This window comes from Ruegeria sp. AH12 (assembly GCF_056541465.1).
This window is the reverse complement of sequence record NZ_JBQFYL010000010.1, coordinates 1-54,673: the sequence shown is the minus strand read 5'-3', so window position 1 is coordinate 54,673 and position 54,673 is coordinate 1. Positions and strand designations below refer to the sequence as shown.

The window sequence follows — 54,673 nt, the reverse complement described above, 5'->3', positions numbered from 1 at the left end:
GCGGGGAAGCATTTTATATGGGAAAAGGATCAGGATGAAATCCTGACCCGCGCGCCGACTTATGAAATCTATGACCATCCGGCCTTTATCAACAGCCCCTTGCGGCACGTTTCCAATGGGCTGGGCGGTGTACGTCAGCGGTTGAATGATGAAAACCCGCATAACAGCTTTCCCATCATGGAGGATTTGCGTGAGAAAGGTGCGACAGACTACGTGGCGATGCCCCTGCCTTTCTCGGACGGGCGCACGAATGTTCTGACCCTCACCTGCGACCACCCCAATGGCTTTACCACCGAAAACCTGGGGCTGGTATTCGAATGCTCATCGGTCATCGCGCGCTATTACGAAGTGTTCATGCAACGCGAAAATGCGCAGGTGCTGTTGGAGACATATGTCGGCAAACGGTCAGGCGCGCGGGTTCTGGGCGGTGAAATCCGGCGTGGTGACGGCGATGAGATCGACGCCGCGATCATGTTTTGTGACTTGCGCAACTCTACCAGTCTGGAGGAACAGCTGGGTCGTGAAGCCTATATCAATCTCTTGAATGAGTTTTTCGAAACTGTCTCGGAAATCGTGCACGAGAACGGTGGCGAGGTGCTGAAGTTCATCGGCGATGCTGTGCTTGCGGTTTTCCCGGCCTTGGATGACCCAGACCTCGCGCGCGAAAGTGCACAGCGCACGGCGATTAACATCGTGGAACGGTTGGGCGAGTTGCGGCAATCGGGCACCGATATTCACTGCGATTGTTCAATCGGGCTGGCCTATGGGCGCGTGACTTATGGCAATGTCGGATCGCGCGAGAGGCTGGATTTTACGGTCATCGGCCACGCGGCAAATGTGGCAGCACGACTAGGTGAGTTTGGCAAAACGGTTGGCCATCGCATTGTTGTGTCCGAAGACATCGCCCCTGCCTGTGCCCATGCGCAGCCCTTGGGTGAAGTTGCCCTGCATAATGTATCAAAGCCTGTTAACTCTTACGCCCTGCGCACATCCGCGGATGAGATACTGAATTCTTAGTAAGCCCGACAGCAGTTTCTTCGTCGCAAGAGCGGTTCGCCTACTCACACAGCATTGGCCAACCCTCGGAGTGGCACACGTGAAAGTTCTAGTGGTCGAGTACCAACCTCTGCCTACACTGCCCCCAGCAAGACAAGCGCAGTCTGTGCTGGCGAGATAGTGCTCTGCAACTGTGCGATCTGACTGCGCGCTAGATAGGTGTCGGTCAATCTCGTTGCCGCGTCTTCGTCGGTGAATTGCGCCAGATCATCAGACCCGGTCAACCGAAGCAGCCTGTCCTTGAATTCGACCAACTGCTTGTCGATATCCAGCTGCCCAAACGACGAGGGCAACCCCAGCGCCGTTTCCATCATGCTGCGCAGCGGAGGCCGACCCATCAGATCGAACCATTTGGTGTCAACGCTGACGTTCTCCTGCGCCAGTTCGGTCAGCGCATGTTGAGCATACAGGGCGATCCGCATCGTCTCATCCGATTCACCAACCGAAATCTCGAACCGGGCCGTCATGTTGTCCTGAGCAACCTGTTCCATCAAAAACGCAAAGCCGGTTCGCCGAATCTGACCGGGCCCGAACCCAAACGCGTCCGAAAACTCCCGGTACCTTTTGTCGGCCAAACGATTGGACAAGGCATCATCCGCACTGGTCCCGTCTTCCAGAATCTTTCGGACGAAAAACCGATTGTCCAGATCGCCTTCCAGACCAAAGGCCCCCAGCGCGACCTGCAACAGACGCCGATCCGAAACCAGCTGCTCGGCCGTTTCAATCTTGCCGATGTTTTCCAGGAAGTAGCGATTCTCGCGCTCGTTGATATTCGAGCTCGAAAAAGCCTGAAACTGCGAGTCGTACGTTCGCTGGAGGAAGCGCCATCCGACCAATCCACCCGTGGGTATGACGGGTTGGAATGTCATTGCTGATAAGCCATCAAACGCTCTTCTCGCGGCAAGAGTGAACGAAGGGATTTGAGGCATTTGTAGTACTGCTCGCCTACCAATGCATCCGTGGCCTCGCCCAGCACACGACGGCTGTCGGAATCTGTGAAAACCTGGCTCAATTCCTCGACCCGGCGCAGCAATTGCTGGCGCGCTTCAACAGGGTCCATATCCCCTGACAGAACAAGTTGTGCGGCATAACACACGCGCCGGACAGGGGTGTTAACCTCATCGGGGTGTATCGCGTCTCGCAGCCGCAGAACATTGGCCTGAGGCGTCATGATCGAGAACCGGCTGCGACGGTCTCCATTTTCAATCACAACACCGTTTATCAGAACCCTCTCTTTCGGGGCGAGTTTCAAAACCAGCCCCCCCATTATGCCGCCCCACCCTGACGCAGGCCGCGCAAGACCGCCGTATTGATCTCCAACAATGGTTCCACGGTGGCGTTGTTGCCAAGGACCTGACTGCTATGGTGTTCCGTGAATTCTGCCAGATAGAATATCCGCGCGCGTAGTTCATTGGGCAAGGCGTTGTCGGAATCTGAAACGCCCGTCGCCAGAACCGTCCACAAGCGACGGTTTTCATGTACTGCCTGCACGAAGGCGGCGAAATCAGTTGTCTTGCTGGCTGCGGCCGCTTTCAGGCGGCGTGTGATTTTCGAGATCGCCTCGAATTCAGTGTCTCGTGGTGTACGAACAGGAGCGGCAGTTTGCGCATAAGCATTGTGAGCAAGCATTTGCGGGGTCACTTGAAATCCTTCCAATTGGCCGTCTTCAGGCGGTCAGAACCGGGGCGCGAAGTCCGCGCCCCGGCCAAGCTCCGGGATTAGCGGAACAGCGACAGGATCGACTGCGGTGCCTGGTTGGCAATCGACAGCGACTGAGTTGCCAGCTGCTGCTGCACCTGCAACGCCTGCAGACGAGCCGAGGTTTCCTCCATATCCGCATCAACCATCGCGCCGATGCCGGATTTGAATGAGTCGGTCAGCTTCGACACAAAGTCCTGCTGGGTCTCGATCCGGCCCTGGGCCGAACCAAAAGCAGCAGCTGCGTCAATCGACGTGTCGATCAGCGATTCAATCGTGCCAAGTGCAGCAGCGGCACCTGCATCGGTGGATACGTCAATCGAGCTAAGCGCACCCAGACCACCCGAACCGGCATTTGAGAACTGAGCAGATACCGAGATATCCTGATCCGCGTCAGCCCCGGCAGCCGCCGTACCTGTTGCGAAGGACAGTGTATTCGGAGCGCTCGACGAGTCGTAGTCGACCGCCAGTCCGGTGATGCCAAGCGCATCAATCTCGTTCTTCAGGCCAACCGCCACCAATGCGTCGGTATAGTTCTCGTCATACGTGCCAGAAGGATCGAGGTCGCTGTCCTGGATGGTGTAGGACACCTCTTGATCGCCAACCCGAATCGAGACCCGGTCGCCAACTTCGAAGTTGTCAGTGGAACTGTCGATCAAGATGTCACCGGTGCCGGCTGTGCGGTCCATGGTGAACCCAGCCACATCGTTATCGGTGGTCGCACCATCCGAACCTGCAAGCACACCTTTGGCAGTATACCCACCGATGGACAGATCCTGGCTGGCGACCGAGATAGACGCCGAGTTGACAGCGCCGGTGCCATCACGGTCCAGCGAAGACAGGATCGAAACGGTACCCGCAGAACCATCCACAAGGTTCAAGCCATTGAACTGTGCGGCGCCAACAACCGATGCAATTTGATCCCGCAGCGCTGTCACGTCATCATTGATCTTGGCCCGATCGACGTTTCCTTCCTGCGCGGCGACGATCTTGCCTTTCATCTGGGTCAGAAGGTCGGTCACAGTTTCAGATGCGTTCCGCGCAACCGCCACAGTAGACTCACCCAATGCAAGGCTGTCTTTAATCGCATTGAAGCCTTTGACGTCCGACTCCATCACTTTCGAAATCGCCCAGACCGCCGAGTTATCCTTGGCAGTTGCGACGTCCTTGCCTGTTGAAATAGCGTTCTGCGTCATCGCCAGGTTTTTGTTGACCGACTTCAGGGTCTGCAGCGCAACCATTGCGCCATTGTTTGTCAGAATGCTGGACATTGCTGTCATCCTTTCACTTCGGGCGATTTGCGCCCATGTTCATCCCACAGAGAACTGCAGGCTTGGCTGTCTTTCTGACCCGTGCGATGCGCCCTGTGGCCATTCGCGCCACCTGCTGATTTCAGGTGCAGGGACACTTTTGGCGCTGATCCCCTAACGGAGTGCTAAGATGCCCGACCCCGAAACTTCAGATTTGAATCAACACGGCACTAAGCCCGTTTTTCGAGCTTTGCGTGGCTGCGAACTGCAAAACCGCTGCGTTGCCCGTCGGCCCCATAGATGCTGAACTCCTGCCGTACGCGGCGCAGTTCGGCCATGCGGGCGGCAACGGCGCGGATGCCATCTGCTGCGCTGTTTAACAAAGCCTGGTTACGTTCGACCTTCTGCTGAACCCGAATCAGATCGGCACTGTCGCGCACCTGCAGATCATTGATCGCGCCGATCAGTTTCTCTTTTTCCGGCACCATATGCGTCAGGCGGTCCAGATCGCCATCCACCAACGCCGTGCGTTCAAGATCCAGAATCTCTTCCAAAGATTTAATGAGCGTCATGCTTGGTTCAGCCGTCATTGAATTTCTCCATCATTGAATTGAACAGAATTTCGGACAGACCGACGCCGCCCGACTGGGCCAATTGCTGGGCCTGATGCTGGACAAGGAAAGATGAAAACTGATCCTCACCTGCGCCGCCGCCGAAGGAATCGCGCGATTCACCCAGCCCTGCGGATTTCAGCATCTCAGCCAGAAATGTCGCCTCAAGCTCGACCGCCGCGGCCTGCAGCTTATCTGCGTTGGTTTGAACCGGTTGGGGCAGTGCCGTGACCTTCATCGCTTTCTCCGAAATTTACATCGAACTTTCTCGATCAAAGATGAAAGCGGTTAAAATAAACGTAACTTCCTGCGGGCAGATTTCTGATCAGACATGACGGAGCCCGGAGCAAAATGCCCAACCCGCTTACACTGATGACAGCTGCCACAACCTCGACCGTCAAACCCGAGGCGGGCTCAGAGAAAGCGCGCCATAACAAAGCCGGGAGCCAGTTTCAGGATATTCTTGATGAACAGGACGCGCCACCTGAGCTGGAAATCTCGTCCGAAGATCTGCCAAAGGATCAAGATGCCCCAATGGCGGCCGAAACCGATATCCCCCCGGTCAAAGGTGATCCTCCGGGGTTGGATGTCGCCGCATCTGACCCGACCCCGCGTCTCGGAACTCAAAACCCTGTCGAGGTGGGGCAAACAGCATTCACAGTCACGCCAACACAAGCGCAGCCTGGGGATGAGGTTATAGCACAGCAAGGACGAGGCGGGGCGGATATGCCGCCAGAATCGACACATAGTTCGATGCCCAAATCACCAATCGAGCCTGCAGACCCACTGCAGCAAGTTCACTCAAAGCCACAAGGGGAAACCCTCGTGGCTCAAAAGGATGTGGCCAATCGTCCCGACACCAGTGTGATCGCGATACACACCGCTACAACGCAAGCAAAAGACATGTCCGTACAGGTCGATGCGGTGCCTGCTGACAAAGCCCCGGATACGGCTCCCACCGCCGTGCAACCGCAGAAGCCAGCACAAGCCGTGCCCACTGGGGCAGTCGGTATCAGCGCCGCGCAATTGCGATTGACGGCCACTGCCCAGCAGCGTGACGCAGAACAGGCTGCTAAAGTCGATATCGCCGAACCTGTTGCTGCCTTGGGTGAGGAGCCTGTTTTGCAATCAACCCGCGATTCGGCGGCACCGCTCAGCGCGCCTGCACAGGCGGCGCGAGCTGAGGTTGCGCGGGCAATCGCGGGCCAGATGGCCGCAGCCATACAGGCGCGGGCTGGCTCCGGCGCAATCGAGATTGCTCTGAACCCCGAGGAGTTGGGGCGCGTTTCCATTATTCTGAATGGTCGCGAGGACGGGTTTCACATGACAATCGCCACAGAACGGCCCGAGACACTGGACCTGATGCGCCGCCATATCGCGGTGCTGTCCGAAGAGTTTCAGAAACTGGGTTATGGCGACCTGTCATTTGATCTCGGGAGTTCCTCGGATTCGCAGCAAAATCCGCTTGATCACCAAACCGCGAACAACTTCGACCTGACGCCCGAGGACCAGAGCGCGCAGGCAACCCCGTTTCCCAAGAAACTTGCCCTGGGCCGGGGCATTGATATGAGGCTTTAAACATGATCAATCCAACACAGGCCGCTCAGACATCGGTTCAATCACAAGCAACCTCGGGGTCAAAGACCAGTGCAATCGCCTCGGATTTCGAAACCTTTCTGTTGATGATGACGACGCAAGCCCAGAATCAGGATCCGCTGGACCCGATGGATTCAGCCGAATACGCCTCGCAACTTGCGCAGTTTTCGATGGTGGAACAGCAAGTTCAGACCAACGATCTACTGGCGTCACTCACCTCCAGCATGGGCAGCCTGAACCTGGGCGAACTGGCGAATTGGGTCGGCATGGACGTCCGGTCAACATCCGGGTTCAGCTTCGATAGTCAGCCGGTGACGCTGTTTGCGGCTCCACATGAAGCTGCGGATCAAGCTACGCTGACCGTGCGGGACGCTGATGGAGAAGTGGTTTCCACCTCGGATGTCCCGCTTGATCAGACCGAATTTACCTGGGCCGGAACCGATTCTGATGGCGACCCGCTGCCGCCGGGGAACTACACCGCAACCCTCAGCAGCTATCAGGATGGAGAGCGTTTGTCTGAAACACCTGTCGCCTCATACGGCCGGGTTGTTGAAGCGCAGATTGGCACGGATTCGATCTTGCTGACCCTCGAAGGCGGGCAGATTGTTCCCACACATCAGGTGAGCGGGGTTCGATCAGGCGCTTGATCTGATCAGAAGCGCAGGCCAAACCTAGGCGGATCGCGATTCGCCCCTAGAACTGGTTTTGACCCTGCCAAACTTTTCCGCCCCTCCGACCGATCTTGTGCACCAGCTTTCCGACCAAAAGCTGGTGCAAAACGATGCGCGTTTCGAAACGCTTTACGGCGGGCGGACCAATCAGGTCTGGAAGGTTCTGGGCGGAGACGGCGACCGCGTTCTGAAACTGTATGGTTCGTCGTTGCAAAACCCGCTGTTTCGCAACGACGCCGCGCTAGAGGCACGATGCCTTACCGCATTGGAACCTACGGGATTCGTACCGCGCCTATGCGCTGCGGGTGGCTATCATGCGGATCATTGGGTTCTGTACGATCATGCGCCCGGCGCCCCTTGGGACGATGATCCAGCGCCCGTCGCATGGTTGCTCCGGCGACTGCATCAATCAGCGGTCAGAGTAACAGCGCCAGCGGGCTGTAACGGGAGTGCCGATCTTGCCGGACATGGGCAAGACATCCTGGACCTTTGTGCCCCCGAAACCCGCGACAAACTGCTGAGCCTTAGACCAAATCACGCAGTCGCACCAACAGCAAAACTATGCCTGATCCACGGCGACCCGGTGCCCGGCAATATTCTGGTCGCTGCATCTGGGTTGACGCTGATTGACTGGCAATGCCCGGCATTGGGCGACCCGTGCGAAGACCTGGCAATGTTTCTATCCCCGGCGATGCAACTGCTCTATCGGGGTGGGCCTTTGGAGGGAGATCAGGAAAACCGCTTTTTAAGCGCTTATGGAGACCCCGACGTCCTGTCTCGATACGAACAGCTTCGACCGTGGTTCGCCTGGCGCATGGCCGCCTATTGCCTGTGGCGGATGGAAAATGGTGCCCCGGACTATGAGCGCGGGTTTCAGCTTGAAGTTGAGGCGTTGCGTTAGCTGCACATCACCAATCAGCAACCGCCATTGCCGCATAGGCGGGCGGCAACAGCGCGCGCCGCATGCGCCCCAACGGGAACCGAGCGGGCGTTTGCGTCATCGGGTGTGGTAGACCCGTCGCCTGCCCCAAAGCCAATCGCGCCAACGCACGGCCGCAATAGCTGCCCATCGCAACGCCATTGCCATGAAACGCAAACCCCGCGAACATTCCGGGATATCCCGGAACGGTCCCTGCATAGGGCAACAGCGAACGGGAAAGGCACACCATACCCGACCAGATATGGGTGATCTCAACCTCGGACCATGCCGGGAACATCCCTCTGAAATCCCGCTGCACCAAGTCCCGGATCGCCTTCTCGGACGCCTCGGAAGATCGCAGCCCCCCTCTCATTCCAAACAGAAACCGCCCATCCGGCATCAGACGAAAATAGTGCAGAAGATGCCGCGTATCGTAACACATCTGGTCCGAGGTCCAGCCCTGCCCCGCCTTTTCCGCTTGGGTCAGGGGCCGTGTGACCAGAACCGTCGATTGCGCAGGCATGTATCGGCCTGACATCCAGGCCGGGATATCCTCGCTGGAATACCCGTTTGTGCAGATCAGCACCTGATCGGCCCGCACCCGTCCCTCGGGCATCTCAAGCTCAAAACCCGACGAGGTTTTTTCGACCTTTCGCACAGGGCTGTTCTGATAAAACACCGCCCCCAATTCGGCTGCGGATTGAGCAAGCCCAAATAGGTATTTCCGAGGGTTCAATCCAAACCCGACCGGAGTCGTGTACCCGCCAAAAAACGGGCCATTCAGGCCCAACCCCGGCAAATCCTCTTGCTCGTGCAAGGTGCCGTTTTGGTCTGCGGAACGACGCAGTTTCGCCATCGCGCGCGACGAATGCGCCAGCTGGGTCTCACCAACTGAATGCGTATCAGCCGCGATCTGATTCTCCTCAAGCAAGGCGACCACTAACGCGACGGCATCATGTTCTGCTTGTTCATAAGCGGCGGCACCGTCCTGCCCAAAGCGGCGCGCTAAGGCGCTATGGCTCAGTTTCGATCCGCCCAGACAACAGAAACCGCCATTGCGCCCCGATGCGCCCCAACCTGGGGTTTCCGCTTCAAGCACGGCGACCGAAGCCCCCGCTTTGGCAAGGTGCAACGCGGCAGATGTTCCAGTGAAACCACCGCCGATGATGGCGACGTCTACTCTCTGATCACCGTTCAGTTCCGGCCACTCAGGGCTGGGGCAGGTCTCATCCCACCAACACCCATCCCGTGGACCGGGGCCGTAGGTGTAGGCGGGATAGATGCGTTTCATTCGGCGCGGGCAGCGGCCATTTCATCCTGCCGCTGCCGCATCATCGCACGTTTGGTGACCAGCGACGCGGTGATGACCCCCACCGTGACCACCGCAATCATGATAGTTGAAAGCGCGTTTATTTCCGGACTAACCCCAAGCCGGACCGCTGAGAAAATCTTGATCGGCAAGGTCGTCGCCGATGGGCCAGAGGTGAACGACGCAATCACCAGATCGTCCAACGACAGGGTAAAGGCCAGCAACCAGCCCGAGATCACGGCTGGAGCGATGATCGGCAAGGTCACAAGGCGAAACGCCTGCGCGGGGGAACAGCCCAAATCCAGCGCGGCCTCTTCCAAAGACTGATCAAATGTCACAAGGCGAGATGAGACCACAACGGATACAAAGCACATTGAGAATGTCGTGTGCGCCAGCACGATGGTCAGAATACCCCGGTCCAAACCAATCCCGATGAACAGCAACAGCAGCGAGAGGCCGGTAATCACCTCGGGCATCACCAGCGGTGCATAGATCATGCCCGAAAACAGGGTTCGCCCAAAGAAACGGCCCCCACGCACCAGCACATAGGCCGCAGCGGTGCCAAGTATCGTCGCCAATGTCGACGAAAACACCGCAACCCGGACGGTAACCCAAGCAGCGTCCAGAAACGCCTCGTTTTGGACCAGTTCGCCGTACCATTTGGTCGAGAAACCCGCCCAGACCGTGACCAGTTTGCTTTCGTTGAAGCTGAAGATGATCAGTATGATCATCGGGATGTACAGGAAGGCAAACCCCAACGTTAACGAGACGGCATTGAACCAGCTTAGCCTGCTCATTGCTCGGCCTCCGTCTGTTTTTGCTGGTTGCGCTGGAACAGCACAATCGGGATCACAAGGATCAACAGCAGAACCACGGCCACGGCGCTAGCCACGGGCCAGTCACGGTTCGAGAAGAACTCCTCCCACAGCACCTTTCCGATCATCAGCGTGCCTGATCCACCGAGAAGCGACGGAATCACGAACTCACCAATTACCGGGATCATCACAAGGAAACAGCCTGCGATGATACCGGGGCGCGACAAGGGGATGGTGACCAGCCAGAAGGCTTGTATGCGGGAACATCCAAGATCTTCGGCAGCCTCAATCAGGGATTCGTCCATTCGCTCCAGCGCCGAGTAAATCGGCAGGATCATGAAAGGCAGATAGGTGTAGACGATGCCAATATAGACCGCCGTATTGGTGTTCAGAATGGTCAGCGGAGTGGAGATAATACCCGTCCACAGAAGCAACTGGTTCAGATAGCCCTCGTTCGACAGGATGCCCATCCATGCATAGACGCGGATCAGGAATGAGGTCCAGAACGGCAGGATCACCAGCATCATCAGTGTTGGCCGCCATTCTTCGGGCGCGCGGGCCATGCCATAGGCGATCGGATAGCCCACCAGCAACGTCAGAACCGTCGAAATCAGGGCGATTTTGACGCTGGACAGGTACGCTTTCCAATACAGGTCATCCTCGGTCAGCCAGACGAAATTCTCGAAATCCAGCTGGCTGAAGAAATCTCGGATGCCAGCCCAACCCTGTGACAGGTCCAGCGTCGGCGTATAGGGCGGGATCGCAAGTTCGGTGTCGGACAGCGAAATCTTCAACACAATGAAGAACGGCACCATGAACAGCGCCAGCAGCCAGACATAGGGTACAGCAATCAGCAAGGCACGGCGCATCAGTTCGCCAGCAAAACCGCAGCCGTTGCTGTCCACGACAGCCAGACCGGGTCTTCCCAAGTAAAGGATCGGCGCGAGATACGGCGCGTGTTGGCAGATTGCGCCTTGATGATCGTGCCGTTCGACAGTTCCACGTGATAGGTCGAGAGGTTACCAAGATAGGCAATGTCCAGCACTTTGCCCTGCACCGCGTTGATTGCCTCAGCCGGGCGATCGGTCGAGATTGTTACCTTTTCGGGTCGGATCGCGAGATGGCAGGATTGACCATTCGAAAGTTCAGTGCCCGATGTCGCAGTCAGGGGTGCCTGTCCTTCGGCCCATTCGATCCGATAGGTCTCATCCCCTGTCGATGTTGCACGGCCTTCGATGATGTTCACATCTCCGATGAAGTCGGCGACATAGACCGAGTTTGGGTTTTCATAGATACGATCCGGTGTGGCGACCTGCATTAGTTTGCCTTGATCCATCACCGCCACACGGCTGGCAACGGTCATCGCCTCTTCCTGATCGTGGGTGACAATCACAAAGGTGGTGCCGGTCTTCTCCTGAATATCCATCAGTTCGAACTGCGTGTCCTGTCGCAGTTTCTTGTCCAGCGCGCCAAGGGGCTCGTCCAGCAGCAACAGCTTCGGAGCCTTCGCCAGTGACCGTGCCAATGCGACCCGCTGCCTTTGCCCACCTGAAATCTGGTGCGGCTTGCGGCGGGCGAATTGTTCCAGCCGTGTCAGGCGCAACATTTCTTCGACCCGGTCCTCAAGATCGTGCTTGGGCATGTTGTCCCGTCGCAGACCAAAGGCGATGTTGTCCCAAATGCTGAGATGCGGGAACAGCGCGTATGATTGGAACATCATGTTCACCGCCCGCTTGTTCGGTGGGATCGGATCAATGTCCTGCCCGCCCAGCATGATATGCCCCTCAGTCGGGGTCTCAAATCCAGCCAGCATCCGCATCATCGTGGTCTTGCCACAGCCCGAGGGGCCGAGCAGAGCAAAGAATTCGCGTTCGAAAATGTCCAGCGACAGGTTGTCGATGGCGGTGAAGCCCCCGAACCGTTTGGTGACATTCTGGAACTGGATCAGTGGTTTCGCCTGTGGATCATCCCACGGCGCAAAGACATCAGCGTTCAAACCGGCCCCCGTATTTCTGTACGGCAAAGAAAAACGCGGGGCGTTGTTTCGCCCCGCGCCGCAATATCAGGTGCCTGACTTGATCTTCGTCCAAAGACGGGTCACGACCCGCTGTGTCTTAGAGGGATAAGGCGTCGTGATGTAGAGGTTTTGCATCGTCGCATCATCCGGATAGATCGCCGGATCACCGATCACGTCTTCCTCCAGAAACTCCTGCGAAGCCTTGTTTCCGTTGGCGTAGTACACATAGTTCGACGCCGCGGCCATGTTTTTGGCATCCAGGATGAAGTCCAGGAACTTGTGCGCGCCCTCAGGATTGGGCGCATCCGCAGGAATAGCCATCTGGTCGAACCACATCAGCGACCCTTCGGCAAACGGATGGTACTCAATCTCGACCCCATTATCAGCCTCGGCCGCGCGGTCCCGCGCCTGAAGGATGTCACCCGACCAGCCGACGGCCACACAGATATCGCCATTGGCCAGCGCATTGATGTATTCCGAGCTGTGGAATTTCTGAATGTATGGGCGCACCGCGGTCAGCACTTCTTCTGTCTTGGCGATGACATCCGGATCATGGCTGTCAGGATCCTCACCCAGATATTGTAACGTCATCGGTATCATTTCCGCTGGTGCGTCCAGGAAATGCACACCGCACGAAGCCAGTTTTTCCATATTTTCGGGTTTCAGGACAAGGTCCATGCTGTTCAGAGCTACATCGTCGCCCAAAGCTTCTTTGACCTTGCCAACATTCACACCGATGCCGGTCGTCCCCCACATGTAGTTGATGGAATAGGCGTTGTTCGGATCGTATCCGGCAGTGCGGTTCTGAATCACGTCCCACAGATTGCCGGAATTGGCCAGTTTGGCAGCATCCAGTTCCTGAAACGCACCAGCCTGAATCTGGCGTTGAAGGAATGTGCCCGACGGCACCACGACGTCATAACCTGACCCGCCGGCCAGCATCTTTGTTTCCAGAACCTCGTTGCTGTCGAATACGTCATAGATCAGCGTCAGGCCGGTCTCTTCTTCGAACTTCGCCAGCAGGTCCTCGTCAATATAGTCGGACCAGTTGTAAACACGCACCTCTTCGGCAAAGGCTGCCGAAGTCCCCAATGCGATGACCGCTGTCAGCGTCAGCGTTTTGATTGTCATTTTTTTCTCCCTGCAAATGTCCGGGTATTTTCCCGGTTTTTCAGATTTGATCAAGTTTTGCGTTTTTCGATGGTACCGACTATGGTTCCACGAAGGGTCTGACCCCGCAAGCCGCAGGTAGCGAAACTGGAACCAGCCCATTGGATTTGATCAAAAATAAGGCAAATACAGTACAGATGAGCGACACCAAAAGCCCCGTGCATGAACAGGTCTACCACACACTCAAATCGCAAATCCTGTTTGGCGATTTGGTTCCGGGGCAACCGGTCACAATTCAGGGTTTGGCCGATGCATTGGATGTTGGAATGACACCAGTGCGCGAAGCGATTCGCAGGCTGATATCTGATGGGGCATTGGTGTTTCAGGGGAATCGACGTGTCAGTGTTCCACTGATTTCTGATTCGGATATTGACCAGATGAAATTCGCCAGAAGTTCAATAGAATCAGAACTTTCAAGACGTGCGACTCCCAATCTAAGCCCCGCTGATATTGATGAGCTGGAGCGAATTGACCAGCGTCTCGACAGTATGATCGAAGACGGCGACATCAACGGCTATCTTCGCTTGAACCATGCTTTTCACAAAGCGCTTTACGCCCATGCCCAAGCCCCGATTCTGCGTGACCTGGCCGAGCGGCTATGGCTCAGATTCGGCCCATCGCTGCGGGTTGTCAGCGGGCGATTCGGTACGCAAAGCATGCCTGACCGGCACAAAGACATCATCGCAGCGCTTCGCGAAGGAGATGCCAACAAAGCCGCTCTGGCCACTGCACAGGATGTTGAGCAAGGGATGGAGCTAATGATCGGCGCTCTGGCTTCAGCCTGAATCACGTGATTCGATTGACAGCAAAAAATTTGATCATATTGTGGCGTGCAACTGCTTGAGGAGGTTTCAGGATGTCCACCATTACCAACCACATGCCCACCGCTGAGTTGCAGGCCCTGGATGCGGCCCATCACCTTCACCCATTCTCAGCCAATGGTGCATTGGGGCAGGAGGGTGCGCGTGTCATCACCCGCGCCAAAGGCGTCTACCTGACTGATAGTGAGGGAGAAGAGATCCTCGACGCGATGGCCGGTCTGTGGTGCGTGAACATCGGCTACGGGCGCGACGAACTGGCCGACGTCGCCGCGCGTCAGATGCGCGAGCTTCCCTATTATAACACGTTTTTCAAAACGACCCACGTGCCCGCCATTGCCTTGGCGGCCAAGATTGCCGAGCTGGCACCGGGTGATCTGAACCACGTCTTCTTTGCCGCCGGAGGTTCGGAGGCGAACGACACCAACATCCGTCTGGTGCGCACCTATTGGGCCGAAAAAGGCCAGCCCGACAAGAACATCATCATCAGCCGCCATAACGCCTATCACGGATCCTCCGTGGGGTCTGCCTCGCTGGGTGGTATGGCCGGAATGCACGCACAGGGCGGTATTCCGATCCCGAATATCCACCATATCAACCAGCCGAATTGGTGGGCCGAAGGTGGCGACATGACGCCCGAAGACTTTGGCCTGGCCCGTGCGCGTGAGTTGGAAAAGGCCATTCTGGAGCTGGGTGAAAACCGCGTCGCCGCCTTTATTGCTGAACCCGTGCAAGGCGCTGGCGGGGTCATTGTCGCGCCAGACACCTATTGGCCCGAGGTTCAGCGCATTTGCGACAAATACGATATCCTGTTGATCGCCGATGAAGTGATCTGTGGCTTTGGTCGTACCGGTAACTGGTTCGGGTCGCAAACCGTCGGGATCAAGCCCCATATCATGACCATCGCCAAGGGCCTCAGCTCGGGTTATGCGCCCATCGGCGGGTCCATCGTCAACGATGAGATCGCCGAGGTGATTGGCGGAACCGAGTTCAATCACGGCTACACATATTCCGGTCATCCGGTGGCGGCAGCGGTGGCGCTGGAGAACCTACGCATCCTCGAAGAGGAAAAGATCGTCGAGCACGTCCGCGACGTCGCCGCGCCGTATCTGAAGAAAAAATGGGAGGCTCTGGCCGATCATCCGCTGGTGGGTGAGGCCAAGATCGTCGGCATGATGGCCTCGATCGCACTGACGCCCGACAAGGCCAGCCGCGCCAAATTCGCCTCGGCCCCCGGCACCGTGGGGTATATCTGCCGCGACCGTTGCTTTGCCAACAACCTGATCATGCGCCATGTGGGCGACCGGATGATCATTTCTCCACCACTTGTCCTGACTCCGGCGGATATCGACGAGATGTTCCTACGCATCCACAAATCGCTGGATGAGGCGCAGGCAGAGATTCTCGCGCAAGGGTTGATGAAGTCGGCGTCTTAAGTCGGATGGTACTATGTTCGGAAAAGGCGGCCATTCCGGCCGCCTTTTCTTTGGAACCTAGTCCGATGGCATCGTCGTCATTAAGCCCTTAGCCTTCTTTTTCGCAACTTGGCTGAAACGCCCGACAATTGGCGCAGATGCCGAAAAAATGCTCAGGTGTCTGCAGATAAACCCATCTTAACTTGCAGACATTGAACATTCGGCACCATAGTTCTTCTAACCCAAAGTTGTTTCTACGATGACCGAGACCTCGTTGAAGGAGATTATTGTGAAGTTTGACTTACTCAAAAAGGGACTTCTCGCAAGCCTTGTTGCTTTTGCGTCTGCAGCAGCTGCCGAAGAACCGAAAAGTTGGCTCTTTATGGAAGTTGCGGATACTGCTTCGCTCGAAAATGGCAAGCTGATGCTCAAGGGAATTGATGATCAGATTGTACTCTTCACGGATCGCCCATATCGCGACGCGATGAAAATGCCGGTCGAGTCGATTGTCAAAAACTGGGGTGCCGGCCCGAACAGTTTTGAATCTGATCCGCCCAACGCGGCTTTGACAGGAAAGAACGAAGGCTCACAGGTTGGGTTAATCGTCACTATCAGCAATCCCAAACTGGAGGATGGAAATCTGCAGTTTGACTATGAGACGCTGAATGGAACTGATGTCACGCACCTCGAGAACGTCTCTTTGGTAGTCGATTCGGTATACTATACCCTTCAGTGTTGGGCTTCCTGGGGCCAGGACTGCAGCAACTAGTTAAATCTGCCTTAGGCAGTGCAGTGGTCGGACGCGCAAGCGACGGCGGCAATCAAGAAATCAGGCCGATAGTGGTTTTAAGGACCCGAGCAAGTCATGCCACCATCCCTCAAAAACACACACGTTTTTAAGGTGTAGGCACCTTTATCGAATATAAAAATTTCAAAACGCCGGGAGAATGAAATGAAAATGTCAGCGAAACTCTTTGGAGCAGTGGCTGTGTTGGGTGCCATGGCATCGATCGCGATGGCGCAATCGTCTGACGACACATCAAAGCCTGAGAGTTATCTGTTCATTGAAACCGCTGATCGCGCCACGCTATCCGACGGTACCATGACCTTGCACGGAGTTAGTCCCGATGTACCCGTTTTTGCGGATCGGCCTTACCGTGCTGCGGGACAGATCAGTCGCACTGATTTTCTAAAGGCATGGAGCACTGGGCAGGACAGCTTTGAGGCAGACCCGCCGAATGCCGCGATAACCGGAGAGAGCGAAGGAAAGCAGGTTGTTCTGATCGCCGAAATCAAACAACCCAAAGCCGATGGTGACTGGGTCAGCTATGAAGTGAACATTCTGGAGGGATCCGAATTTTCCGAGCTGAATAATCCGGTCATGGTGATAGATGATAACATCTTGCAGGAAATCTTCTGTACGCCCTGGTGCTGATAGAACCGTTTGTCCTGACGGATGAGAGTTGTGAGTACAAGTTAAGCTAAGACGGCCTAGTTTTCTTTGGGCAAAACAACAGCTTTGTCCGCCTAGTGGACCCAAATGCTCTCAGCAGCCTACCACTCAATCACCGCAGCCGCTCCAACAGCTTCAAAGTCGGATACCCATCCGGCACCAATCCCTGCGCCAATTGATAAGCCCGTACAGCGTCGATCGTGTTCGGTCCGGTACGCCCGTCGACGCCTTGCGTATCAAATCCAGCTTTGGTCAGTCGGGTTTGTAGCTCCTTCTTCTCGGTAAAGCTCAGCACCCGGTCGCCGCGCGGCCAAGGGGCCTGAAACGGTGCGCGGCCTGCCAGGCGGTCGGACAGGTGACCAATGCCGATGACATAGGCATCTGCGCCGTTATAGCTCTCAATCACGCTGAAATTATCGAAGATCATCAGCGCAACGCCCTGCCCGCCAGCGGGCAGAAGGATCGCGGCCTGCCCGTGATCAGCGACAGGTTCACCATCGCGTCCAACCACACCTAGTTTCGCCCACTCCGACGGCATCAAGGTGTAATCCCGTTTGGCGGTGGCATAGTCAAACCCATCGGGCAGGCGCACTTCGACACCCCATGGCTGCCCCTTGGTCCAGCCGTGCCGAGCCAGATAGGCCGCCGCCGAGGCCAGCGCGTCGGTCGGATCATCCGACCAGATATCGCGCCGCCCATCGCCGTCGAAATCGACCGCATGATCTAGGTAAGAGGTCGGCATGAACTGCGTATGCCCCATCGCCCCGGCCCAACTGCCGATCATCCGGCCCGCGCTGACATCGCCCGCCTGAATGATCTGTAAAGCCGCGATCAGCTGGGTCTCAAAGAAGGACGCACGGCGCGCATCGAACGCCAATGTAGCCAACGACCGGATCGTCGGGTTACTGCCCCGATAGGTGCCAAACGATGTCTCGAGCCCCCAGATCGCTGTCACGACCTCCTTCTCGACGCCGTATTGCGACTCAATCCGCTTTAGGACCTTTTGGTGCCGATCCAGCGCCGCGCGCCCATTTGCGATGCGTGTATCCGAGACGGCACTGTCCAGATATTCCCAAATCGGCTTTGAGAATTCAGCCTGATTGCGATCCCGCTTGATAACGTCCAGATCATAGGACAGGTCCGCCAAGGCGTGGCCCAGCGTAGATTGTGAGATACCCTGAGCCCGCGCCCGGTCTTCAAACGCCCCAAGCCAGGCCTGAAACCGGGCGTTTCCTGCCGAGGACGCTCGTACGACCTCAACCGTGGGCCGGGGCACCGGTCGCAGGGATGTTGTAACATCCGCCGATGCCAATTGAATTTCTCCACCCACAGGCCGAATCTCGGGCCTGGGGGCGTCTTCTGCCGCTGACGCCTGCACGATGGATGCCCATAATGCGGCGGTCATGACGCCACCTATGCATTTATGCATTCCGATTTTTTTCCTGAGTACTGCTCAACTCCAAGGATAGCGCAAAATCGGCAATTCTCAAAGGTCTTAGCTGTTTTCGTCCCGCTCAAATGCGGCACGCTTTGCGCGGATCTGGGCAATAACATCGCGCAGCATTGGTATGCGATTTGGGCGAAAGCTTTGATCTGTCACCGACATTTCCCGCATGCGATCCAAGCGAAAGACGCGAAAATCCTGCCTGAGATGGCACCAGCTGAGCAAGACATTCGAGCGGTCCATGTACACAATGCTCAAGGGATCCACCCGTCTGCGGGTCTCATCCCCCTTGGCATCGGTATATGCGAATTCGACTGTGCGTTCATCCCATGTGGCCTGCCGCAGATCGGCAACTTCGATGGTCGGCGCAGGGGGGCGGTTGAACCGCGTTGCAGCAAGAACTGCATGGCTCAGCCGGTGGGATTGTCGTGGCGGCAGGCGTCCTTGAAGTTTGCGTAACGCGGCGCTGGCCGCGTCAGCCAGTGCCGGATCGCCGATCACCTGCACTTCGCGCAGTCCCAGAACCAGCGCCTCAAGCTCATCATCGGTAAAACCCAGCGGCGGCAGCGTTGCGTCTTCGATTAGGGTGAACCCGAATCCAGCCTCACCATCGATAACCGCGCCAAGGCCGCGCAGCGCATCGATATCGCGGTGGATCGTACGAGGAGACACGCCAAGATCCTCCGCCAATTGAACCGAAGTTTTCGGCGACGAGCCAGAGCGTAAGGCTTGCATCAATTGGAACAGGCGGGCGGTGCGGGACATATCGGATATTAGCTTACCCCTAATGTCAAAAACTGTCATCAGCTGTGCCTAAGGTCCGGCCATCCCCAATGATGGAGCCCCCTGATGCTGACCCTTCTCACTTACCCATCTGCTTTCGGCTTGTTCAGCGCCAGCCCATTCTGCGTGAAAACCGCGCTGATGCTGCAAAAATCCGGCCAGACCTGGCAGCGATCCGACATTTTGGACCCTCGCAAGATGCCGCACCAGAAGCTGCCTGTGCTACGTACGCCCGAGCGGTTGGTCCCGGACAGCGATCTGATCCGAGATTGGTTGGAACAGCAAGGGGCCGACTTCGACGCGGGTTTGTCGGATGTTGAAAAGGCGCAATCCCGCGCCTTGATCCGTATGGCCGAGGAGCATCTCTATTTCCACATCGTTCTGGATCGCTGGGGCAATGATGAGGTCTGGCCCATCCTGCGCGAGATGTTCTTTAACAGCATTCCAGCCCTAATCCGCAAACCGGCCTCTAATGCAATCCGCAAATCCGTCCTGAAAGGCATCAACGCTCAGGGCATCGGTCGCTTTTCCCTGAATGAACGTCTGGACCGGGTCGAGCGTGACCTTGAGGCGATCTCGGCCTATCTGTGGCAGTCACCGTTTCTGCTGGGAGAACACCCGACCGCTGCGGATATGAGCGTTGGCCCCATGCTGGCGGCAATGCGTGCGACACCTGTTGAAACACCGCTGACCCGCCGCATCAAACAGGATAACCTGCTCAACACTTACGTAGACCGGATGGAACAGGCAGTACCCCTGTCATGACTCAGATTGAAGATCCCGCCGTAGCGGCCGCCTTTGCGGCATTGCCCCCGGACACGCGTGCCGGAGCACTTGCCTTGCGCGATCTGATCCTTGAGACCGCCAGCGCACTGCCCAGTGCCCAACCGCTGCAAGAGGCTCTGCGCTGGGGTCAGCCCGCCTATCTGGCCCCCAAGGGCTCAACCATTCGGTTGGGTGGACATAAGTCCGCGCCATTTGCCCTGTTCGTGCATTGCCAAAGCCGGTTGATGGGGGACTTCACGACCGCCTTTCCCGGCGAGGACCGGATCGATGGCAATAGGGCCATCCTGTTCGAGCATCCCGACCAGATCGACGCCACCCGTCACGGCTGGCTGATTGCGCGGGCCTTAACCTATCACCTTTGACGGCGTTTGCGCTCGACCTTGCGCTTGATCTTGTCTTTCTTGCGCTTGGTGCTGACCGCCTTGCGCCGCGTGCCCCGTTTGCCAGGGCCGCGCCCGCGCGGTATGGCCTGATCGTCGATGGACAGCAGTTCCAGCTCCAGCCCGCCTGTCACCGGGGTTGCCTCGGTCAAGCGCACGGTAACACGCTGGCCGATGGCGATGATCAACCCGGTATCCGACCCCATCAGGGTTCCGGCCTCGCGGTCGAAATGAAAGAACTCGCGACCCAGGGACCGCACGGGCACCAGCCCGTCGGCCCCGGTTTCGTCCATCTTCACGAACGCCCCGAACCGCGCGATACCACTGATCCGGCCTGTGAACTCATTGCCCACGCGTTCGCTGAGATAGGCCGCCAGATAGCGGTCTGTGGTGTCCCGTTCCGCCATCATGGATCGACGTTCGGTGTCCGAAATATGCGTTGCCGTTTCATCCAACCGGGCGATTTCCTCCTCGGTCAGCCCGTCCTCGCCCCAGCCATGGGTCGAGATCAGCGCGCGGTGCACAATCAGATCGGCATAGCGACGAATGGGCGAAGTGAAATGCGCATAGTTTCGCAGCGCCAGACCAAAATGTCCGAAATTCTCGGGGTTGTAATAGGCCTGCGCCATCGACCGCAGGGTCGTCAGGTTGATAAGCTCCGCATCCTCGGTGCCCGCGGCCGCGTTCAGCAGGGCATTCAGATGACGGGTTTGCAAAACCTGACCCTTGGCCAGGTTCAAGCCAGCGGCTTGCGCCGTTTCACGCAAGCTCTCCAGCTTTTCAGGTGCGGGTTCCTCGTGGACGCGGAATAGCAAGGGCCGACGTTTCGCAATCAGCGTTTCAGCCGCCGCGACATTGGCAAGGATCATAAACTCTTCGATCAGCTTGTGCGCATCCAAACGGTCGCGGAAGGCGACGCTGGTTACCTCACCCGTGTCGGACAGAACGATCTTGCGTTCCGGTAGGTCCAGCTCCAGCGGTTGCCGCGCCGCCCGCGCCTTTTTCAGCGCGGCATAAGCGGCGTAGAGCGGTTTCAGAACCGTCTCCAACAGCGGTCCCGTGCGGTCGTTAGGGGTGCCGTCGATGGCCTCTTGCACCTCGGCGTAGTGCAGAGACGCGGCCGAGCGCATCAAGCCGCGTACAAAGCGATGGCCGATCTTGTTGCCCTCGGCGTCGATCTGCATCCGAACGGCGATGCAGGCGCGCGGGACGCCCTCGTGCAGGGAACACAGATCACCGGACAGGCGATCCGGCAGCATCGGCACGACGCGATCCGGGAAATAGCTGGAGTTGCCGCGTTTTCGCGCCTCACGGTCCAGCGCAGTGCCGGGCTGCACATAGGCGGCGACATCGGCAATCGCGACCCAGATCACGTGGCCGCCGGGGTTCTTGGGGTCGTCATCGGCATGGGCATAGCAGGCGTCATCATGGTCGCGCGCATCCGAGGGGTCGATGGTCAGCAGCGGCATGTCCCGCAAGTCTTCGCGACCCTTCAGGCCAACGGGTTTGGCCTTATCCGCCTCCTCAATAACCTTATCAGGGAAATCATCCGGGATACCGTGCTGGTGAATGGCAATCAGCGAGACGGCCTTGGGTGCGGTCGGATCACCCAACCGTTCAACAACACGCGCGCGTGGCAGGCCCATGCGGGTCTTGGGCCCGGCCTGTTCGGCCTCGACCAATTCTCCGTCCTTCGCCCCATGCACCGCGCCTTCGGGCACCAACCATTCCGTTGATCCGGCCTTGTCGATGGGCACGATCCGCCCGCCCTCGGCCCCTTTGCGATATATACCTACGATCTTGCGCGGGTTGGTTCCGATACGGCGGATCAGGCGGGCTTCGTAATTGTGATCTTCTTCCTGCACCACGGTCAGGCGCGCCAGAATACGGTCGCCTTCCCCTAGCGCCGGATCGCTGGCGCGGGTGATCAGCAGGACGATGGGCTCGACCCCGTCGCCATGCCATTCCAAGGGCCGCGCGAACAGATCGCCATCTTCATTCGGGGCCTTCACCTGCAACACACTAACCGGCGGCAGACGATCCGGGTCACGATAGCTGCGCTTGCGCTTTTCCAGATGCCCCTCGGCCTCAAGCTCCTTGAGGATGCGTTTCAGATCGATCCGATCCGCGCCCTTGATGCCGAAGGCCTTGGCGATATCGCGTTTCGAGGTCAGGGTGGGGTTCGCTGAGATCCAGTCAAGGACCTCCTGCTTGGTGGGAATGCGACTCATGCCTTTGGCCTAGCACGCGCATGCAACCGCGTCATGACCAAAAAGTGTCCCTTCGGCTCAGCCGTGCAAATCAGCGACGGTATCCACATCACGCAGTTCGTTCAACAGGGCGACACGACAGCCGGGAACCGACGCCAACGTATCGGCCAGCGCATGTTCTGTCGACCAGCGCACATCCCGAAACAAGCCCAAGGGCAACGCGCCATAGCGTTGCGCACCGACCAGCCAATAGCCGCCATCCGGGGCCGGGCCAAACACCATCTGCGAACGACCCAATGCCTTGAACGCGTCCGCGATATGATGGCGCGTGATGCCAGGAATATCCGCCCCAATCAGGCAGACAGGCCCTTTGGGCATCCCGCGCAGCATCCGCTCCATTCGATCGCCCAGATCACCCCGCCCCTGCGCCGCGCGTGGCAGATCAGCAGGCCAGATCCGACTGGTCAGCCCTTCAGTGTCGGGGGAAACCGCCAACACAATCCGCCAGCGTGGATCACGCAACCGACGGATCAGAGACCGCGTCTGGTGCCGGAACCACCATGCAGCGCCGACCATGCCGATATCGCGCCCCAGTCGGGTTTTGACGCGACCCGGATGAGGCTCTTTTACCATGATGACCAGAGTGCGCTGCATCGGTCAGGCGAAATAGTCCGTCAGAATACGCGTATAAATCGCCTTCAACTGCTTGATCTGGGCCACCTCGACGCATTCATCGACCTGATGCATCGTGCGACCGACAAGCCCGAACTCGACCACCGGGCAGTGGTTTTTAACGAAACGCGCGTCCGACGTGCCGCCAGTTGTTGACAATTCGGGTTGCACGCCCGTCTCGGCCTCAACCGCCTGCGCCACCAAATCAGACAGTGCGCCCGGTGGGGTCAGAAAGCTTTCGCCCGAGATTTTGATTTTGGTCTCTACCTGAACGCCAGACTCTTCGGCCACGCGCGCCGCTTCGGCCTTGAGCCAGTCGCTTAGGCCCGCACCGGTATGCGTGTCGTTGAAGCGGATATTGACGGTGCCATTGCATTGCGCCGGGATGACATTCGTGGCGGGATTGCCGGTGTCGATGGTGACCACGGCCAGCGTGGACGCATCGAAGTGATCGGTGCCCTGGTCCAGTTCATGACTGGCCAGTCGATCCATAAGCCGCGCCATGGCTGGCAATGGGTTTTTGGCCCGATGCGGATAGGCTGAATGCCCCTGAACCCCCGTCACGGTGAACCATGCCGTCATCGACCCGCGTCGGCCGATTTTCATCATCTCACCCATCCGGTTCGGGCAGGTTGGTTCGCCGACCAGACAAACGCTCATCCGTTCGCCGACCTGATCCATATGATCAAGCAGGGCGGTTGTACCATCCAACGCGTCAGCTTCTTCGTCGCCCGTAATGGTCAGGATAATCGCCCCGTCGGGTGGGTTGCCGCGCACGAAATCAATCGCCGCAGCTGCAAAGGCGGCAACGCCGGATTTCATATCCGTCGCGCCGCGCCCATACATCACCCGGTCATGAACCTCGGCCCCGAAGGGCGGTTTGGTCCAGGCCGCCTGATCCCCCACAGGCACCACATCCGTATGGCCGTTGAACCCAAATGTCCGCGCGTGTCCCTTAGCCCCCCAACGGGCGAACAGGTTACTGATGCCACCGCGATCCACTCGGGTACACTCGAACCCTGCGTCCGTTAGGATATCCTGCAGCAGAACAAGCGCTCCGCCCTCATCAGGTGTGACCGATGGGCAACGGATCAGGTCTGCCGTCAGTTGAACTGCATCGGTCATATGTAGGCCTCGCTGTTGGTCTTGCGCTCAGGTTCGTGCACAGATTCAACGAATTGACCGGATTGCCAAGGCCAATCCACAAAATTTATCGCACTGAGCAGGCAAAGTATCAGCCTGAGAGCGCGACAAAACATGTCGATTTACCCGGCGGCTACCTTGCCCACGCATATACATTCGCGTTACAGGGCCGCGAAACGGGTGACTTGACCATGAAGCGCGCATTCTACGCATTGATCAGCCTGACTTTCGCCGTTCTCGCACAGCAAAGCCTGGCACAGACGCTAAATGTCACGACAGTGACACGCCCGCCGTTTTCCTATGTTGAGGACGGTGCCGAAACCGGATTCTCGATGGACCTGCTAGGGGCTCTTTCTGAGGCTTTGGGATGGGAATACTCTGTCCAGCGCGTAGAGTCATTTGCCGAGATGCTGGGCGCGGTCGAGGACGGATCGGCCGATTTGGCCATCGCCAATATTTCGATCACGGCATCACGCGAAACGCAGATGGATTTTAGCCAGCCGATTTTCGAGGCGGGCCTGCAGATTATGGTGCCATCGGATGCGGTGCGCAGACCGTCGCTGTTGCAGGCGCTGCTGTCCACCGAATTGTTCATCGCCATTGGCTTGGCCTTCGCCATCCTCTTGGGCGGTGGCATGTTGATGTGGGGGTTCGAACGGCGTGCGCAGCCCTATTTCGACCGCAAGCTGAACGAGGCATGGTTCCCATCCTTCTGGTGGGCGCTGAATCTGGTCGTGAATGGCGGTTTTGAAGAACGAATGCCCCGCACGCCATTTGGCCGCATTCTGGGCGTGGTGCTGGTGGTATCCTCGCTATTTATCGTATCTGTCTTCACCGCCCGCATCACCAGTGTCATGACGGTGGACGCAATCACCGGCAATGTGAATTCGGTGAATGATCTCTATGGCAAAAATGTCGGCACCATCACAGGTTCAACTGCGGCCAGTTTCCTGGACCGACGCGAAATCGAATATGCGGGCTATCCGGGGCTCGATCAGATGCTTGAGGCATTTAAAGCCGAAGATCTGGACGCTGTCGTGTTCGACGCGCCTATCCTGTCCTACTTCGCGGCGCATGAGGGACGCAGGATCGCGACGATGACGGGTAGCATTTTCCTGCGAGAAAACTATGGCATTGCCTTCCCGACCGGCTCGCCACTGGTGGAAGAGGTCAATCAGGCGCTGCTGTCCCTGCGTGAGGACGGGACCTATGACGAGTTACACCGCAAATGGTTCGGATCGCAGAACTAAGAGGCTGAGGTTTCGTCTTCAAAAAACGGAGTCATCTGCGCCACGATTACCGCGTTCTCGTCCAACGCCCGCTGCATCAGAGTGCGTTCATCCGCATCGATGTCATGGCCCTGTGCCTCACGCTCAGCCAACGTGCCGTAACCGGTGACATCCAAAGGCGCGGTATCTGCCTGTTTCAGGATCGCCACGGTCTCGCGCACGGCCTCGGCCTCATCCACGCCACTGGCATAACAGATCAACGCCGCGCCCGTTGCCCCTTCGGGCAAACCATCCCCATCCTTCCGTCCGATCTGAACAAGAAGGGTATAGACTTGCTGGCGCGAGGGTTTTTTCTGTTTTTCCATGGCACGGGCCTTAGCCCTGCGGCCTGAATTGGTCAAGCTCAGCGCTCGGCCGTGGCCAGTTTGAGGGCCAGCGCAACAAAGATCACGCCCGAAACGCGGTTCATCCACAGCTGAACCGAAGGCGAACCCCTAAGCCAACTGCCCAACGTACCGGCGGCAAGGGCCACGGCCCCGAACACCACAACCGTCGCCAGGAACATCAGTGCGCCCAGTTGATAGAACTGCCCGATCAGCGATCCGTTCAACGGATCGACAAATTGGGGCAGGAAAGCCAACATGAAAATCGTCACCTTCGGATTGGCGATGTTCATGATCAACCCACGCAGATAGAGCTTGCGCGTCGGGATCTCCGGCGCATCACCGCCGTCAAGCGCAGTCCCTGCTGCAGTAAACGCCTTCCACGCCAAATAGACCAGATAGGCTGCACCGGCGTATTTCAGCGCCGCAAAGGCGGTTTGTGAAGTTTGGAAAATTACGGCCACGCCCAAAGCCGCTGCGGTGGTGTGCACGATAAGCCCAGAGGCCAGTCCCAGCGTCACAACCAACCCTGACATCCGGCCATAGAGTGCCGATTGCGTCATCACAAAGATATTGTCCGGCCCCGGAACAGCGGCCAACGCAATCGCAGCCCCCATGAACAAGATGGCTATATCGATTGGGATCATGGGTCTTCCTCTTCTTGTACAGCAGCGCCCGGTATAGCAGCATAATGTTCTTACAAAAAAAGCCGCGGAGCCTATCCACGGCCTTTTGTCATTCACGCTAAGTTTGGATCAGTCACGCAGCAGCTCATTGATCCCGGTTTTCGAACGGGTTTTCTCGTCCACACGTTTCACGATCACCGCGCAATAGAGGTTCACGTTGTTCTTGGACGGCATCGACCCAGCGACAACAACCGAATAGGGCGGGACTTCGCCATACATGACCTCGCCGGTCTCACGATCCACGATCTTGGTCGACTTGCCGATGAACACGCCCATCCCCAGAACCGAGCCTTCGCGCACGATGCAGCCCTCGACAACTTCGGAACGCGCGCCGATAAAGCAGTTATCCTCGATGATTGTTGGGCCCGCCTGCATCGGCTCCAGCACACCGCCAATGCCAACGCCGCCGGACAGGTGCACGTTCTTGCCGATCTGCGCACAGGACCCAACAGTGGCCCAGGTATCAACCATGGTACCTTCGTCCACATAAGCACCCAGGTTCACGAAAGACGGCATCAGAACGACGCCCGGTGCGATGAAGGCAGATTTACGGACAACGCAGTTCGGAACCGCGCGGAAGCCAGCCGCTTTCCACTGGTTGTCACCCCAACCTGCGAACTTGCTGTCGACCTTGTCCCACCAGCCGCCACCTTGCGGACCGCCGGTCTGCATTTCCATGTCCTTGATGCGAAAGCCCAGCAGGACCGCTTTCTTGGCCCATTGGTTCACATGCCAGTCACCGCTCTCCTGCTTCTCGGCAACCCGCAATGACCCGCTGTCCAGCGCGTTCAGGGTATCCTCGATGGCTTCGCGCTGCTCACCCGTGGTTGCGGGTGTGATCGTATCGCGCGCCTCCCAGGCGGCCTCGATGGCGGCTTCCAATTGCGCGTTGGACATTGGGCGTCTCCCTACAGAATCTGTTCGTGTTGGTTTGGCCTATACGCAAGTGACACTCATGGCGCAATGCGACGAACGCGGTTCCTTTTACGTCTGGGCAACGATCATTCACCCGGCAAGCGGGTCGGGGGCGATATTGCCACCGCAAATCAAGACCGCGACACGCTCACCCGGTTCGGGCTGGTAGGTCCCCGAAGTTAGCGCCGCCAACGCTGCGGCCCCTGCGGGTTCCACCAGAATGCGATGTGCCTGCCATAGCATCTGCTGCGCTTCTGCAATGGCCTCATCACTTACCAGAACCGAACTCATGCCCTGCGCCTGATCAAAGCAAATCTGGCCAATCCGCCGCGCGCCCAACGCATTCGCCGCAATGCCGGACACCGACACATCCACCGGCTCACCCGCCTTCAACGCTGCATTCAAGGCGCAAGAGGTCTCGGGTTCGACCGCCACAACCTTGCGCGCGGCGTCAAACCACGCCAGAGCGCCTGCAATCAGACCACCCCCGCCAACCGCAACTAGAACAGTATCGGCTTCCAGCCCCTGAGCGTCCCACTCGGCAAAACAAGTCCCTTGCCCGGCCACAGTTGCGGGTGCGTCATAGGCATGAATCTGCATCGCGCCGGTTGCCTGCTCATGCGCCTGCGCGGCCGTCAGCGCGTTGGCATACTCACCCGAGACAACGCTCAGGTCCGCACCGGTTTGCTTGATCAATGCGATTTTGGACGGCCCTGCAAGCTCGGGCACAAAAATCTTGGCCGGGTAGCCCAGCGCCTGCGCCGCATAGGCAGCGGCTGCGCCGTGGTTGCCACCAGAAGCCGCCACCACTCCGGCCTCGGGCACGTCAGAACTGATCAGGGTGTTGAATGCCCCCCGCGCCTTGAAGCTACCGGTATGCTGCATCTGCTCCAGCTTCAGTTCGATGGGATAGCCCGATATCTTGCTGGTCATCACGGGTGTGACCTGCACATAGCCCGAGATGCGATGCTGGGCGGCCAATATTTCGCTCTTCCAATTCATTCTTGTCTTTCCGTGACTGGCGCTCTGTCCGCGAACCCTATAGCTGTTTGAAAAACACGCAAGCAGGGATCGATCACCCATGAGAGAAGACCGTCACAGCCCGTTCCGCGACGCACAAACAGATCGCTCGACCGCGCGCGAGGTGCCGGATACGCCGCAGACCCGCTCGCCCGCCTATCGCCTTGCGTTTGCCGACGAAGAGTTCCTATGCCGGGATGAGCTGCGCCCAGTGCGTCTGCAGTTGGAGTTGCTCAAGCCCGAGATGATCATGAGCGAACGCCAGATCACCTCGACCATCGTCATGTTCGGTGGCGCGCGTATTCCTGAACCGTCGCAAAAGCACACCGCACGGACCGAAACTCTGGCGGGTCTGTCGCAATACTACGACGAAGCCCGCGAGTTCGCGCGACTTATGACCGAAAAATCCAACGAGACCGGTGGGCGTGAAAACGTGATCGTCACCGGCGGTGGCCCTGGCGTGATGGAGGCCGGGAACCGCGGCGCGCAAGACGCAAACGGCTGCTCCATCGGGTTGAACATCGTGCTGCCGCACGAACAGGCACCGAACCTGTACGTGACACCCGATCTTAGTTTCAACTTCCATTACTTCGCGATCCGCAAGATGCATTTCCTGATGCGCGCCCGCGCCATCACCATCTTCCCCGGTGGTTTCGGCACGATGGATGAACTGTTCGAATCCCTGACCCTGATCCAGACCGGTCGGATGGAGCGTGTGCCCTTCCTGCTGTTTGGTCGTGAGTTCTGGGAGAAAGTCATCAACTGGGCGGCACTGGCCGATGCGGGCACGATCTCAGACGAAGACCTTGACCTGTTCCGTTTTGTCGATACTGCGCAAGAAGCGGTCGATATCATCGAGAATTGGGAACCCGCCCCGCCCCGCGACGCCATTCCGGGGCGCTGAACCATGGCCCCCAAGATCGGAAAGATGCTGCACCTGCGTGGCAATTCCTTGAACGAAGGTGAACCGGTCGCCCTGCCGCTGACCCAAAGCAGCATGTACCACCTGCCGGGCGCAACGGATGGTCTGGCCACCTACGGCCGCGTCGACAATCCGACATGGGTGCAGCTGGAACATATGCTGTCACATCTTGAGGACGCGCCGTGCCTCAGCTTTCCATCGGGTATGGCGGCGATCTCAGCAGCGTTGTTTGCCACGGTTCAGGCCGGATCACGCCTGCTGATCCCGTCGGACGGGTATTATGTCACGCGCTTGCTGTCGGATCGGTTCCTCTCTCGCCTCGGGGTCGAGGTCGAGGAACGCGCAACAACGTCCTTTGCCGAGGGTAGTTTCGAGGGGTTTGACGTGGTGTTCGTCGAAAGCCCGTCGAACCCCGGTCTGGATATGATCGATCTGGCCGCCGTTGCTGAACAAGTGCGCGCCGCCGAAGGGGTAACAATTGCAGATAACACAACTCTGACACCGCTGGGCCAGCGCCCGCTGGATCTGGGGATTGATGTCGTGGTGTCCTCCGACACCAAGGCAATGGGCGGGCATTCGGATTTGCTGATGGGCCATGTGGCCAGCCGCAACAACCAGATCATAGAGTGGGTCGAGGAATGGCGACGCGTCTCAGGCGCGATCCCCGGCCCGCATGAGGCATGGTTGCTACATCGCGGGCTGGAAACACTGGACGTACGCTATGACCGCATGTGCGCCTCGGCCCAGGTGCTGGCCGAACGGCTGGCTACCCATTCCGCAGTCAGGCTGGTGCGATATCCGGGTCTGCCTGGCGATCCGGCGCACGCTCTTGCGCAGGCTCAGACGAAACGGTTCGGATTTCTGTTGTCCCTGACGCTGGACAATGAGGACATAGCAGAGGCGTTTATTAACGGCTGTCCTTTGTTGCGCCCCGCGACATCCTTTGGCGGCGTCCACAGCTCCGCCGAGCGCCGCGCCCGCTGGGGCGATGATGTTGACCCCGGTTTCATCCGCCTGTCCGTTGGATGTGAACCGGTTGAAGAGCTGTGGCAAGCCATCGAGGCCAGCCTGAACGCGCTCTAGCTACTTCTTCGGCCCGCGCAGTTCGGGGAACACGTAGATCGGCAGAACAATGCTGCCGATCAAGGCGCCCAACCAGACCAGCAGGGTTGCTGCCAATAGATTTGCCACCCCTCCAATAACAAGTCCGGCTGTGATCCACTCGGTCACCAGCAATCCCACAAAAGTCACGATCAGGGCGATCCCACCTTTGAGTGCAGGCGCTTTCTTTTCTCCGATCTTCAGGATCAACGGCTCTGCGATCACTTGAACAACGGTGAAGACGATAACCACGACCACAAAGGACAAAGGCTTGATCGCAAAACCGGTCAGCAGCAACACGGCCAATATCAACCCGATTGCGTTCCCGGCCAGCAAGGCCAGGGCGGATTTAAATCTGCGCGACATGCGGGGCCTCCGTCAAAGAACCTGAGATCATGTAGATACTACCAGACCTGCCGGATTTTATGTAGCAATTCAAATGCCTCTTCCTTTCGGCCCCTTGAAATCGCATGCTGAAACAGACTCTTAAAGATCAGACCGACCCACATCCGCGAGAGGTGAGATGAGCGACGATCCCTATTCCGTCCTTGGCGTGGCTAAAGACGCCAGTGCTGCCGATATCAAGAAAGCTTATCGGCGCATCGCAAAAGAATGCCATCCGGATCTGAAACCCGGTGATGCCGAGGCTGAGGCAAAGTTCAAAGCCGCCGCCGCTGCTTACGATCTGCTGAAAGACCCCGAAACCCGTGCCCGTTATGACAATGGCGAGATCGATGCCTCCGGTCAGGAACGCCCGCAACAGCAATACTATCGTGACTATGCCGAGGCCGCTGGCAATCCTTATCGCGGGCGCCAGGCAGACCCAGATGACATGTCGGACATCTTCGCCGAGTTCATGCGCGGTCGCGGTGGGTTTGGCGGTCAGCGCGCGCAGGAATTCCACGCGCCGGGTCACAACCTGAACTACTCGCTGCAGATCAGCTTTCTGGATGCAGTGTTTGGGGCCAGCCAAAAGCTGACCTTGCCCGATGGCAACCGGATCGAGGTTAAAATCCCGGCGAGTATCACCACGGGCCAGACCATCCGACTGCGAGGCAAGGGCGCTCCGGGCTATGGCGAGGGACCGGCGGGCGACGCTCTGGTTACGATCTCGGTGGCAGACCATCCGGTGTTCGACCGGCAGGGTGATGACATCCACATCACCCTGCCCATCAGCATTGATGAGGCCATTCTGGGCGGCAAAGTCCGCGCGCCCACGATTGACGGTGGTGTCAATGTCACCGTCCCTGCGGGCACCAGCAGCGGCAAAACCCTGCGCCTGCGGGGTAAGGGAGTTAAGAAACGCGGCTCATCCGAACGCGGGGATCAACTGATCGAACTCACCGTCGCACTGCCCGACCAGATCGACGACGACCTCAAGCACTTCATGGAGACATGGCGCGACGCCCATCGCTATGATCCTCGGAAAGGAATGCCGTCATGACCCTGACCGAAGAGGAACTGATCGCCACCATCACCCGCCTGACCTCGGACCGTCTGACCGAATATCTGGCCGCTGAAATTGTGATCCCCGAGCAATCGGCACAAGGCGTGGTTTATCACAGCATCGACGTCGCCCGGCTGGAACTGGCCTGCGAGCTGCACGAGCAATACGATATGGAGGCGGATGCCCTGTCGATGATGATCTCTCTGATCGATCAAATGCACGGGTTGCGCGCCGAACTGCGCGAGGTTCTGAATGCTGTCGAAGCCCAACCCGAACCCGTCCGCCAACAGGTGATCGAAGTGATCGGCACGGCGCGTTTCCAGCGCGGATAGTCTGACTACTATTCGGCTTTGATCCGATACTCCTCGGGCACGAAGAAGGTATAATCGCGCTCAGCCACCTGTTCGTGGCATTCGTGGCAATAAACAACCTGATTGGGGCGCGATCCTGTGGTGTCGCCATAAAGCGAACCATCAGGTAGCACCATGATGTAACGCCAATCAGCCGTCGCAGGGTTGGTGCCCTGCGGCAACTTCTCCATCACGAACATCGCTCCGGGAAAGATCTTGCCTTCATCGGTAACGGTCATGCTGTCCTTTGCCAGAACCGACCCTGCTGGCAACACGTCTCCGTCCTGCATGGTTCCATAGTTATGGGCCATGCGATTGGCGTAGCTGTTCACATATCTTTGACCGTGGGTCGCCGAAACATAAGGCGCGTCATTGAACAGCGCCCAGCTTTGATAACTCCGGATCAAGTCAAGCTGGGCTCCGGCATACCCGCGTGCCAGACGTCGGCTAAGCGATTGATAAATCTCTTCGGCCTCGTCTTTGCTGAGCTCGGCGGGATTCTCGATTGTGATGTGTGCCTCGCGGTCATCGGCCTTCGCGGCTCCGATATGGAAAAGAAGCGAGAATGAAGCGACGAGTATTGTTTTGAAACTAATTTGAAAAATCGTGCTCATGGTATTGGCCCATCTGAAAACAGTTTGCCTGCGTACGGTCCGCGCGCAGGGCGTTATCAAAGACTTAGCTTGTGGTTCACAACGACCCATTCCTCTCACAATCTTGTGCACAAAGGTGAGCCTGACCTGAACCGAACAGGCCAAATATAGCAAATTTTGAGTTCAGAAAACAGGCGTGGGCAGTGCCGCTCAGCCGTTCAGCCCGGCCTCAGCCTCGATCTGCTTGCGCGATTTGCGGGCGCGTTCTGTGGCCGATTTCAACTGGCCACAGGCGGCCATTATGTCTTCTCCGCGTGTTTTGCGGATCGGCGAGGCATAGCCTGCCTGATAGATGATGTTCGCAAAGGCCCGGATACGATTGTTCGAGCTGCGTTTATACGGCGCGCCGGGCCATTCGTTGAACGGGATCAGGTTGATCTTAGCCGGGATATTGTGGCGCTTGATGTGCTCGATCAGGCGATGCGCATCCTCATCGCTGTCATTGACGCCATCCAGCATCACATATTCAAAGGTGATCCGCTCGGAATTCGAAGCGTTGGGATAGCTCGCCAGCGCTTGCAGCAACTCCTCGATATTCCAGCGCTTGTTGATGGGAACCAGTACATCACGGGTCTCATCCGTGGTGGCGTGGAATGAGATCGCCAGCAGGCAGCCGATTTCTTCGGCAGTTCGTGCAATTTCAGGCACCACGCCAGACGTGGACAGGGTGATCCGGCGGCGCGACAGGGAAATGCCTTCAGGGTCCATGGCAATCTTCATCGCATCACGGACGTTTTCGAAGTTATAAAGCGGCTCGCCCATGCCCATCAGAACAATGTTCGACAGCAGGCGCGTTTCGTCCTTGGGCGCGCCGGGCACAGGCCACTCCTCAAGATCATCGCGGGCCATCATCACCTGACCAACGATTTCCGCCGCTGTCAGGTTGCGTACCAGTTTCTGCGTGCCGGTGTGGCAGAAGGAACAGGTCAGCGTGCAGCCCACCTGAGATGAGATACATAGCGTGCCGCGATCCTCTTCTGGGATGTAAACAACCTCAACCTCGTGGCCCCCAGCGATGCGACACAGATACTTTCGGGTGCCATCTTCCGAGACCTGACGGGTCACGACCTCGGGGATCTCGATGACGAAATTCTCAGCCAGCTGTGCGCGATAGGCTTTGGCCAGATTTGTCATCTCGGCAAAGTCCCGCACGCCCCATTGGTAAATCCACTGCCAGATCTGCCCGGTGCGCATTTTGGCCTGTTTTTCAGGCGTACCATGTTCGATCAACACCTCACGCAGGCGATCACGCGACAAACCCACCAGATTCACTTTCCCCTCGGGCAGTTTGCGGGGAATGGTCATAACGTCTTGCGTAATCGGCGCTTTGGGCGACATGCTGGTACCTTTTGGGGGCGTATCTATGCAGATTCTGGCTTGGGATGCGCCTCTATATAGGAACGCGCGCAAAGATCAAAAGAAATCGTACCCAAGAAACTGCAATGCCCGGAAACGCAACTGGCCGCAGGGGTCATCGCTGCGGCCAGTCAGTCGGGTCTGCGCGCTGTCAGACACCTGCAGGCGGAACAATACAGTCTGCTGCATCCAGCTTTTTCACAGGATCTTCCGGACCACATTGTTCACCGGTAACCGGATAGTTTTCTCCGTTGTTTTCACAGGCCGTCAACAGAACCCCACACACCATCATCAACGCGACCAAAGATTTGTTCATCATATCTATCACTCCTTCGTTTTTCTTGAACCGATTAGTTCAGATTCTGAAGGCCGCGACATTGATACGGATCAAATTCATGGCTGACATAGCGTAAAGACTATGACGGGTCGCCATAACGACAAAGCCCCGCCGGATCACGGGGCCTTTCATGCCTGGGCGTAACCTTAGTTGGTGCAGCGCGTCTCGGCGTCTTCGATGGCCGCCGTGAAGCCCAGCAACGAGAATGTGTCTTTGGTCTGCGTTCCGCGTTCGGAGCGCGCGGTCAGCACTGCCTCGGTCCCGCGTTTCATCGCGGTGACGATCTTGGCGTCATCTGCAGCCGTTGCCGGCCAAGCCCATTCGCCTTCGGTGAACAGCTCAAATTCACTGCCATCCACATTCAGGTTCACGGTCGAGCCTGATGCGAAAGGATAGCCACCAGTAAAGGTGACCTGACCTTTGACCTCGGCATTGGGGCGATAGAATACGAACAACAGGATATCGCTGCGCCGAACCGAAACAACGCGGCCGCCGCGCGTGTTCACGGTTTCCTTAGGGGCAGAAACGCTCCAGCATTCGGTGGGATCGTCTTCGACAAAAACGCTCCAATCGGTTTTTGCCGCTACGCGATTTGTACTTGTCGCTTGTTGAGCGATTGCAGTTGTGGCCATCCCTGCCACACACAGGCCCGCGATCACGCGGACGAGCATTGATCCCATTTGTCCAGCCTCCTAGCTCGACCTTTTACCTCATACCCACCGGAATGCCCCGCGAACCCTGCCGGTTCGTCTTTACGAAAGTTGCGCATTCCGATGATTGCCGACATACACACACTAACGCAGGTTTCGCCACAGGCGAAAGGGCGATTGGCAGAATTTTGCGCAAAAAAACCGGAGGTCCCGATGACGCAGCCTATCCCGATGACAGAACTGTGGCGCGGTCCTTTGCTGGAAAGCTTGCATCTGGGCCACGCTGTCATCTGCGACGATACCGGCCAGATTGTACAAAGCTGGGGGGACCCGAACGCGGTGATCTATCCGCGCTCTTCCGCCAAGATGATTCAAGCACTTCCCTTGGTCACCTCCGGAGCGGCGGCAAAATACGGGCTGAGTTCCGAGCATCTGGCGCTGGCCTGCGCGTCCCACAACGGGGCGGCCATTCACACAGATCGTGTGACCGCCTGGCTGGATCATCTGGGACTGTCAGAGCCCGATTTGCGCTGTGGCCCGCAGGAACCGGCGGACGAGGCAGCGCGCGACCGGCTGATATTAGCCGACGACACGCCCTGTCAGATCCACAACAATTGTTCGGGCAAACATTGCGGGTTTCTGACCCTGGCTCAGCATATGGGGGCAGGGCCTGAGTATTTGGAAATTGACCATCCGGTTCAGCAGGCCTGTCTGACTGCGGTCGAAGAAACCACGAGCGAAGCCAGCCCCGGCTATGGGATTGACGGCTGCTCGGCGCCGAATTTCGCCACATCATTGGTGGGGCTGGCCCGCTCCATGGCATGGTTTGCGTCAGCCGCCGACCGCTCGGACCGGTCCAGCGATGCCGCACAACAGCTAACAGCAGCCATGATCCAGCATCCAGACCTGGTAGCGGGTGAGACGCGTGCCTGCACCGAGCTGATGCGCGCCATGGATGGTCGCGCCGCGATCAAAACCGGGGCCGAGGCCGTGTTTGTGGCCATCATCCCCGAAAAACGCATGGGCGTTGCCCTGAAAATCACCGATGGCACCACCCGCGCCAGTGAATGCGCGATTGCGGCCATCCTTGTCAGTCTTGGCGTGCTGGAGGCCGATCACCCGGCCACCCGCAAGTTCATGAACACCACACAATACAGCCGCCGAGGGCTGGAATGCGGCGTGATCCGGCCTGCTCCGGGTTTTCCCGGTTAGGCCAGTTACATTTCGATCTCGTGCACCTCGGCCACTTCGACCGAGCCTGAACCGTTGACAACCATGGGGCAGCCCTTGGCCATCTCGGTCGCGGCATCCATGCTATCGGCTTTGATGACCGTGAAGCCCGAAGCAGGATTGGCACCGCCATTATCGACGACACCGCTGCTGCTGACGGTATAGGATTGTCCGACCGGGTTGCCGGGGATATCTAAAGCCTTACCCATGCCCTGAAACCATGCGCCCCAGGCGGCCATGGTCGCCTCGATCTCGGCGGGGTCGGTGGGGGTATGGCCCCCGTGATAGACAAACAAATATTGGGGCATATCGCTCCTCCCTGATGAAACTCTATTTGCACCGCGCTTCGAGTTTGCGAAGCGACGATGTCCAGCCTTTGTTATGGTTTGCGACGGCCTCGGCATCGGCCAGTTCGCGGTGATCCAGAACCAGCCGTGATCCGGCAGCAGAGGCGGTGACCGTAAAGGTCACATGGCTTTCATCACCGCGCTGATCCTGATCGTCATGCCAGCCCCATGTGAACCCGACTGAGTTCGGCGGATCGACATGAGTGACATGGCCCGAGACCTTGTATTGCTGACCCTCGGCATTCTGCATCACCGAATACCAGGGCCCGGTACGTGAGAAATCCAGATTGTGCTCGGGCACATGCATTCCCTCGGGGCCCCACCACTGCAACAGCTTCGCCCCGTCCGAGACCCACGCGAACAGAGTTTCGGGGTCAACGGGAAACTCCCGTTCGAGTTTCAGGTCGGCCATGAGGTTTCCCTTTCCAAAATATCGCCCAAACGATCCAGGCTGTTTTCCCAGAATTGCCGTTTCGAGATCGTCCAATCCGCGATCGCTCGCAACCCTTCGGGCCGCACCGAATACATGCGCTGCGTGCCCTGCACCCGCTGCTGAATCAGCCCAGCCTCGCGCAGAACTTTCAGATGGCGTGAGATTGCGGCCCCCGACATGCCCTTGCCGTCGATCAGATCACCGGCAGATAGTTCCCCATCGGCCATCAACTGCTCGACAATCGAGAAGCGCGTGGCGTCGGATAAAGCGGAAAAGGCGGTCAGAAGCGTGTTCATGACCACTATTTAACATATATGTTAAATAAAAGAAAGCTCAGTTCTAAGAAACGGAAAACTCTGCGCGAGAATAGCCCTGCAGGTACAGCAGCGCCGTCAGATCCCCGTGATTGATCCGCACCTCGCACTCTGCCGCGACCGAGGGTTTGGCGTGTAGCGCCACACCCGTTCCGGCGCGATGCAACATGCCCAGATCATTCGCCCCGTCACCCACGGCAAGAACATCCGATTCCGCGATGCCCAACTGCGCAGTGATGCGCTCCAGAGATTCAACCTTGGCCTTGCGCCCCAGGATCGGGCGCTGAACCTCTCCTGTCAGTTTGCCATCCGCGGCCAGAAGCGTGTTGGCCCGATTCTCATCAAACCCGATCAGCTCGGCCACGCGCGCGGTAAAAGCGGTGAACCCGCCTGAAACGAGCGCAGCATAACCGCCATTTTCGCGCATGGTCGCCACCAAGGCGCGCCCGCCGGGCATCAAGGTGATCCTTGTGTCCAACACCTGATCGATCACCGCCTCATCCAGACCTTTCAACAGGCCAACCCGTTCGATCAGGGCCCCTTCGAAATCCAGTTCACCATTCATGGCCCGCGCAGTGATGTCTTTGACGCGCTCGCCGACACCCGCCTCATCGGCCAGTTCATCAATGCATTCTTGTTGGATCATCGTGCTGTCCATGTCAGCCAGCAACATCTTTTTGCGCCGCCCATCCACAGGCTGCACGACAAGATCCACGCCCATGGCCTGCAAGTCAGCCCAGACCTCCCATTGATTGCCAGGAGGGGTTGAAAGGTTGAATTCTGCCGCTTCATCAGGGCTGAGCCAGATGATCTCTTCGCCGGCCCACGCGTTTCGCAACGACTCGACCAGCGCAGTATCCAGCGCGGGCGCGGTGGGGTTGGTCAGCAAAGTGGCAACAAACATCTCAGGTCTCCGGCAAACTGTCTTGCGCATATCGCAGGTGCAGCATTTTCGCCAGCGTTGGATGGGCCTTCGCCCTGGAAATATCTGGGAATCGGGTCTTGTCCGCCTCAAATTTCCAAGTCAGGTTCAGGGCGCAGCGCACCAAAGGGAGTAGACAATGGGCAACCCGCTTTATGATCGTTTGTTCGGCATCCATGCGGGGAAAGAGACGCCTTTTTTATACCTGCCCGATGGCCACACCATCACACACGCCGCGTTCCTGAACATGGCCGCGCAAATCGCCAATGCGCTGACGGCGCTTGGGCTGAAACCGGGTGACAGGGTTGCGGTTCAGGTTGAAAAGTCACCTCAGATGTTGGCGCTTTATGCCGCCTGCGCGCAGGCCGGGCTGATCTTCCTGCCGCTGAATACAGCCTACAAAACTGCAGAGCTGACATATTTCATCGAAAACAGTGGCGCATCTTTGGTTGTCTGCGACGCGGTCAATCAAACTGAGCTGACCCCTGTCGCGAGCGCGCAGAATGCCAAGGTAGAAACACTGAACGGGGATGGCAGTGGCAGTCTGATGCGAAACGCACAGACCATGCCAACCCATTTCGAGACAGTGAACCAGGCTGAGGAGGATCTGGCCGCATTCCTTTACACCTCGGGCACCACAGGACGGTCCAAGGGAGCCATGCTGACACAGGCGAACCTACTGTCCAATGCAGAAACGCTGGTGCGGGAATGGCGCTTTACCCGTGACGATGTGCTGTTGCATGCGCTGCCCATCTTCCACACCCACGGGTTGTTTGTGGCAACAAACGTGATCCTCGCCTCAGGCGGTTCGATGATCTTTCTGCCGAAATTTGATCTGGACGACATGCTGCGCCTGATGCCGCAGGCGACGTCGATGATGGGCGTGCCAACCTTCTATACCCGCTTGCTGGGTGATGATCGTTTCACCGGAGATCTGACGCGGCATATGCGGCTGTTCATCTCGGGCTCAGCCCCTCTTCTGGCGGAAACCCATGAGACATTCGAGGCCCTCACAGGCCATCGTATTCTGGAACGCTACGGCATGACAGAAACCAACATGAACACCTCGAACCCTTATGATGGCGAACGCCGCGCGGGGACGGTCGGGTTTCCCCTGCCGGATGTCGAGTTGAAAGTGACTGATCCGGACAGCGGCGAGACCCTGCCGCAGGATGAGATCGGCATGATCGAGGTGCGCGGCCCGAACGTATTCAGCGGCTACTGGCAGATGCCTGAAAAAACCGCAGCCGAACTGCGCGAAGACGGGTTCTTCATCACCGGCGATCTGGGTCGGGTGGATGAGGATGGCTATGTCCACATCGTCGGGCGCGGCAAGGATCTGATCATCTCAGGCGGGTTCAACATCTATCCCAAAGAGATCGAACTGCTACTGGACGACCAGCCCGGCGTGTTGGAGAGCGCCGTGATCGGCGTACCGCACCCGGACTTCGGCGAGTCGGTTCTGGGGATAATCGTGCCCTTGCCCGGTCAGTCACCAGACCTTGAGGCAATCATGACCTCGGTTCAGAACGACCTCGCCCGGTTCAAACACCCGCGCGAGTTGATCCTGATGGACGCTCTGCCGCGCAATACGATGGGCAAGGTGCAGAAAAACGCCCTGCGCACGCAGTTCAGGGACCTGTTCAGCCAAATATAGGCTTCAGTGGTGCCCGCCCGTTTTGGGTCAGTAACCAGCAGTCGCGACCTTCAAACACGGCTGTGGCCAATGATCGGCCATAGCCCGCCCCTGCATCCAGATTGATCCTGTTCCCGCAATGCTCTGCTGCATCAACTGGTGTATGGCCATGCACGATCAGCCAAGGGTGAGGTTCAGTTTCCATCAGAAACTCTTGCCGTATCCAGACCAAATCATCCTCGGTCTGTCGCTCCAGCGAAATGCCCGGGCGGATACCAGCGTGGACAAACAACAGCTCACCTTCCTGATGACAGGTCGGCAAGGCATTGATGAAATCAATATGCGCGGGCGGAACCGCAGCACGGGCACGCTCGTTGACCTGAAAGATGCGATGGTTGTCGACGACCTCAACACCGTAGGAGGCCAACGTTTCCCGCCCACCCAAACGCGGGTGCAACCAACTGAGCGTGACCGGCAGATATTTGTCTGCAATCTCGCAATCCTGCACAAAGCGGGCAAACATGCGGTCGTGGTTGCCCTTGACCATGACCCATTTACGACCGGCGCGTTGCCCCTCGATCAACAGATCCAACACAGCTCTGCTGTCCGGACCGCGATCGACATAATCGCCGAGGAAAACAACCCGCGCATCCCGCCCGCCATCGGCCTCAATCCGGGACAGCGCAATCTGCAGCATGCCCAGCTGCCCATGAATATCGCCAATGGCGTAGATAGGGGTAGTCATGGAAAACCCTCGCGCAAACGACTGCCCTGCTTGTGGCGTGCAATAAGCGGCTTTGAAAGACAATACCCGCGCCTTGACGGGCGCGGGCGGAAGATGTCTCAGAAATTCAACACCGATCAGGCGACATCGAATTCCAACGGTTTGATTTGGGTAAACAAACCCGTCTCGGCCAGCTTGGCGCGGGCTTCAGCCGGGACCGGTTCATCCACGTAAAGCAACGCAATGGCCTCGCCACCCGCCTCGGACCGACCAAGCGTAAAGTTGGCAATGTTCACGTCATTCTCACCCATGGTCTGACCCAGCGCACCGATGATACCCGGCACATCTTCATTGGTGGTGTAAAGCATATGCGCGCCCACCTCGGCATCGATATTGATACCCTTGATCTGAATGAACCGTGGCTTGCCGTCGCTGAATACAGTGCCGCCGATGGAACGCTCGCGTTTTTCGGTCACCACGGTCACTTTGATGTAACCCTCAAACGCACCGGATTTGTCCTGATTGGTGGTCGAAATCTGGATACCCCGCTCGCGGGCCACGACCGGGGCCGAGACCATGTTCACCTCGGGGTTAAACTTCTTCATGATCCCCGCCACAACCGAGCAGTTCAGCGCAGCCAGGTTCATCTCGGCGGCGACACCGTCATAGAGGATGTTGATCGCCTTGATCGGTTCATCGGTCATTTGACCAATGAAGCTGCCCAGATGTCCGGCCAGTTTGATCCATGGGCCCATGACCTTGGCCTCTTCCGCCGTCACACTGGGCATGTTCAGCGCGTTTTCCACAGCGCCGGTCAGCAGGTAATTCGAGATCTGCTCGGCCACTTGCAGGGCCACGTTCTCCTGTGCCTCGGTCGTTGCCGCGCCAAGGTGAGGTGTGCAGACCACGTTGGGCAGATTGAACAGGGCGTTTTCCTTGGCCGGCTCCTCACTGAACACGTCAAAGGCTGCACCGGCGACATGACCGGATTGCAGTGCCTCGGCCAGTGCATCTTCGTCGACCAGACCACCGCGGGCGCAGTTGACGATGCGTACGCCTTTCTTAGTTTTCGCCAGATTTTCACGGCTCAGAATATTGCGGGTCTGATCCGTCAGCGGTACGTGCAGCGTGATGAAATCTGCGCGGGCCAGCAGCTCGTCCAGCTCGACCTTTTCAACACCCATCTGCGCGGCTTTCTCTTCACCCAGATAGGGGTCATAGGCCACAACCTTCATCTTCAGGCCAAGCGCGCGTTCGCAGACGATACCGCCGATATTGCCCGCCCCGATCACGCCGAGGGTCTTGTTGGTCAGCTCGATCCCCATGAACTTGGACTTTTCCCACTTACCCGCATGGGTCGAGGTGCTGGCCTCGGGGATTTGCCGCGCGACGGCAAACATCATGGCAATCGCGTGCTCGGCGGTTGTGATCATGTTGCCGAAGGGCGTGTTCATCACGATCACACCCTTTTTCGAGGCCGCATCCTTGTCGATATTATCGGTGCCGATCCCGGCACGACCAATAACTTTCAGTTTGTCGGCCTTCTCCAGAATGGTCGGTGTGACCTTGGTGGCCGAACGAATGGCAAGGCCGTCATACTGACCAATCACCTCGGCCAGTTTGTCTTTGTCCTTGCCCAGATCGGGCATGAAATCCACGTCGATGCCGCGATCGCGGAAGATTTGCACGGCGGTTTCGCTGAGCTTGTCAGATACGAGTACTTTGGGGGCCATGTTCTCTGGTCCTTGAATTGTATGGAAGGTCCGGGCCTTGGACGGCCCGGTGAAAATGTCAGGCGGCCTTGGTTTGCGCCGCGATCTCGGCCTCAAAGGCCCATGCCAGCCAAGGCAGCATTGCCTCGATATCCGACGTCTCAACCGTACCGCCGCACCAGATGCGCAGGCCCGCAGGCGCGTCGCGATAGGCACCGATGTCCAAGGCGATATTCTCGACCTCAAGCCGTTTGGCCACGGCCTTGGCGAATGCTGCACCGTCCTGAATGCGCCCATCTGTGAATTTCAGGCAGACCGACGTGTTCGATTGCGTCGCCGCATCTTCGGCCAGATTGGCGATCCAATCGTTCTTGTCGCAGAAGGCGTGCACCGCACCGGCATTGGCATCGGCACGGGCGATCAACCCCTGCAACCCGCCGACTGAGCGTGCCCAATCCAGCGCGAACAGGTAGTCCTCAACCGCCAACATGGACGGCGTGTTGATCGTGGCCCCGGTAAAGATACCGTCGATCAATTTGCCGCCCTTGGTCAGGCGGAAAATCTTAGGCAGAGGCCATGCGGGAGTATAGCTTTCCAGCCGCTCAACCGCGCGCGGGCTTAGGATCAGCATCCCATGAGCCGCTTCACCGCCCAGCACCTTCTGCCAGCTGAAAGTGGTCACATCCAGTTTGTCCCAGGGCAAGTCCATCGCAAAGGCCGCCGAGGTCGCATCACAAATCGTCAAGCCCTGACGGTCATCGGCGATCCAGTCGCCATTGGGCACCCGAACGCCCGAGGTTGTGCCGTTCCACGTAAACACCACGTCATTGGCAAAATCGACCGAAGCAAGATCAACGATCTGCCCGTAATCTGCGGTCTTTACCTCGGCGTCGATCTTCAACTGCTTGACCACATCGGTCACCCAGCCCGCACCGAAGCTCTCCCAGGCCAGCATCTCAACCTTGCGCTCTCCCAGCAGCGACCAAAGCGCCATCTCAACCGCGCCGGTGTCCGAGGCGGGGACGATGCCGATCTTGTAGCCCGCCGGAATGCCCAGAATCTCGCGCGTGCCTTCGATGGCCGCTTTCAGCTTGTCCTTGCCAACAGCCGCGCGATGCGAACGACCCAAGGCAGCGTCGGCTAGTTTGGACAGTTCAAATGTGGGGGGTTTGGCACAAGGGCCCGAGGAAAAACGCGGATTCGCCGGCCGCGTCGCCGGTTGTTCAATGCTCATCTGTATTACCCTTCCAGATACACGCCCCTCGTTGGGGAGGGGTGTCCCACGGACAGAGCTATTGCCTCAAAAACCTCTCAGCAAGCAGAAAAGACCTTTTCGATGTCAAAAACGACATTGGAAATCGCGTTTATCGGGAACACAGGTTTCCTATCGGCATCACGGGTCAAAACGAACTGTCTCTCCAGTTGCCAGCGCCTGCTGCGCGGCCAACCCCATCCGAACTGCCCAGAGCCCATCTTGAAGCGAGACATCCGGGGCAGTACGTTGACCGCGCACAAGTTCCAGAAATCCCTGATGTTGATAGAAGGTCGAACCATTATGGTCCCCAGCCGCCAGCAACTTGGGGTCAACCGGGATGTCTTTTGAAGCAGGTCCTTTCGGATCACGCGGGCTGACAATCAGCTGTGGCACCGGCGGCTCACCCAAATGATCAGGCCAGAACCGACCCGGGCCGGGCACCAACGCCTCGATCTTGGCCTTGGGGCCGACGGCAGAGACCTCTTCCTGATAGCGCGATCCTTCGGCGAACATGCACAGTTCCAGCATCGCCCGCGCCCCGTTGGCGAAATCGACCAGCACATAGCCGTGATCCAGGATGTCCGGCGTCTCGCCATCATAGTTTTCATCCAAGTGGTTTATTGCCTGCCCGCCACTGGCGGTGATCCGCACCGGGTCAGAGCCGATGATCAGGCGCATCAGGTCAAAGAAGTGGCAGCACTTTTCGACAAAGGTTCCGCCCGTATTGCGGTTGAAGCGGTTCCAGTTGCCAACCTTGCCCAGAAACGGGAAGCGATGCTCTCGGATCGTCAGCATCTGGACGCCGCCCGTCACACCCGCCTGATCAATCAAGGCGGCGATGGGCGGCATATAGCGATACTCCATCGCCACCCAGATCGGATGCGGGTAGTCCCGCTGCACCTGCTCAAGCCGCGCGGCATCCGCCGGATCGGTGAACAGGGGCTTTTCCACCAGCAACGGCAATGGGCGCACGTCTGCGATCTCGCACATCTGATCCACGTGTAGATGGTTGGGGCTTGCGATGACAACGCAATCCAGATCCTCGACCGCCAGCAACTCCTGCACGGACCGCACTATGACCGCATCCGGCGCGATGGCTTGCGCCGCTTGGGCCATGTCCGGATCGGGTTCATAGATCGCCGCAACGCGCGTCCCCTCCAGCAAAGCGATATTGTGCAGGTGCTCCTGCCCCATCATGCCGCATCCGATCAGCCCGTAGTGGATGGTCCGGGTCATGCGTTTTCCTTTTACTTCAGACGTTGGACATAGGTGGCCCGATCCGGGTCGAACCATGTTTTTGAAAACTCGACGGGTTCGGCCTTTTCCGACCAGCTGAACCGCTCGATATACCCCACCGTTTCCCCGGCAGGTTTGGTGAAAGTCTCGGGCGTCCAGCCGGGCAGTTTCCCGACCAAAACCCTGTCTTCCGCCCGCGTGATCCAGAACCCAAGCTGGTGCTGATAATACCGATAGAGCGAGTCCGACAGCAGGCTGCGATCGATCCGACCGGCTGATTCGTCCAGCCAGATCTCCTCTACCGCGATGATTGTGTCATTCAGATAGCGCATCCGCCGCACGCGCGAGCCTCGGCTTGATGCCCCGAATTCGGGCAGATCGGCGGGCTTTTTCAGATGATCGACCGACAGGATATCAGCGCGCGGCAGCCCCCCGCCTTCGGGCAGCTCCAGCCGGAACATTGCATAGACGCTGTTCTGTGTTCCGGTCTCACGCACGTAGTTGCCCGAGCCCTGTATCCGCTCTAGCATCCCTTTTTTCTCAAGCTCGGCGAGCGATTTTCGCAACGTCCCGACCGAAACCTTGAGCTCGGCGGCCATGTCCCGTTCCGGTGGCAGACGCTCGCCATCAATCATGCGACCTGCCGCGATTTCGCGGATCAGCAGCTCTGCGATCTGAACATAGATCGGCAAGGCATTGGGGTTTCGGTTCTTCGTGGTCACTTGCGCGCGCTTCACTGGGTCGCAGGAAAAATTGATACACTATTGATCTACATCAATGCGCTTGCTACGCAAGAGGAAAGTCAAAGATGCACGGAGTTTGAATCATATGACCATCGTCCCCATCACATCCCCAGATCTGGATGCGGCCGAGGTTTCGTGGTTTGCAGCACTTTGCTCGGATGACTACCAATTCTTGGGAGTACCTGATGGCAAACTACGTTCGAGCTGGGATCATTGTTCCGGCATCGTCAAAGAGGCCGAAGCGCAGGGGTTCCGCAACATCCTGTGCCCGTCCTCCTATCAGGTTGGCCAGGACACGCTGAGTTTCGTCGCGGGCTGCGCCCCGATCACCGAAAAAATCAACCTGCTGGCTGCCGTGCGCTGTGGCGAGATGCAGCCGATCATGCTGGCGCGTACCATTGCGACGCTGGACCACATGCTGCAAGGGCGGTTGACGGTCAACATCATCTCTTCTGACTTCCCCGGCGAGAAAGCAGACAGCGCGTTCCGCTACCAGCGCTCGCGCGAGGTGGTTGAGATTTTGAAACAGGCCTGGACGCAGGATGAGATCAATCATGCGGGTGAGGTCTATAACTTCTCGGGCCTGACCACCGATCCGGCCAAGCCGTATCAAACCGGCGGCCCACTGCTGTATTTCGGTGGTTATTCTCCCTCTGCGTTGGACCTGTGTGGCGAGCACTGCGATGTCTATCTGATGTGGCCCGAAACCAAGGACCAGCTGGCCGAGCGTATGAATGCCGTTCACGCAGTTGCCGAGAGTTACAACCGCACGCTGGATTACGGCCTGCGCGTCCACATGATCGTTCGCGACACTGAGGCTGAGGCGCAGGAATATGCGGATTACATCGTCTCGAAACTGGATGACGAATATGGTCGTGCGATCCGGGAACGGGCACTGGATTCAACCTCTCTGGGCGTTGCGCATCAGGCCAAGAACCGCGATCTGGCGGATGAATACGGCTATGTCGAACCGGGTCTGTGGACGGGCGTGGGCCGGGCACGTTCCGGCTGTGGCGCGGCTCTGGTGGGCTCGACCGATCAGGTCATGACCAAGATCGAAGAATACCAGAAGATGGGCATCCGCGCTTTCATCTTCTCGGGCTATCCGCACATGGACGAAGCCAAGCATTTTGGTGCCCGCGTGATGCCCAACCTGAAAACCTGCTCTTTGCCCGAAGCCTATGGGCGCGTGCCTGCAACATCCCCGGCGACCCCGCTGGGCAACGGAGTTCGTCGCTGATGCAACGTGTGAAACTATCCGACACGCTGGAAATGAGCCGTCTTGTCTACGGCATGTGGCGGCTGGGCGATGACATCGACACCTCCGTTGGCCATGTCGAGGCCAAGATTCAGTCCTGTCTGGATCAGGGCATCACCACCTTTGATCAGGCTGACATATATGGCGGCTATGCTGCTGAGGCCGTTCTGGGCGCCGCCCTGCGTGCAAACCCGAGCCTGCGCAAACAGATGGAAATCGTCACCAAATGTGACATCGTCGCGCCGATGGGCCGGTATTCGGACGCTAAGGTCAAATACTATGACACCTCGCGCGCGCATATCCTGAAGTCTGTCGACACCTCTCTGTCGGAGATGGCGATTGACCATATCGACCTGCTGTTGATTCATCGCCCCGACCCGTTCATGGACCACCATGAGACCGGTGCCGCATTGGATGAAGTTGTCGCCAGCGGCAAGGTCGGCGCGGTCGGCGTGTCGAACTTCCGCCCATGGGACTGGTCGCTGCTGCAATCGGCGATGAAAACGCAACTGGTCACCAACCAGATTGAAATCTCTCTGGGCGAGATCAGCCCATTCACCAATGGCGATCTGGCCTTTCACCAACAGCATGGGCAACCGATCATGGCATGGTCGCCTCTGGGCGGCGGCCTTCTGATGGCCGGGAACCCGCCCGTGGGCGTCGTTGCCGATGAGATCGCAGCCGAGTTTGGAGTGGATCGTGCCGCCGTCGCGGTGGCGTTCCTGTTGGCCCACCCCGCAAACATCCTGCCGGTTATGGGCACAAATAACCTGAACCGCATCAAAACCATCTCGGACGCTCTGAAGGTCAAGTTAGATCGCGAAAGCTGGTATCGTCTCTATGAGGCGGCACTGGGCCATGAGGTACCATGATGAATGCAATCTCAAAGGACATGACCCACACCTTCGTCCCGCACAAGGACGACACCCGCACCCTGCGCGATGCGTTTGGGCGGTTTGCCACAGGCGTCACCATCGTGACCTGCGACAGCACTGATGGCCCGGTGTGCATCACCGCCAATAGCTTTTCGTCGCTCTCGCTGGACCCGCCCCTGATCATGTGGGCCGGAGACCGCAACTCGCGCCGTTTTCCTTATTTTCACAAAGCCCGCCATTTCACCGTACATGTGCTATCGTCCGAACAGGCCGAGCTGTGCTTTGGGTGTTCCAAAGATGCCCATGCGCTGCGCGAGATTGAACATGAGCGCTGCGAGAACGGCACGCCTTTGCTGTCGGATTGTCTGGCGCGGTTCGAATGTGAACAACATGCCTATCACGATGCGGGCGATCACGTGATCGTGGTGGGTAAAGTCCTAAGGGCCAGCATGGCGGATGGAGACGCGCTGACCTTTTACGCCGGGAAACTCGGCCAATTCGCGCATCAATAAGCGTGGTTGAACCGCTGCGGGGAAAACCTGCGGCCGAAATGGGAGGATCCGCATGGGCGGACTGGCATCGGCGTTAGCGCCGATTGCATTCGTGAACGAAACCGTGCTGCGACTGGGCCGCGCGGTTGGCGTCGTTGCGATTGCATTGATGGTGATTGCAATCCTGATCCAGGTGTTCTTTCGATACGTTCTGGGCAATGCTCTGCCCTGGCCGGATGAGGCCGCGCGATTCTGTATGTTGTGGATGACCGGCCTGATGGCCCCCACCGCCTTTCGGCGCGGTGGCTTTGTGGCCATCGACATGGTGCCATTGATGCTACCGCGTGTAGTCGGGCAGTTGCTGACCCTGTTCCTGCTGGTGGTCTCGCTGGCCGTGTTGCTGGTCGCCGTTAACATTGGATGGTCCGAAGTCACTGGATTTGGCGGCAAATTCGCGACTGCTGCTTTGTACTTGCCCACCTCCTTCGGGTTCGACGAATGGTATCGCATCCCACGCAGCTGGATGATGGCCTCACTGCTGGTGGGGGTCATCCTGCTGATTTCTGTGAATATCGAGCTGGTCCTGCGCTCTGTCGTGACCTTAATGGGTGGCGGACATCTATTGCCTGAAATTCCTGATGCACCTGCGGGGGCCGAATAGATGCTGATCTGGTTCCTGCCCACCTTCCTGGTTTTCCTCATCATCGGCCTGCCGGTCTTCTTCGCCTTGCTGGCCGCACCTGGCATCCTGCTTTGGCTAAACGGCCAGACGAACGACATCACGCTGCTGTATCGCAATGTCTACAATGGTATGGACAGCTTTCCGCTGATGGCGATCCCGTTCTTCATGCTGGCCGGAGAGTTGATGAACCGCGGCGGTATTACCATCCGCTTGGTCGAGTTCAGCCAAGCCCTGATGGGCCACCTGCGCGGTGGTCTGGCACATGTGAATGTCCTCAGCTCGATCCTGTTCGCGGGCCTCTCGGGATCGGCGGTGGCTGATACCTCGGCCCTTGGGTCGATGCTGATCCCAGCGATGGAAAAACAGGGCTACACTCGCAAATTCGCCGCAGCAATTACAGCGGCGAGTTCTGTGATCGGCCCGATCATTCCGCCCTCAGGCATCATGATCATCTACGCCTATGTCATGGGCGAAAGCGTCGCTGCACTGTTCCTGGCCGGTATTGTGCCGGGCGTGATGGTCGGCATCGGCCTGATGCTGATGATCAAATTCATGGCCGACAAATATGACTTCCCCGTCGCCAGCCGCAAATACACCTGGGGTGAACGGCGTCAGGCCAGCCTCAAAGCGTTTTTCCCGCTGCTGACTCCGGTGATCATTCTGGGCGGAATTCTGGGCGGTATCTTCACACCGACCGAGGCCGCCGCCGTGGCTGTAGGATATGCCTTTATCATCGGCTTTTTTGTCCTGCGCACGCTGACGTTGAAAGAGGTGCCCGAGATCCTCAGCAATGCCGGTCTGACCTCGGCCGTTGTGCTGTTGCTGGTTGGTGCCGCGATGGCGTTCAAAACCGTTGTCAGCCTCAGCCACGCGCCAGAACAATTGGCCTCGCTGATCCTCAGCCTGTCGGAGAATCCGCTGATCCTGCTGTTCTTGATCAACCTGCTTCTGTTTGTCGTCGGGATGTTCTTGGATGCAGGCCCGGCGATCATCATCCTCGGCCCAATCCTTGGCCCCATCTTCACCAGCCTTGGGGTCGATCCGATCCATTTCGCTATCATCATGAGCGTCAATCTGACGGTTGGCCTGGCTACGCCACCTATGGGGCTGGTGTTGTTCGTGGCCGCCGCCGTATCGCGCGAGAAGGTCGAGACCATCGCCAAGGCCATTCTGCCGTTCCTGGCCGTTGAAATCATCGTGATCTTTCTGATCACCTATATCCCCGCAATATCCATGACGATCCCGAGGATAACGGGATTTGCAAACTAACTGAGACCCATAGGGAGGAAACGCATGCTCAGAAACTTCATCAAAACCGCAGCGGTGGCCACGTCACTGGTGGCGGCATCTGCCATAGCGGCAACCGCAGCCGATTACACGCTGCGCGCCACGGCCAACTCGAACGAAAACGATGAGGACTATGACGGTCTGGTCGTCTTCAAAAACTATGTCGAGGCCGCGTCAAACGGCGCCATCGAGGTGGAACTGTTCATCGGCACTCAGCTGTGTTCGAACGGTGCGGAATGCCTGCAAGGTGTGGCTGACGGCACCATTGATATCTACATCTCAACTTCGGGCGGCGCGTCTGGCATCTTTCCTTACGTGCAGGTTCTGGACCTGCCCTACTTGATGGCCGATGACCGCATTGCGGAACATGTCCTGTCCGGCGACTTCACTCGCACCATGCGTGACATGGCGCTGGAGGATTCCGGCGGCGCGATCCGTCTGATGACCATCGGCAACACCGGCGGCTGGCGCAACTTTGCGAACACGCAGCGCCGCATCGCTGAGCCTGCCGATATGGACGGTTTGAAGATCCGCACCGTGGTTGCCGACCTGCCGCAGGAACTGGTCAAAGCGCTGGGTGCATCGCCCACCCCGATCCCGTGGCCTGAACTGTTCACCAGCTTCCAGACTGGCGTTGTTGAGGGTTCTAAAAACGGCATCACCGACATCATGGGCATGAAATTCCCGGATGCGGGCCTGCAATATGTCACGCTGGACGGCCACGCCTATATGGGCGCGCTCTGGTGGATGAACAACGCCAAGTTCCAGGAGATGCCTGAGGACATGCGCCGTGTAGTCGTCGACGGTTTCTATGCACTGCAACAGGCCACTTTTGCCTCGCCCAAGCGCAAATCGATCCAAGCCTATGAGGATTTTGTCGCCGGTGGCGGCGACCTTTATGTTCTGACACCCGATCAGAAGGCCGCGTTCAAAGAGGCCGCAACGCCTGTTTATGACTGGTTCCAGTCCAACGTCGCCCGCGGGGATGAGATATTTGTTGCGCTGACCGATGCAGTTGCAGCGGCTGAGGCCGATGTCAACGCATCGCGCGATGCGGACCTGAACTAAGCTAACGGGTCGGGCCCTTAAGGCCCGGCCCTTACCGAAACGGGTACATCCACCCTTTGTAGTCGTTCACCAGCACATGCGCCCTTTCGATCTGCTCCGGCGACATCTTCTTGATCACTTCCTCAAGGCTGATCGCGGCATCGGGATCGCCGCCAATGGCGCTGAGCGTATACCACATGTAAGCGCGCACCAGATCGGGCGCGGGCATGCCCAGACCAAGCTCATAATACCAGCCAACACCCGATTGCGCCCCCGGATGCCCCTTCATCGAGGCGCGCAAATACCATTCAAACGCCCGCTCGTAATCCTGCTCGACCCCAAGGCCCAGCCCGTACATCACCCCGATCAGCTCCTCGGCCTCGGCATTGCCGGACCGTGCCGCTGGCAACAGCTCCTCACGCGCGGCCTCAAATTCCCCAGCTTCCATCATGTCGCGCGCCTGTTCCAACTCGGCCAGCGCCGGGGATGCAAACAGGCAAAGGGCATATACAAACTGACGCATGGGATAGTGTTCCTCTTGGCCGGGACTGCGATGGCGCAGGATTTGCCGCGTCCGCTGACGGATGCTGATTTCATCCCCTTTGATATGGAACAGGCCGCCATCGGTCATCAACTGTTTTACGATCCGATTCTGTCGGGCAACCAGAACATCTCTTGCGCCCATTGCCATCACCCGGATTTCGGTACCTCGGATGGGCTGTCTTTAGGCATCGGCGAAGGTGGTGAGGGTCTGGGCCCGGATCGCACACCCGGCACTGGGATCGATAGAATCCGCAAACGCATTCCACGCAATTCACCTGGGCTGTGGAACCTCGGCGCTAAGGACATCCACACAGTGTTTCACGATGGCCGCCTGAGCAAATCGGATGTCTACGGCAACGGCTTCAATTCACCGGCGCAGGAATGGTTGCCCGAAGGGTTGAACTCATTGCTCGCTGCGCAGGCGCTGTTTCCCTTGACGTCGCAATTCGAGATGGCCGGGAATGTCGGCGAAAATCAGGTGACCGGAGCGGTGGCCGACCGGATCGATCTGGGTTGGCCCATTCTGGCCAAACGCGTCCGCACCGATCCGCGTTACGGGCCCGCGATGATAAAGGCATTCGACGAAGTCGATACCACCGAAGACATCACAATCACACAGATCGCCAATTCACTGGCCGCGTTCATGGCTATCGAATGGCGCAGCACCGACAGCCCGTTTGATCAGTATCTGGCGGGTGATACCACGGCGCTCACGGACACTCAGAAAGCCGGTATGAGCCTTTTCTATGGCAAGGCCAATTGCGCGACCTGCCATGCCGGCCCGCTGATGACAGACCAGCAATTTCACGCTTTAGGCCTGCCTCCCTTTGGCCCTGGACGAACCCGCCAATGGGACCCATACGCCCGCGACGTGGGCCGTATGGGCGAAAGCAATCGGATCGAGGATGCCTATCGCTTCCGCACCCCTATGCTCCGCAACGTCGCCCTGACCGCGCCCTATGGGCACAACGGCGCCTTCCCCAATCTGGACACGATGATCCGCCACCATTTGAACCCGCAGGCCAGCCTTTCGAATTGGACACCGGATTCGGCGGCCCTGCCCGCGGTCCCGTGGCTGCAAAAAGCGGATTTTGTCGTCTGGCAAGACCGGTTCGAAATGCAGCGGGTGCGCAACACAATCGACATTTCCCCGGTGGTTCTTACCGACACGGAAATCAACGCACTCATTGCGTTCCTGAACGCCCTGACAGGCACGAACGTGGACACACCGCCTTTTGGTGTGCCCAAAGATTTCAAGCCGTAAAGTGCCCCCCCCTTGTCGGGGGGGTGTTGTTGTGTTTTATTCAGCGGCTTCCATGTATTCGGTCATTGGAGGGCATGTGCAGACGAGGTTTCGGTCGCCATATGCGTTGTCGACGCGGTTGACGGGGGACCAGTATTTGTCGACGCCCATGGAGCCCGGGGGGAAGCAGGCCTGTTCGCGGCTATAAGGCCGGTCCCAGTCACCGACCAGATCGCGCACCGTGTGAGGGGCATTTTTCAGCGGGTTGTTGTCCGCGTCGATCTTGCCGTCGATGATGTCCTGCGCTTCCGAGCGGATCGAGAGCATGGCGTCGCAGAAGCGGTCGAGCTCGGCCATGGGCTCGGACTCGGTCGGTTCCACCATCAGGGTGCCAGCCACTGGCCAGGACATCGTCGGCGCGTGGAAGCCTGAATCGACCAGACGCTTGGCCACATCGTCGACGGTGACATGCGCCTCGACGTCCAAGGGGCGGGTGTCGAGGATGCATTCATGCGCCACACGACCGGTCTCGGAGGTGTAGAGGATCGGATAGGCATCCTTGAGACGCGCAGCGATGTAGTTGGCGTTCAGGATCGCCACTTTGGTCGCCTGCGTCAGACCCGCGCCACCCATCAGCAGCACATAGGCCCATGAGACCGGCAGAATGGACGGAGACCCAAAGGGCGCCGCCGAGACCGGGCCGACGGCGGTGCCATATTCCGGATGGCCGGGCAGGTGTTCGGTCAGATGCGCCTTGACGCCAATCGGGCCCATGCCGGGGCCACCGCCGCCATGGGGGATGCAGAAGGTCTTGTGCAGGTTCAGGTGGCTGACATCGCCGCCAATGTCACCTGGACGCGACAGACCGACCATGGCGTTCATGTTGGCGCCGTCGATATAGACCTGGCCGCCGTGATCATGGGTGATCTGGCAGACCTCCTGCACGGTGGTTTCGAACACGCCATGGGTGGACGGGTAGGTGATCATGCAGGCGGCCAGATGATCGGAATGTTTTTCCGCTTTGGCGCGGAAGTCATTCAGATCGATATTGCCCTTCTCATCGGCTTGCACCGGCACCACCTGCCAGCCCACCATCTGGGCCGAGGCCGGGTTGGTGCCATGGGCCGAGGTCGGGATCAGGCAGACATTGCGCTGCCCCTGCCCCCGCGCGAAGTGGTAGTTGCGGATGGTCAGGAGCCCCGCATATTCCCCCTGCGCGCCCGAGTTGGGCTGCTGGCTGATCGCGTCATAGCCGGTGATCTGGCACAGCTTGTCGTTCAGATCGGCAATCATCTCATGATAGCCCTGCGCCTGATCTTCGGGGCAGAACGGGTGCAGATTGCCGAACTCGGGCCAGGTGACCGGGATCATCTCGATCGTGGCGTTCAGCTTCATGGTGCAGGAGCCCAGCGGGATCATCGCCCGGTCCA

60 protein-coding genes (1 of these 60 cut by a window edge) are annotated in these 54,673 nt (G+C 58.2%); 24 read left to right on the top strand and 36 right to left on the bottom strand.

Going from position 1 to position 54,673, the window contains the following annotated elements; genetic code table 11:
- Positions 1–1,017, top strand: the 3' portion of a protein-coding gene (locus ACR0EL_RS14790; protein WP_480500707.1) for a DUF427 domain-containing protein. The gene continues 555 nt to the left of window position 1, outside the view; the window shows 1,017 of its 1,572 coding nt (coding positions 556–1,572); its start codon lies beyond the left edge, outside the window; its stop codon occupies positions 1,015–1,017.
- Between the two features lie 113 nt (positions 1,018–1,130).
- On the opposite strand, the gene ACR0EL_RS14785 is transcribed toward ACR0EL_RS14790, so the two are convergent.
- The 6 genes from ACR0EL_RS14785 to ACR0EL_RS14760 all read right to left on the bottom strand — a co-directional run bounded on the left by ACR0EL_RS14785 (position 1,131) and on the right by ACR0EL_RS14760 (position 4,853).
- Positions 1,131–1,925, bottom strand: coding sequence for a DUF1217 domain-containing protein (locus ACR0EL_RS14785; protein ID WP_480500706.1), 795 nt, complete (start codon positions 1,923–1,925; stop codon positions 1,131–1,133).
- Positions 1,922–2,323, bottom strand: a complete 402-nt coding sequence (flbT, locus tag ACR0EL_RS14780) for a flagellar biosynthesis repressor FlbT (protein ID WP_353008964.1) — start codon at positions 2,321–2,323, stop codon at positions 1,922–1,924. Before flbT ends, ACR0EL_RS14785 begins: the two co-directional genes overlap by 4 nt.
- Complete coding sequence (gene flaF / locus ACR0EL_RS14775) at positions 2,323–2,697, bottom strand: flagellar biosynthesis regulator FlaF (protein ID WP_170533496.1); 375 nt, start codon at positions 2,695–2,697, stop codon at positions 2,323–2,325. The genes flbT and flaF overlap by 1 nt, the downstream gene beginning before the upstream one ends.
- A gap of 77 nt (positions 2,698–2,774) precedes the next feature.
- Positions 2,775–4,025 (bottom strand): flagellin N-terminal helical domain-containing protein, encoded by a 1,251-nt coding sequence (locus ACR0EL_RS14770; protein WP_480500704.1) that lies wholly within the window; start codon positions 4,023–4,025, stop codon positions 2,775–2,777.
- 209 nt (positions 4,026–4,234) lie between these two features.
- Entirely contained in the window at positions 4,235–4,594 is a 360-nt protein-coding gene (locus ACR0EL_RS14765; protein ID WP_480500703.1) for a flagellar biosynthesis protein FlgN, read from the bottom strand.
- Positions 4,584–4,853, bottom strand: coding sequence for a rod-binding protein (locus tag ACR0EL_RS14760; RefSeq protein WP_170533505.1), 270 nt, complete (start codon positions 4,851–4,853; stop codon positions 4,584–4,586). The genes ACR0EL_RS14765 and ACR0EL_RS14760 overlap by 11 nt, the downstream gene beginning before the upstream one ends.
- A gap of 113 nt (positions 4,854–4,966) precedes the next feature.
- Between ACR0EL_RS14760 and ACR0EL_RS14755 the strand changes: the two genes are divergently transcribed.
- Genes ACR0EL_RS14755 through ACR0EL_RS14745 form a run of 3 tightly spaced genes read left to right on the top strand, consistent with a single transcriptional unit; the run spans position 4,967 to position 7,783 of the window.
- Entirely contained in the window at positions 4,967–6,193 is a 1,227-nt protein-coding gene (locus ACR0EL_RS14755; RefSeq protein WP_480500701.1) for a flagellar hook-length control protein FliK, read from the top strand.
- 2 nt (positions 6,194–6,195) lie between these two features.
- Entirely contained in the window at positions 6,196–6,858 is a 663-nt protein-coding gene (locus ACR0EL_RS14750; protein WP_353008954.1) for a flagellar hook capping FlgD N-terminal domain-containing protein, read from the top strand.
- A 58-nt stretch (positions 6,859–6,916) separates the two neighbouring features.
- On the top strand, positions 6,917–7,783 hold the full coding sequence (locus ACR0EL_RS14745) for a phosphotransferase (protein WP_480500700.1): 867 nt from the start codon (positions 6,917–6,919) through the stop codon (positions 7,781–7,783).
- 7 nt (positions 7,784–7,790) lie between these two features.
- Here ACR0EL_RS14745 and ACR0EL_RS14740 read toward each other — a convergent pair whose 3' ends face one another.
- From ACR0EL_RS14740 to ACR0EL_RS14720, 5 genes are all read right to left on the bottom strand, one after another.
- Complete coding sequence (locus ACR0EL_RS14740) at positions 7,791–9,092, bottom strand: NAD(P)/FAD-dependent oxidoreductase (protein WP_480500698.1); 1,302 nt, start codon at positions 9,090–9,092, stop codon at positions 7,791–7,793.
- The gene (locus ACR0EL_RS14735; RefSeq protein ID WP_480500697.1) at positions 9,089–9,907 is read right to left on the bottom strand and encodes an ABC transporter permease; all 819 of its coding nucleotides are present in this window, start codon (positions 9,905–9,907) and stop codon (positions 9,089–9,091) included. The genes ACR0EL_RS14740 and ACR0EL_RS14735 overlap by 4 nt, the downstream gene beginning before the upstream one ends.
- Complete coding sequence (locus ACR0EL_RS14730) at positions 9,904–10,794, bottom strand: ABC transporter permease subunit (RefSeq protein WP_480500696.1); 891 nt, start codon at positions 10,792–10,794, stop codon at positions 9,904–9,906. The genes ACR0EL_RS14735 and ACR0EL_RS14730 overlap by 4 nt, the downstream gene beginning before the upstream one ends.
- Positions 10,794–11,921, bottom strand: a complete 1,128-nt coding sequence (locus tag ACR0EL_RS14725) for an ABC transporter ATP-binding protein (RefSeq protein WP_480500695.1) — start codon at positions 11,919–11,921, stop codon at positions 10,794–10,796. The genes ACR0EL_RS14730 and ACR0EL_RS14725 overlap by 1 nt, the downstream gene beginning before the upstream one ends.
- A gap of 66 nt (positions 11,922–11,987) precedes the next feature.
- Entirely contained in the window at positions 11,988–13,073 is a 1,086-nt protein-coding gene (locus tag ACR0EL_RS14720; RefSeq protein ID WP_480500693.1) for a polyamine ABC transporter substrate-binding protein, read from the bottom strand.
- A gap of 176 nt (positions 13,074–13,249) precedes the next feature.
- Between ACR0EL_RS14720 and ACR0EL_RS14715 the strand changes: the two genes are divergently transcribed.
- The 4 genes from ACR0EL_RS14715 (at position 13,250) to ACR0EL_RS14700 (ending at position 16,780) form a co-directional block, all read left to right on the top strand.
- Positions 13,250–13,897, top strand: a complete 648-nt coding sequence (locus tag ACR0EL_RS14715; RefSeq protein WP_480500691.1) for a GntR family transcriptional regulator — start codon at positions 13,250–13,252, stop codon at positions 13,895–13,897.
- 71 nt (positions 13,898–13,968) lie between these two features.
- Positions 13,969–15,366 (top strand): aspartate aminotransferase family protein, encoded by a 1,398-nt coding sequence (locus ACR0EL_RS14710; RefSeq protein ID WP_480500689.1) that lies wholly within the window; start codon positions 13,969–13,971, stop codon positions 15,364–15,366.
- Between the two features lie 238 nt (positions 15,367–15,604).
- The gene (locus ACR0EL_RS14705) at positions 15,605–16,114 is read left to right on the top strand and encodes a hypothetical protein (RefSeq protein ID WP_480500688.1); all 510 of its coding nucleotides are present in this window, start codon (positions 15,605–15,607) and stop codon (positions 16,112–16,114) included.
- 183 nt (positions 16,115–16,297) lie between these two features.
- Positions 16,298–16,780 (top strand): hypothetical protein, encoded by a 483-nt coding sequence (locus ACR0EL_RS14700; RefSeq protein WP_480500687.1) that lies wholly within the window; start codon positions 16,298–16,300, stop codon positions 16,778–16,780.
- A 130-nt stretch (positions 16,781–16,910) separates the two neighbouring features.
- Here the strand turns inward: ACR0EL_RS14700 and ACR0EL_RS14695 are convergent, their stop codons facing one another.
- Positions 16,911–18,203: a lytic murein transglycosylase gene (locus ACR0EL_RS14695; RefSeq protein ID WP_480500685.1), complete on the bottom strand. Its 1,293-nt coding sequence runs from the start codon at positions 18,201–18,203 to the stop codon at positions 16,911–16,913.
- 90 nt (positions 18,204–18,293) lie between these two features.
- On the bottom strand, positions 18,294–19,007 hold the full coding sequence (locus tag ACR0EL_RS14690) for a helix-turn-helix transcriptional regulator (RefSeq protein ID WP_480500800.1): 714 nt from the start codon (positions 19,005–19,007) through the stop codon (positions 18,294–18,296).
- An 84-nt stretch (positions 19,008–19,091) separates the two neighbouring features.
- Here ACR0EL_RS14690 and ACR0EL_RS14685 point away from each other — a divergent pair, with 84 nt between their 5' ends.
- Together ACR0EL_RS14685 and ACR0EL_RS14680 are read left to right on the top strand one after the other, a co-directional pair.
- Positions 19,092–19,790 (top strand): glutathione S-transferase family protein, encoded by a 699-nt coding sequence (locus ACR0EL_RS14685; protein WP_480500684.1) that lies wholly within the window; start codon positions 19,092–19,094, stop codon positions 19,788–19,790.
- Entirely contained in the window at positions 19,787–20,173 is a 387-nt protein-coding gene (locus tag ACR0EL_RS14680; RefSeq protein ID WP_480500683.1) for a DUF1801 domain-containing protein, read from the top strand. Before ACR0EL_RS14685 ends, ACR0EL_RS14680 begins: the two co-directional genes overlap by 4 nt.
- Here ACR0EL_RS14680 and rnr read toward each other — a convergent pair.
- Genes rnr through dapE form a run of 3 tightly spaced genes read right to left on the bottom strand, consistent with a single transcriptional unit; the run spans position 20,164 to position 24,198 of the window.
- Positions 20,164–22,422: a ribonuclease R gene (gene rnr / locus ACR0EL_RS14675; RefSeq protein WP_480500682.1), complete on the bottom strand. Its 2,259-nt coding sequence runs from the start codon at positions 22,420–22,422 to the stop codon at positions 20,164–20,166. The genes ACR0EL_RS14680 and rnr overlap by 10 nt on opposite strands.
- A gap of 57 nt (positions 22,423–22,479) precedes the next feature.
- On the bottom strand, positions 22,480–23,055 hold the full coding sequence (locus tag ACR0EL_RS14670; RefSeq protein WP_480500680.1) for a TIGR04282 family arsenosugar biosynthesis glycosyltransferase: 576 nt from the start codon (positions 23,053–23,055) through the stop codon (positions 22,480–22,482).
- A 3-nt stretch (positions 23,056–23,058) separates the two neighbouring features.
- A complete protein-coding gene (dapE, locus tag ACR0EL_RS14665) occupies positions 23,059–24,198 on the bottom strand; it encodes a succinyl-diaminopimelate desuccinylase (protein WP_480500679.1) in 1,140 nt (379 codons plus the stop codon).
- A gap of 209 nt (positions 24,199–24,407) precedes the next feature.
- On the opposite strand from dapE, the gene ACR0EL_RS14660 reads away from it, so the two are divergent.
- Positions 24,408–25,466 (top strand): transporter substrate-binding domain-containing protein, encoded by a 1,059-nt coding sequence (locus tag ACR0EL_RS14660; protein ID WP_480500678.1) that lies wholly within the window; start codon positions 24,408–24,410, stop codon positions 25,464–25,466.
- On the opposite strand, the gene ACR0EL_RS14655 is transcribed toward ACR0EL_RS14660, so the two are convergent.
- The 4 genes from ACR0EL_RS14655 to ACR0EL_RS14640 all read right to left on the bottom strand — a co-directional run bounded on the left by ACR0EL_RS14655 (position 25,463) and on the right by ACR0EL_RS14640 (position 28,431).
- Positions 25,463–25,810, bottom strand: a complete 348-nt coding sequence (locus tag ACR0EL_RS14655; RefSeq protein ID WP_480500677.1) for a hypothetical protein — start codon at positions 25,808–25,810, stop codon at positions 25,463–25,465. The two genes, ACR0EL_RS14660 and ACR0EL_RS14655, sit on opposite strands and share 4 nt — an antisense overlap.
- A gap of 38 nt (positions 25,811–25,848) precedes the next feature.
- Positions 25,849–26,475 carry a LysE family translocator gene (locus tag ACR0EL_RS14650; RefSeq protein WP_480500676.1) on the bottom strand — a complete coding sequence of 209 codons (627 nt, stop codon included), beginning with the start codon at positions 26,473–26,475 and terminating at the stop codon, positions 25,849–25,851.
- A 108-nt stretch (positions 26,476–26,583) separates the two neighbouring features.
- On the bottom strand, positions 26,584–27,411 hold the full coding sequence (gene dapD / locus ACR0EL_RS14645; RefSeq protein WP_480500675.1) for a 2,3,4,5-tetrahydropyridine-2,6-dicarboxylate N-succinyltransferase: 828 nt from the start codon (positions 27,409–27,411) through the stop codon (positions 26,584–26,586).
- Between the two features lie 108 nt (positions 27,412–27,519).
- Entirely contained in the window at positions 27,520–28,431 is a 912-nt protein-coding gene (locus ACR0EL_RS14640; RefSeq protein ID WP_480500674.1) for a threonine/serine dehydratase, read from the bottom strand.
- 79 nt (positions 28,432–28,510) lie between these two features.
- Here ACR0EL_RS14640 and ACR0EL_RS14635 point away from each other — a divergent pair, with 79 nt between their 5' ends.
- Both ACR0EL_RS14635 and ACR0EL_RS14630 read left to right on the top strand, forming a co-directional pair.
- A complete protein-coding gene (locus ACR0EL_RS14635; RefSeq protein ID WP_480500673.1) occupies positions 28,511–29,353 on the top strand; it encodes an LOG family protein in 843 nt (280 codons plus the stop codon).
- Positions 29,354–29,356: 3 nt separating this feature from the next.
- Positions 29,357–30,454, top strand: a complete 1,098-nt coding sequence (locus ACR0EL_RS14630; RefSeq protein WP_480500672.1) for a cystathionine gamma-lyase — start codon at positions 29,357–29,359, stop codon at positions 30,452–30,454.
- Here the strand turns inward: ACR0EL_RS14630 and ACR0EL_RS14625 are convergent, their stop codons facing one another.
- Positions 30,455–30,838 (bottom strand): hypothetical protein, encoded by a 384-nt coding sequence (locus ACR0EL_RS14625; RefSeq protein WP_170533573.1) that lies wholly within the window; start codon positions 30,836–30,838, stop codon positions 30,455–30,457.
- A gap of 157 nt (positions 30,839–30,995) precedes the next feature.
- On the opposite strand from ACR0EL_RS14625, the gene ACR0EL_RS14620 reads away from it, so the two are divergent.
- Positions 30,996–31,916: a DnaJ C-terminal domain-containing protein gene (locus tag ACR0EL_RS14620; RefSeq protein WP_480500670.1), complete on the top strand. Its 921-nt coding sequence runs from the start codon at positions 30,996–30,998 to the stop codon at positions 31,914–31,916.
- On the top strand, positions 31,913–32,251 hold the full coding sequence (locus ACR0EL_RS14615; protein ID WP_480500669.1) for a hypothetical protein: 339 nt from the start codon (positions 31,913–31,915) through the stop codon (positions 32,249–32,251). Before ACR0EL_RS14620 ends, ACR0EL_RS14615 begins: the two co-directional genes overlap by 4 nt.
- 8 nt (positions 32,252–32,259) lie before the next feature.
- Here ACR0EL_RS14615 and ACR0EL_RS14610 read toward each other — a convergent pair whose 3' ends face one another.
- From ACR0EL_RS14610 to ACR0EL_RS14595, 4 genes are all read right to left on the bottom strand, one after another.
- Positions 32,260–32,883: a cytochrome P460 family protein gene (locus ACR0EL_RS14610; protein WP_480500668.1), complete on the bottom strand. Its 624-nt coding sequence runs from the start codon at positions 32,881–32,883 to the stop codon at positions 32,260–32,262.
- Between the two features lie 189 nt (positions 32,884–33,072).
- Complete coding sequence (rlmN, locus tag ACR0EL_RS14605; RefSeq protein WP_480500667.1) at positions 33,073–34,260, bottom strand: dual-specificity RNA methyltransferase RlmN; 1,188 nt, start codon at positions 34,258–34,260, stop codon at positions 33,073–33,075.
- Between the two features lie 169 nt (positions 34,261–34,429).
- Positions 34,430–34,597, bottom strand: coding sequence for a hypothetical protein (locus tag ACR0EL_RS14600; RefSeq protein ID WP_480500666.1), 168 nt, complete (start codon positions 34,595–34,597; stop codon positions 34,430–34,432).
- Positions 34,598–34,761: 164 nt separating this feature from the next.
- Positions 34,762–35,295: an invasion associated locus B family protein gene (locus ACR0EL_RS14595; RefSeq protein WP_480500665.1), complete on the bottom strand. Its 534-nt coding sequence runs from the start codon at positions 35,293–35,295 to the stop codon at positions 34,762–34,764.
- A gap of 183 nt (positions 35,296–35,478) precedes the next feature.
- Here ACR0EL_RS14595 and ACR0EL_RS14590 point away from each other — a divergent pair, with 183 nt between their 5' ends.
- Positions 35,479–36,477, top strand: coding sequence for an asparaginase (locus ACR0EL_RS14590; protein ID WP_480500664.1), 999 nt, complete (start codon positions 35,479–35,481; stop codon positions 36,475–36,477).
- 5 nt (positions 36,478–36,482) lie between these two features.
- Here ACR0EL_RS14590 and ACR0EL_RS14585 read toward each other — a convergent pair whose 3' ends face one another.
- The 4 genes from ACR0EL_RS14585 to serB are packed head-to-tail and all read right to left on the bottom strand — an operon-like array spanning position 36,483 to position 38,493.
- Positions 36,483–36,803, bottom strand: coding sequence for a YciI family protein (locus tag ACR0EL_RS14585; RefSeq protein ID WP_480500663.1), 321 nt, complete (start codon positions 36,801–36,803; stop codon positions 36,483–36,485).
- A 22-nt stretch (positions 36,804–36,825) separates the two neighbouring features.
- Positions 36,826–37,254 (bottom strand): SRPBCC family protein, encoded by a 429-nt coding sequence (locus ACR0EL_RS14580; RefSeq protein WP_480500661.1) that lies wholly within the window; start codon positions 37,252–37,254, stop codon positions 36,826–36,828.
- A complete protein-coding gene (locus ACR0EL_RS14575; protein WP_480500660.1) occupies positions 37,242–37,571 on the bottom strand; it encodes an ArsR/SmtB family transcription factor in 330 nt (109 codons plus the stop codon). Before ACR0EL_RS14575 ends, ACR0EL_RS14580 begins: the two co-directional genes overlap by 13 nt.
- Before the next feature lie 43 nt (positions 37,572–37,614).
- On the bottom strand, positions 37,615–38,493 hold the full coding sequence (gene serB, locus ACR0EL_RS14570; protein WP_480500659.1) for a phosphoserine phosphatase SerB: 879 nt from the start codon (positions 38,491–38,493) through the stop codon (positions 37,615–37,617).
- 157 nt (positions 38,494–38,650) lie between these two features.
- Here serB and ACR0EL_RS14565 point away from each other — a divergent pair, with 157 nt between their 5' ends.
- Positions 38,651–40,168: a malonate--CoA ligase gene (locus tag ACR0EL_RS14565; protein ID WP_480500657.1), complete on the top strand. Its 1,518-nt coding sequence runs from the start codon at positions 38,651–38,653 to the stop codon at positions 40,166–40,168.
- On the opposite strand, the gene ACR0EL_RS14560 is transcribed toward ACR0EL_RS14565, so the two are convergent.
- The 5 genes from ACR0EL_RS14560 to ACR0EL_RS14540 form a co-directional block, all read right to left on the bottom strand.
- Positions 40,155–40,892, bottom strand: a complete 738-nt coding sequence (locus ACR0EL_RS14560; protein ID WP_480500656.1) for a metallophosphoesterase family protein — start codon at positions 40,890–40,892, stop codon at positions 40,155–40,157. The genes ACR0EL_RS14565 and ACR0EL_RS14560 overlap by 14 nt on opposite strands.
- Positions 40,893–41,008: 116 nt before the next feature.
- The gene (gene serA / locus ACR0EL_RS14555; protein ID WP_480500655.1) at positions 41,009–42,604 is read right to left on the bottom strand and encodes a phosphoglycerate dehydrogenase; all 1,596 of its coding nucleotides are present in this window, start codon (positions 42,602–42,604) and stop codon (positions 41,009–41,011) included.
- A 58-nt stretch (positions 42,605–42,662) separates the two neighbouring features.
- Positions 42,663–43,817 (bottom strand): phosphoserine transaminase, encoded by a 1,155-nt coding sequence (locus ACR0EL_RS14550; protein WP_480500654.1) that lies wholly within the window; start codon positions 43,815–43,817, stop codon positions 42,663–42,665.
- Between the two features lie 159 nt (positions 43,818–43,976).
- The gene (locus ACR0EL_RS14545) at positions 43,977–45,074 is read right to left on the bottom strand and encodes a Gfo/Idh/MocA family protein (protein ID WP_480500653.1); all 1,098 of its coding nucleotides are present in this window, start codon (positions 45,072–45,074) and stop codon (positions 43,977–43,979) included.
- Positions 45,075–45,085: 11 nt separating this feature from the next.
- On the bottom strand, positions 45,086–45,796 hold the full coding sequence (locus ACR0EL_RS14540; protein WP_480500651.1) for a GntR family transcriptional regulator: 711 nt from the start codon (positions 45,794–45,796) through the stop codon (positions 45,086–45,088).
- Between the two features lie 106 nt (positions 45,797–45,902).
- Between ACR0EL_RS14540 and ACR0EL_RS14535 the strand changes: the two genes are divergently transcribed.
- Genes ACR0EL_RS14535 through ACR0EL_RS14510 form a run of 6 tightly spaced genes read left to right on the top strand, consistent with a single transcriptional unit; the run spans position 45,903 to position 51,478 of the window.
- The gene (locus ACR0EL_RS14535) at positions 45,903–47,057 is read left to right on the top strand and encodes an LLM class flavin-dependent oxidoreductase (RefSeq protein WP_480500650.1); all 1,155 of its coding nucleotides are present in this window, start codon (positions 45,903–45,905) and stop codon (positions 47,055–47,057) included.
- Positions 47,057–47,947, top strand: a complete 891-nt coding sequence (locus ACR0EL_RS14530) for an aldo/keto reductase (RefSeq protein WP_480500649.1) — start codon at positions 47,057–47,059, stop codon at positions 47,945–47,947. The genes ACR0EL_RS14535 and ACR0EL_RS14530 overlap by 1 nt, the downstream gene beginning before the upstream one ends.
- On the top strand, positions 47,947–48,462 hold the full coding sequence (locus ACR0EL_RS14525; RefSeq protein WP_353008876.1) for a flavin reductase family protein: 516 nt from the start codon (positions 47,947–47,949) through the stop codon (positions 48,460–48,462). The genes ACR0EL_RS14530 and ACR0EL_RS14525 overlap by 1 nt, the downstream gene beginning before the upstream one ends.
- A gap of 52 nt (positions 48,463–48,514) precedes the next feature.
- On the top strand, positions 48,515–49,102 hold the full coding sequence (locus ACR0EL_RS14520) for a TRAP transporter small permease (RefSeq protein WP_480500647.1): 588 nt from the start codon (positions 48,515–48,517) through the stop codon (positions 49,100–49,102).
- Positions 49,103–50,392 (top strand): TRAP transporter large permease, encoded by a 1,290-nt coding sequence (locus ACR0EL_RS14515; RefSeq protein WP_480500646.1) that lies wholly within the window; start codon positions 49,103–49,105, stop codon positions 50,390–50,392. It abuts the gene before it with no gap.
- A 24-nt stretch (positions 50,393–50,416) separates the two neighbouring features.
- A complete protein-coding gene (locus ACR0EL_RS14510) occupies positions 50,417–51,478 on the top strand; it encodes a TRAP transporter substrate-binding protein (RefSeq protein WP_170533639.1) in 1,062 nt (353 codons plus the stop codon).
- Between the two features lie 31 nt (positions 51,479–51,509).
- Here ACR0EL_RS14510 and ACR0EL_RS14505 read toward each other — a convergent pair whose 3' ends face one another.
- Positions 51,510–51,980: a tetratricopeptide repeat protein gene (locus tag ACR0EL_RS14505; RefSeq protein WP_170533642.1), complete on the bottom strand. Its 471-nt coding sequence runs from the start codon at positions 51,978–51,980 to the stop codon at positions 51,510–51,512.
- Between the two features lie 15 nt (positions 51,981–51,995).
- Here ACR0EL_RS14505 and ACR0EL_RS14500 point away from each other — a divergent pair, with 15 nt between their 5' ends.
- Positions 51,996–53,264: a cytochrome-c peroxidase gene (locus tag ACR0EL_RS14500; RefSeq protein ID WP_480500799.1), complete on the top strand. Its 1,269-nt coding sequence runs from the start codon at positions 51,996–51,998 to the stop codon at positions 53,262–53,264.
- 36 nt (positions 53,265–53,300) lie between these two features.
- Here ACR0EL_RS14500 and ACR0EL_RS14495 read toward each other — a convergent pair.
- Positions 53,301–54,673: beta-eliminating lyase-related protein (locus ACR0EL_RS14495; RefSeq protein WP_480500645.1), on the bottom strand; the 1,373-nt coding region annotated here is incomplete at its 5' end.

What these genes read in the sequence shown, in the direction of transcription:
- ACR0EL_RS14785 (WP_480500706.1), bottom strand. Translation starts at nt 1,925, where the DNA reads ATGACATTCCAACCCGTCATACCCACGGGTGGATTGGTCGGATGGCGC.
- flbT (WP_353008964.1), bottom strand. Translation starts at nt 2,323, where the DNA reads ATGGGGGGGCTGGTTTTGAAACTCGCCCCGAAAGAGAGGGTTCTGATA.
- ACR0EL_RS14770 (WP_480500704.1), bottom strand. Translation starts at nt 4,025, where the DNA reads ATGTCCAGCATTCTGACAAACAATGGCGCAATGGTTGCGCTGCAGACC.
- ACR0EL_RS14765 (WP_480500703.1), bottom strand. Translation starts at nt 4,594, where the DNA reads ATGACGGCTGAACCAAGCATGACGCTCATTAAATCTTTGGAAGAGATT.
- ACR0EL_RS14760 (WP_170533505.1), bottom strand. Translation starts at nt 4,853, where the DNA reads ATGAAGGTCACGGCACTGCCCCAACCGGTTCAAACCAACGCAGATAAG.
- ACR0EL_RS14755 (WP_480500701.1), top strand. Translation starts at nt 4,967, where the DNA reads ATGCCCAACCCGCTTACACTGATGACAGCTGCCACAACCTCGACCGTC.
- ACR0EL_RS14750 (WP_353008954.1), top strand. Translation starts at nt 6,196, where the DNA reads ATGATCAATCCAACACAGGCCGCTCAGACATCGGTTCAATCACAAGCA.
- ACR0EL_RS14740 (WP_480500698.1), bottom strand. Translation starts at nt 9,092, where the DNA reads ATGAAACGCATCTATCCCGCCTACACCTACGGCCCCGGTCCACGGGAT.
- ACR0EL_RS14735 (WP_480500697.1), bottom strand. Translation starts at nt 9,907, where the DNA reads ATGAGCAGGCTAAGCTGGTTCAATGCCGTCTCGTTAACGTTGGGGTTT.
- ACR0EL_RS14730 (WP_480500696.1), bottom strand. Translation starts at nt 10,794, where the DNA reads ATGCGCCGTGCCTTGCTGATTGCTGTACCCTATGTCTGGCTGCTGGCG.
- ACR0EL_RS14720 (WP_480500693.1), bottom strand. Translation starts at nt 13,073, where the DNA reads ATGACAATCAAAACGCTGACGCTGACAGCGGTCATCGCATTGGGGACT.
- ACR0EL_RS14715 (WP_480500691.1), top strand. Translation starts at nt 13,250, where the DNA reads ATGAGCGACACCAAAAGCCCCGTGCATGAACAGGTCTACCACACACTC.
- ACR0EL_RS14710 (WP_480500689.1), top strand. Translation starts at nt 13,969, where the DNA reads ATGTCCACCATTACCAACCACATGCCCACCGCTGAGTTGCAGGCCCTG.
- ACR0EL_RS14705 (WP_480500688.1), top strand. Translation starts at nt 15,605, where the DNA reads ATGACCGAGACCTCGTTGAAGGAGATTATTGTGAAGTTTGACTTACTC.
- ACR0EL_RS14700 (WP_480500687.1), top strand. Translation starts at nt 16,298, where the DNA reads ATGAAAATGTCAGCGAAACTCTTTGGAGCAGTGGCTGTGTTGGGTGCC.
- ACR0EL_RS14695 (WP_480500685.1), bottom strand. Translation starts at nt 18,203, where the DNA reads ATGACCGCCGCATTATGGGCATCCATCGTGCAGGCGTCAGCGGCAGAA.
- ACR0EL_RS14690 (WP_480500800.1), bottom strand. Translation starts at nt 19,007, where the DNA reads ATGTCCCGCACCGCCCGCCTGTTCCAATTGATGCAAGCCTTACGCTCT.
- ACR0EL_RS14685 (WP_480500684.1), top strand. Translation starts at nt 19,092, where the DNA reads ATGCTGACCCTTCTCACTTACCCATCTGCTTTCGGCTTGTTCAGCGCC.
- ACR0EL_RS14680 (WP_480500683.1), top strand. Translation starts at nt 19,787, where the DNA reads ATGACTCAGATTGAAGATCCCGCCGTAGCGGCCGCCTTTGCGGCATTG.
- rnr (WP_480500682.1), bottom strand. Translation starts at nt 22,422, where the DNA reads ATGAGTCGCATTCCCACCAAGCAGGAGGTCCTTGACTGGATCTCAGCG.
- ACR0EL_RS14670 (WP_480500680.1), bottom strand. Translation starts at nt 23,055, where the DNA reads ATGCAGCGCACTCTGGTCATCATGGTAAAAGAGCCTCATCCGGGTCGC.
- dapE (WP_480500679.1), bottom strand. Translation starts at nt 24,198, where the DNA reads ATGACCGATGCAGTTCAACTGACGGCAGACCTGATCCGTTGCCCATCG.
- ACR0EL_RS14660 (WP_480500678.1), top strand. Translation starts at nt 24,408, where the DNA reads ATGAAGCGCGCATTCTACGCATTGATCAGCCTGACTTTCGCCGTTCTC.
- ACR0EL_RS14655 (WP_480500677.1), bottom strand. Translation starts at nt 25,810, where the DNA reads ATGGAAAAACAGAAAAAACCCTCGCGCCAGCAAGTCTATACCCTTCTT.
- ACR0EL_RS14650 (WP_480500676.1), bottom strand. Translation starts at nt 26,475, where the DNA reads ATGATCCCAATCGATATAGCCATCTTGTTCATGGGGGCTGCGATTGCG.
- dapD (WP_480500675.1), bottom strand. Translation starts at nt 27,411, where the DNA reads ATGTCCAACGCGCAATTGGAAGCCGCCATCGAGGCCGCCTGGGAGGCG.
- ACR0EL_RS14640 (WP_480500674.1), bottom strand. Translation starts at nt 28,431, where the DNA reads ATGAATTGGAAGAGCGAAATATTGGCCGCCCAGCATCGCATCTCGGGC.
- ACR0EL_RS14635 (WP_480500673.1), top strand. Translation starts at nt 28,511, where the DNA reads ATGAGAGAAGACCGTCACAGCCCGTTCCGCGACGCACAAACAGATCGC.
- ACR0EL_RS14630 (WP_480500672.1), top strand. Translation starts at nt 29,357, where the DNA reads ATGGCCCCCAAGATCGGAAAGATGCTGCACCTGCGTGGCAATTCCTTG.
- ACR0EL_RS14625 (WP_170533573.1), bottom strand. Translation starts at nt 30,838, where the DNA reads ATGTCGCGCAGATTTAAATCCGCCCTGGCCTTGCTGGCCGGGAACGCA.
- ACR0EL_RS14620 (WP_480500670.1), top strand. Translation starts at nt 30,996, where the DNA reads ATGAGCGACGATCCCTATTCCGTCCTTGGCGTGGCTAAAGACGCCAGT.
- ACR0EL_RS14615 (WP_480500669.1), top strand. Translation starts at nt 31,913, where the DNA reads ATGACCCTGACCGAAGAGGAACTGATCGCCACCATCACCCGCCTGACC.
- ACR0EL_RS14610 (WP_480500668.1), bottom strand. Translation starts at nt 32,883, where the DNA reads ATGAGCACGATTTTTCAAATTAGTTTCAAAACAATACTCGTCGCTTCA.
- rlmN (WP_480500667.1), bottom strand. Translation starts at nt 34,260, where the DNA reads ATGTCGCCCAAAGCGCCGATTACGCAAGACGTTATGACCATTCCCCGC.
- ACR0EL_RS14600 (WP_480500666.1), bottom strand. Translation starts at nt 34,597, where the DNA reads ATGATGAACAAATCTTTGGTCGCGTTGATGATGGTGTGTGGGGTTCTG.
- ACR0EL_RS14595 (WP_480500665.1), bottom strand. Translation starts at nt 35,295, where the DNA reads ATGGGATCAATGCTCGTCCGCGTGATCGCGGGCCTGTGTGTGGCAGGG.
- ACR0EL_RS14590 (WP_480500664.1), top strand. Translation starts at nt 35,479, where the DNA reads ATGACGCAGCCTATCCCGATGACAGAACTGTGGCGCGGTCCTTTGCTG.
- ACR0EL_RS14585 (WP_480500663.1), bottom strand. Translation starts at nt 36,803, where the DNA reads ATGCCCCAATATTTGTTTGTCTATCACGGGGGCCATACCCCCACCGAC.
- ACR0EL_RS14580 (WP_480500661.1), bottom strand. Translation starts at nt 37,254, where the DNA reads ATGGCCGACCTGAAACTCGAACGGGAGTTTCCCGTTGACCCCGAAACT.
- ACR0EL_RS14575 (WP_480500660.1), bottom strand. Translation starts at nt 37,571, where the DNA reads ATGAACACGCTTCTGACCGCCTTTTCCGCTTTATCCGACGCCACGCGC.
- serB (WP_480500659.1), bottom strand. Translation starts at nt 38,493, where the DNA reads ATGTTTGTTGCCACTTTGCTGACCAACCCCACCGCGCCCGCGCTGGAT.
- ACR0EL_RS14565 (WP_480500657.1), top strand. Translation starts at nt 38,651, where the DNA reads ATGGGCAACCCGCTTTATGATCGTTTGTTCGGCATCCATGCGGGGAAA.
- ACR0EL_RS14560 (WP_480500656.1), bottom strand. Translation starts at nt 40,892, where the DNA reads ATGACTACCCCTATCTACGCCATTGGCGATATTCATGGGCAGCTGGGC.
- serA (WP_480500655.1), bottom strand. Translation starts at nt 42,604, where the DNA reads ATGGCCCCCAAAGTACTCGTATCTGACAAGCTCAGCGAAACCGCCGTG.
- ACR0EL_RS14550 (WP_480500654.1), bottom strand. Translation starts at nt 43,817, where the DNA reads ATGAGCATTGAACAACCGGCGACGCGGCCGGCGAATCCGCGTTTTTCC.
- ACR0EL_RS14545 (WP_480500653.1), bottom strand. Translation starts at nt 45,074, where the DNA reads ATGACCCGGACCATCCACTACGGGCTGATCGGATGCGGCATGATGGGG.
- ACR0EL_RS14535 (WP_480500650.1), top strand. Translation starts at nt 45,903, where the DNA reads ATGACCATCGTCCCCATCACATCCCCAGATCTGGATGCGGCCGAGGTT.
- ACR0EL_RS14530 (WP_480500649.1), top strand. Translation starts at nt 47,057, where the DNA reads ATGCAACGTGTGAAACTATCCGACACGCTGGAAATGAGCCGTCTTGTC.
- ACR0EL_RS14525 (WP_353008876.1), top strand. Translation starts at nt 47,947, where the DNA reads ATGAATGCAATCTCAAAGGACATGACCCACACCTTCGTCCCGCACAAG.
- ACR0EL_RS14520 (WP_480500647.1), top strand. Translation starts at nt 48,515, where the DNA reads ATGGGCGGACTGGCATCGGCGTTAGCGCCGATTGCATTCGTGAACGAA.
- ACR0EL_RS14515 (WP_480500646.1), top strand. Translation starts at nt 49,103, where the DNA reads ATGCTGATCTGGTTCCTGCCCACCTTCCTGGTTTTCCTCATCATCGGC.
- ACR0EL_RS14510 (WP_170533639.1), top strand. Translation starts at nt 50,417, where the DNA reads ATGCTCAGAAACTTCATCAAAACCGCAGCGGTGGCCACGTCACTGGTG.
- ACR0EL_RS14505 (WP_170533642.1), bottom strand. Translation starts at nt 51,980, where the DNA reads ATGCGTCAGTTTGTATATGCCCTTTGCCTGTTTGCATCCCCGGCGCTG.